The organism is Sporosarcina sp. ACRSM, from assembly GCF_022346545.1.
GTDB lineage: Bacteria > Bacillota > Bacilli > Bacillales_A > Planococcaceae > Sporosarcina.
In genome coordinates, this window is record NZ_JAKRNU010000013.1 from 57,672 (window position 1) to 115,342 (window position 57,671).

Annotated in this window: 41 protein-coding genes, 1 tRNA gene and 1 pseudogene (2 of these 43 cut by a window edge); 7 read left to right on the forward strand and 36 right to left on the reverse strand. The window is 40.7% G+C overall.

Annotation, left to right across the window (positions count from 1 at the left end):
* The 13 genes and pseudogenes from MHZ95_RS17840 to MHZ95_RS17900 all read right to left on the reverse strand — a co-directional run.
* Positions 1–601: the 5' portion of a conserved phage C-terminal domain-containing protein gene (locus tag MHZ95_RS17840; protein ID WP_239392149.1), read on the reverse strand. It extends 188 nt beyond the left edge of the window; the window shows 601 of its 789 coding nt (coding positions 1–601); the start codon lies at positions 599–601; its stop codon lies off the left edge, out of view.
* Between the two features lie 641 nt (positions 602–1,242).
* On the reverse strand, positions 1,243–2,088 hold the full coding sequence (locus tag MHZ95_RS17845; protein WP_239392150.1) for a ParB/RepB/Spo0J family partition protein: 846 nt from the start codon (positions 2,086–2,088) through the stop codon (positions 1,243–1,245).
* A 544-nt stretch (positions 2,089–2,632) separates the two neighbouring features.
* Positions 2,633–3,847, reverse strand: coding sequence for a metal-dependent hydrolase family protein (locus MHZ95_RS17850; protein WP_239392151.1), 1,215 nt, complete (start codon positions 3,845–3,847; stop codon positions 2,633–2,635).
* Between the two features lie 21 nt (positions 3,848–3,868).
* Complete coding sequence (locus MHZ95_RS17855; protein WP_239392152.1) at positions 3,869–5,404, reverse strand: AbgT family transporter; 1,536 nt, start codon at positions 5,402–5,404, stop codon at positions 3,869–3,871.
* Between the two features lie 1,025 nt (positions 5,405–6,429).
* Positions 6,430–6,863, reverse strand: a pseudogene (locus MHZ95_RS17860) (DegT/DnrJ/EryC1/StrS family aminotransferase); the annotation flags it as partial.
* 323 nt (positions 6,864–7,186) lie between these two features.
* Positions 7,187–7,513 carry a DUF3817 domain-containing protein gene (locus tag MHZ95_RS17865; protein ID WP_239392153.1) on the reverse strand — a complete coding sequence of 109 codons (327 nt, stop codon included), beginning with the start codon at positions 7,511–7,513 and terminating at the stop codon, positions 7,187–7,189.
* A 175-nt stretch (positions 7,514–7,688) separates the two neighbouring features.
* Entirely contained in the window at positions 7,689–7,865 is a 177-nt protein-coding gene (locus MHZ95_RS17870; RefSeq protein ID WP_239392154.1) for a hypothetical protein, read from the reverse strand.
* 256 nt (positions 7,866–8,121) lie between these two features.
* On the reverse strand, positions 8,122–8,619 hold the full coding sequence (locus MHZ95_RS17875) for a hypothetical protein (protein WP_239392155.1): 498 nt from the start codon (positions 8,617–8,619) through the stop codon (positions 8,122–8,124).
* A gap of 82 nt (positions 8,620–8,701) precedes the next feature.
* Positions 8,702–10,273: a YifB family Mg chelatase-like AAA ATPase gene (locus MHZ95_RS17880; RefSeq protein WP_239392156.1), complete on the reverse strand. Its 1,572-nt coding sequence runs from the start codon at positions 10,271–10,273 to the stop codon at positions 8,702–8,704.
* 348 nt (positions 10,274–10,621) lie between these two features.
* Positions 10,622–13,750, reverse strand: coding sequence for an efflux RND transporter permease subunit (locus tag MHZ95_RS17885; RefSeq protein WP_239392157.1), 3,129 nt, complete (start codon positions 13,748–13,750; stop codon positions 10,622–10,624).
* Positions 13,751–13,753: 3 nt separating this feature from the next.
* Positions 13,754–15,202 (reverse strand): efflux RND transporter periplasmic adaptor subunit, encoded by a 1,449-nt coding sequence (locus MHZ95_RS17890; RefSeq protein ID WP_239392158.1) that lies wholly within the window; start codon positions 15,200–15,202, stop codon positions 13,754–13,756.
* 121 nt (positions 15,203–15,323) lie between these two features.
* Entirely contained in the window at positions 15,324–16,613 is a 1,290-nt protein-coding gene (locus tag MHZ95_RS17895) for a TolC family protein (protein WP_239392159.1), read from the reverse strand.
* Positions 16,614–17,031: 418 nt separating this feature from the next.
* The gene (locus MHZ95_RS17900) at positions 17,032–17,679 is read right to left on the reverse strand and encodes a GTP pyrophosphokinase (RefSeq protein ID WP_370643103.1); all 648 of its coding nucleotides are present in this window, start codon (positions 17,677–17,679) and stop codon (positions 17,032–17,034) included.
* A gap of 331 nt (positions 17,680–18,010) precedes the next feature.
* Here MHZ95_RS17900 and MHZ95_RS17905 point away from each other — a divergent pair, with 331 nt between their 5' ends.
* Positions 18,011–18,622: a TetR/AcrR family transcriptional regulator gene (locus MHZ95_RS17905; RefSeq protein ID WP_239392160.1), complete on the forward strand. Its 612-nt coding sequence runs from the start codon at positions 18,011–18,013 to the stop codon at positions 18,620–18,622.
* A 58-nt stretch (positions 18,623–18,680) separates the two neighbouring features.
* On the opposite strand, the gene MHZ95_RS17910 is transcribed toward MHZ95_RS17905, so the two are convergent.
* The 8 genes from MHZ95_RS17910 to MHZ95_RS17945 all read right to left on the reverse strand — a co-directional run bounded on the left by MHZ95_RS17910 (position 18,681) and on the right by MHZ95_RS17945 (position 31,291).
* The gene (locus tag MHZ95_RS17910) at positions 18,681–19,145 is read right to left on the reverse strand and encodes a hypothetical protein (protein WP_239392161.1); all 465 of its coding nucleotides are present in this window, start codon (positions 19,143–19,145) and stop codon (positions 18,681–18,683) included.
* 38 nt (positions 19,146–19,183) lie between these two features.
* A complete protein-coding gene (locus MHZ95_RS17915) occupies positions 19,184–20,383 on the reverse strand; it encodes an ABC transporter permease (RefSeq protein WP_239392162.1) in 1,200 nt (399 codons plus the stop codon).
* The gene (locus tag MHZ95_RS17920) at positions 20,376–21,743 is read right to left on the reverse strand and encodes an HlyD family secretion protein (protein WP_239392163.1); all 1,368 of its coding nucleotides are present in this window, start codon (positions 21,741–21,743) and stop codon (positions 20,376–20,378) included. The genes MHZ95_RS17915 and MHZ95_RS17920 overlap by 8 nt, the downstream gene beginning before the upstream one ends.
* Before the next feature lie 196 nt (positions 21,744–21,939).
* Positions 21,940–24,396 (reverse strand): S-layer homology domain-containing protein, encoded by a 2,457-nt coding sequence (locus tag MHZ95_RS17925; RefSeq protein WP_239392164.1) that lies wholly within the window; start codon positions 24,394–24,396, stop codon positions 21,940–21,942.
* Between the two features lie 330 nt (positions 24,397–24,726).
* Positions 24,727–25,332, reverse strand: coding sequence for an Ig-like domain-containing protein (locus MHZ95_RS17930; protein WP_239392165.1), 606 nt, complete (start codon positions 25,330–25,332; stop codon positions 24,727–24,729).
* A gap of 16 nt (positions 25,333–25,348) precedes the next feature.
* A complete protein-coding gene (locus MHZ95_RS17935) occupies positions 25,349–28,564 on the reverse strand; it encodes a hypothetical protein (protein ID WP_239392166.1) in 3,216 nt (1,071 codons plus the stop codon).
* Positions 28,565–28,794: 230 nt separating this feature from the next.
* Positions 28,795–30,201 carry a S8 family peptidase gene (locus tag MHZ95_RS17940; protein WP_239392167.1) on the reverse strand — a complete coding sequence of 469 codons (1,407 nt, stop codon included), beginning with the start codon at positions 30,199–30,201 and terminating at the stop codon, positions 28,795–28,797.
* Between the two features lie 214 nt (positions 30,202–30,415).
* Positions 30,416–31,291, reverse strand: a complete 876-nt coding sequence (locus MHZ95_RS17945) for a tyrosine-type recombinase/integrase (RefSeq protein WP_239392168.1) — start codon at positions 31,289–31,291, stop codon at positions 30,416–30,418.
* 247 nt (positions 31,292–31,538) lie between these two features.
* Between MHZ95_RS17945 and MHZ95_RS17950 the strand changes: the two genes are divergently transcribed.
* The 4 genes from MHZ95_RS17950 (at position 31,539) to MHZ95_RS17965 (ending at position 35,254) form a co-directional block, all read left to right on the forward strand.
* Positions 31,539–31,611: transfer RNA gene (locus MHZ95_RS17950), tRNA-Asp, on the forward strand.
* 620 nt (positions 31,612–32,231) lie between these two features.
* Positions 32,232–32,390 carry a MerR family transcriptional regulator gene (locus MHZ95_RS17955; RefSeq protein ID WP_239392169.1) on the forward strand — a complete coding sequence of 53 codons (159 nt, stop codon included), beginning with the start codon at positions 32,232–32,234 and terminating at the stop codon, positions 32,388–32,390.
* Positions 32,387–33,511, forward strand: coding sequence for an RNA-guided endonuclease InsQ/TnpB family protein (locus MHZ95_RS17960; protein WP_239392170.1), 1,125 nt, complete (start codon positions 32,387–32,389; stop codon positions 33,509–33,511). Before MHZ95_RS17955 ends, MHZ95_RS17960 begins: the two co-directional genes overlap by 4 nt.
* Positions 33,512–33,676: 165 nt before the next feature.
* Positions 33,677–35,254, forward strand: a complete 1,578-nt coding sequence (locus MHZ95_RS17965) for an S-layer homology domain-containing protein (protein ID WP_239392171.1) — start codon at positions 33,677–33,679, stop codon at positions 35,252–35,254.
* Between the two features lie 94 nt (positions 35,255–35,348).
* On the opposite strand, the gene MHZ95_RS17970 is transcribed toward MHZ95_RS17965, so the two are convergent.
* Positions 35,349–37,040, reverse strand: a complete 1,692-nt coding sequence (locus MHZ95_RS17970; protein ID WP_239392172.1) for a methyl-accepting chemotaxis protein — start codon at positions 37,038–37,040, stop codon at positions 35,349–35,351.
* A gap of 204 nt (positions 37,041–37,244) precedes the next feature.
* Entirely contained in the window at positions 37,245–37,727 is a 483-nt protein-coding gene (locus MHZ95_RS17975; protein WP_239392173.1) for a competence protein ComK, read from the reverse strand.
* A gap of 249 nt (positions 37,728–37,976) precedes the next feature.
* On the opposite strand from MHZ95_RS17975, the gene MHZ95_RS17980 reads away from it, so the two are divergent.
* Positions 37,977–38,453: a sigma-70 family RNA polymerase sigma factor gene (locus tag MHZ95_RS17980; protein ID WP_239392174.1), complete on the forward strand. Its 477-nt coding sequence runs from the start codon at positions 37,977–37,979 to the stop codon at positions 38,451–38,453.
* Positions 38,454–39,023: 570 nt separating this feature from the next.
* On the opposite strand, the gene MHZ95_RS17985 is transcribed toward MHZ95_RS17980, so the two are convergent.
* The 13 genes from MHZ95_RS17985 to MHZ95_RS18045 all read right to left on the reverse strand — a co-directional run bounded on the left by MHZ95_RS17985 (position 39,024) and on the right by MHZ95_RS18045 (position 55,389).
* Positions 39,024–39,350 carry a hypothetical protein gene (locus MHZ95_RS17985; RefSeq protein WP_239392175.1) on the reverse strand — a complete coding sequence of 109 codons (327 nt, stop codon included), beginning with the start codon at positions 39,348–39,350 and terminating at the stop codon, positions 39,024–39,026.
* Positions 39,347–41,218: a DEAD/DEAH box helicase gene (locus MHZ95_RS17990; RefSeq protein WP_239392176.1), complete on the reverse strand. Its 1,872-nt coding sequence runs from the start codon at positions 41,216–41,218 to the stop codon at positions 39,347–39,349. Before MHZ95_RS17990 ends, MHZ95_RS17985 begins: the two co-directional genes overlap by 4 nt.
* Positions 41,219–41,577: 359 nt before the next feature.
* Complete coding sequence (locus MHZ95_RS17995; RefSeq protein WP_239392177.1) at positions 41,578–41,958, reverse strand: hypothetical protein; 381 nt, start codon at positions 41,956–41,958, stop codon at positions 41,578–41,580.
* A gap of 3 nt (positions 41,959–41,961) precedes the next feature.
* Positions 41,962–43,743, reverse strand: a complete 1,782-nt coding sequence (locus MHZ95_RS18000) for a dynamin family protein (RefSeq protein WP_239392178.1) — start codon at positions 43,741–43,743, stop codon at positions 41,962–41,964.
* Positions 43,740–45,683: a dynamin family protein gene (locus MHZ95_RS18005; protein ID WP_239392179.1), complete on the reverse strand. Its 1,944-nt coding sequence runs from the start codon at positions 45,681–45,683 to the stop codon at positions 43,740–43,742. The genes MHZ95_RS18000 and MHZ95_RS18005 overlap by 4 nt, the downstream gene beginning before the upstream one ends.
* Entirely contained in the window at positions 45,664–48,579 is a 2,916-nt protein-coding gene (locus MHZ95_RS18010) for a dynamin family protein (protein ID WP_239392180.1), read from the reverse strand. The genes MHZ95_RS18005 and MHZ95_RS18010 overlap by 20 nt, the downstream gene beginning before the upstream one ends.
* A gap of 300 nt (positions 48,580–48,879) precedes the next feature.
* On the reverse strand, positions 48,880–49,407 hold the full coding sequence (locus MHZ95_RS18015) for a hypothetical protein (protein WP_239392181.1): 528 nt from the start codon (positions 49,405–49,407) through the stop codon (positions 48,880–48,882).
* Positions 49,408–49,802: 395 nt separating this feature from the next.
* Complete coding sequence (locus tag MHZ95_RS18020; RefSeq protein WP_239392182.1) at positions 49,803–52,349, reverse strand: DUF4268 domain-containing protein; 2,547 nt, start codon at positions 52,347–52,349, stop codon at positions 49,803–49,805.
* 40 nt (positions 52,350–52,389) lie between these two features.
* Entirely contained in the window at positions 52,390–52,611 is a 222-nt protein-coding gene (locus tag MHZ95_RS18025; protein WP_239392183.1) for a hypothetical protein, read from the reverse strand.
* Positions 52,612–52,792: 181 nt separating this feature from the next.
* Positions 52,793–52,942 (reverse strand): hypothetical protein, encoded by a 150-nt coding sequence (locus MHZ95_RS18030; protein WP_239392184.1) that lies wholly within the window; start codon positions 52,940–52,942, stop codon positions 52,793–52,795.
* A gap of 229 nt (positions 52,943–53,171) precedes the next feature.
* The gene (locus MHZ95_RS18035) at positions 53,172–53,702 is read right to left on the reverse strand and encodes a DUF1643 domain-containing protein (protein ID WP_239392185.1); all 531 of its coding nucleotides are present in this window, start codon (positions 53,700–53,702) and stop codon (positions 53,172–53,174) included.
* 150 nt (positions 53,703–53,852) lie between these two features.
* Entirely contained in the window at positions 53,853–54,647 is a 795-nt protein-coding gene (locus tag MHZ95_RS18040; RefSeq protein ID WP_239392186.1) for a DUF2971 domain-containing protein, read from the reverse strand.
* Between the two features lie 184 nt (positions 54,648–54,831).
* The gene (locus tag MHZ95_RS18045; RefSeq protein ID WP_239392187.1) at positions 54,832–55,389 is read right to left on the reverse strand and encodes a DUF4760 domain-containing protein; all 558 of its coding nucleotides are present in this window, start codon (positions 55,387–55,389) and stop codon (positions 54,832–54,834) included.
* A 396-nt stretch (positions 55,390–55,785) separates the two neighbouring features.
* Here MHZ95_RS18045 and MHZ95_RS18050 point away from each other — a divergent pair, with 396 nt between their 5' ends.
* Positions 55,786–57,671, forward strand: partial view of an immunoglobulin-like domain-containing protein gene (locus MHZ95_RS18050; protein WP_239392188.1) — the 5' portion only. Its footprint extends 796 nt past the window's final position; 1,886 of the gene's 2,682 nt are visible here — the first part of the coding sequence; the start codon lies at positions 55,786–55,788; its stop codon lies beyond the right edge, outside the window.

Here is a 57,671-nt window from a genome sequence, read left to right on the forward strand (position 1 = left end):
CAATCACCTTTTTGAAATCGGACACAGCGTATCCTTCACTAAATCGTCCTTTCACCAATCGTGCGGTCGCCTTCGAAGTTACGTTGAATTGCTTGTTTGCTTTGTCATTCAGGTATTCAATTACAGACACAACGTCGAGATCATTCTCGACAATATCTTTTTTAATTCTTTTAACCTTTTTGGTTATTGCTAGGGGCAAGTTGCCTTCTGTAGAGGGGGCAACCTGCACTTCCTCTTCGGCTGAAGATGCCGTCGTCATTGTAGCAGATTGCACCATCGAAAGTTGCAGCTTTTTATAATCAATGCGGTACCACTTGGTCTTGTCCATTTTCATCCGATTGTATGAAGCGGTCGAAATGATATACCCTTTATCTTCCAACCGACGAATCGCCCGTTTGATTGTGTCGATAGACCAAAACGGAAATTCTTCACTTTTCCACTCGTCATACGTTTTGTAAACCCACTTATGCCCATCCCGAACATTGGTCGAGATGAGCGATCTGAAGTGTAATTGCTGGAGTACAATCGCCTCATTCAACCCCACTTGCATCACAAGCGATGGAAGCACTTGAAGCGGTGACTCTTGAATTAATAAATGCATCACAAATCCCCCTCGTATATTAGTAATGAGCACGCGTCTTACGCAAAGACGAACGGTGCCTTCACTCTATATATAGAGAAATTATGGGATAAGTGGACAACTTGGTAGAATTTATTTTCGCAGCATGGTAGAACGTGGACTTTATGAGAGGAGCCTATGCAAAAAAACAACTGTCACCTCATTGTCCACTTTCGTGTATGAACGGTCTATCTAAAGGGTGAAGGCACCATTCATCTACAGCGTTCACCACAACCCAATCGACGCACACATCCCAATGGTCGAAAGACTGGAGGACTATCCATACAGCTCTTATTCCTATTATGCAAACGAAAATCCAACGCCGCAAAGCTTCCTTAGAACTGGTATTGCGGCGAACTTTCTTCCCAATCCGCTTGAGAAAACGAATACAGCATATTGTTTATATTGTCTTTCCTATAAGCAGCCTATTGAGGAGGATCGGTAAGGTGATATGTGGGACAAGGTATTTGTAACGGTGCTGATGCAAGGTGCAATCACAGTTCATTGTTCTGCATAAAAATAACGGATAAAATCCCAACACGTATTGATTTGGATGGATTCACTTTTTAATAATGCAATTCTGGTGGATTGACTGAGTAGTTTCGTGCACAGGTACCTGTTTTTTAAATGAGGAGCGCTGTTTTCGTTCTTTGCTTGGATAAATGATCAGTGAAAAGGCGATTCGCATATATTTCTTTCAACTCTTTTGTCATCTCATTGACGTATTGGTAGACAAACCTATGACTAACCGGATGATAGCGACTTGCGAGGATCATTCTATGGACTACTAGATGCAAGGCATCCTCTTCCCTTTTGATTGTTTGAATCAATTTCATTATCGTCGCTTTCTGTTCTTCGTTAGATAATAGATCGAATGGGCTCTTCTTAAGATTCCCAACCAACCTGGTGACCTGAACACCGGTAATTTGTTTTGTGCAGTAGAGCTCCATCAAAAATTCTTTCACATCGTCGTTTAACTTCATTTGGTCAATAGGGGTTAGCGGACGTTCAGATATGCCCGCCGCCTTTGCCCTATTACGCCACTTTATGTCGACAGTCAGGTCTTTAGCATACTGTTTAATTGTTCGAGGACTGACATTACAAAACGCAGCAATTTCATTCTCGTTATGGTTTTCCAACAGTACAGCTACCATTTCTCTTATTTCTGCAGATTTCCGTTTTTTCGTTTGCAATTCAGTGTTAAGCCTTTTCATGATACGGCCATCCTTCGAAGACTCTTCTTGAACAATGCAAGGTACATGTTTCACTCGCAAAGATTCAAGTGCCCAATAACGTCGATACCCTTCAACTAATAAATATGTTCCATTACCTGTTTTTTCGACAAGTAATGGCGATTGCAAACCATTGGCGCGAATATCATTTCGCAGATTTTTGCAGTCATCCATCCCGCGAAATGGTGCTTCCCTCTCAATACGTTCCAATGAGACTTCTTGGATAATCCTTAGCATGAATACCCCGCCTCTCTGCTATTACTTATGAGTATTCAGCTAAAGGATTGTCTAATGACTAACGATACAGACAACTGTTACATTCCTATCAGCTTGCCATTTAGATAATAAACCTGTATTACGAAAAACGAAGTGTGATGGTCACGACAAACCTGCAATTTTTATAGGGAATCATATCTTTGGTGATCCGATTCCAACCGAGGCATTCTTCGACCGACCATAGTTATCTATTTCATACCAGGTACCTGAAATGCCCGTAATGAAAAATATGATCTCCTTTCTGGATATGAATAGACCTTCCGTGTTCTTGAAGTCCCTTCCACTGAAAAGGAAGATTATCCAACCACGGTGAAAAACTACTACAATCCACTCTTGTCCACCCCCTATTTATCCTATCTTATCAAACAACAAATTCCGAAACAGAAACTTCAAAATTTAGTATTTTTTTCTAGGTTATGTAATTTTGTATAAGAACCTATACAATCAAAAAAACTAGCCCATGGAATAAATTTTGGACTAGTTCACATTTTTCTCTCTTATAGTTTTAGTATGAATTTGAGGGAACACGACTCGTTTCCGCATTATCGACCATACATTTTCCATTCACATAAACGGAATGAATATTGCGCAAGGTTGAAATATTCTCCTCAGGTTCCCCGTAGACCAATAGTAAATCCGCTTTTTTACCTTTTTCGACACTCCCTATTACTTCCTGAACACCTAATGCTGCCGCCCCCATGTACGTGGCTGATTGAATGACTTCTTGAGTACTCATTCCAAGCTGAGACATAATTTCCAACTCCGTAACATAGTCACCATGGAAGTTAAATGGCGTACCTGCATCTGTTCCAACAGCGATTTTCACCCCTGCTTTATACGCTTTTTTAAAACTTTCTCTATGAGGAATCAGTGCTTCTCTATTTTTATCAACAGCATATTTTGGAATGCCTGCTTCTTCACCATACTTAATCACGTTTTGTGGGGCCGATAAGGTCGCCACCAAATACGTATTGTGCTCTAACATTAATTGAATGGCTTCATCATCTAGTTCAACGCCATGTTCAATGGTGGTTACACCCGCACGAATTGCATTTTTTATTCCTTCATTCCCTTGTGCATGTGCAGCAGTCGTCTTGCCTGCATTGTTAGCTTCGCAACAAGCTGCTTGCATTTCATCTTCTGAAAGCTGAGGTGCACCGGGTTTGACTCCTTTCGTTAAGCCCCCACCTGTTGCCATCATTTTCAGGACATCTGCCCCTGCCTTTATTTGAGTCCTAGCTGCTTTTCTTATCTCATCGATTCCATCCGCTTCTAGGGAAAAGAAGTGGCAATGCCCTCCTGTCATCACAATTGGCTGACCTGCGGCATATACAGTCGGTCCTTCCAGTATTCCTTGACTAATTGCATTCCGTAGGCTAATATCCACATTGTATTTGGAACCACAATTTCTTACGGTTGTTACACCCGCGTTCAATTGCTTTTGCGCATTAACTAAAGAACGAAAGGCAGCAAAGGCTTCATTATCTTCTGATATTGTTTTCGAAATATCAGGGGCACCATCTAAATTTAAGTGGACATGCATATCAATCATCCCTGGTAAGCAACTTAAACCTTTACCATCAATTACTATATCCGCTTCTTTATCAATAGGTCCATTTCCACAAAATAATATCTCATTTTCATCAAATAATAAGGTTTGGTTTTTGAATACGCCACCTAAGCCATTATAAACCGTAACATTGGTGATTTTTGTTTTCATCATTTTCATCCCCTTTTGATTTTAATTTAGAAATACGTCATAACCTGGACCAACCGGAATGCCTATTAAATACCAGATAACTAAGAATACAATCCATGCAACACCAAAAGAAATTGAATAAGGTAATAATACGGACATAAACCTTCCGATTTCTATCTTAGGCTCATATCTTTTAGCAAATGTGAGGGTGATTACGAAATACGCCATCATGGGTGTAATCGGATTTGTAATGGAATCACCGATCCGGTAGGCAACTTGAGTTAAAGCCGGGTCGATGTTTAAAATCATAAACATGGGAATAAACACTGGCGCAAGAAGTGCCCATTTCCCCGCGTTGCTCGAAATCATAAAGTTTATCAAGGCGACAACCAATACTAGACTCACGATAAGTGGTAATCCTTCAAAACCAATAGCTGTTAAAAATGATGCAGATTTTATCGCAAGAACTTGACCAAGATTACTCCAATTAAAGTAAGCAATCATTTGGGAAGCAACAAAAGCAAACACGATAAATGTCCCCATACCTGACATGGCTTTGGAAAAATGGAGAACTAGATCCTTATCTGATTTGAATTGGCGACTCACAATCCCATAAACAATGGATGGTATTAAAAAGAGCAACATCGTTAGAGGGACCAAAGATGCCATAAAAGGAGAACCTTCAATGATGGCACCCGTTTCTTGATTTCGTAAAATAGCGTTTTCCGGCAATACAGCTAACAATAAGACGACAATAAATAAGAGTAAGGAGAACCCTGCTGCTATTAACCCACGCTTATCTTCTGCTGTAACGTCATCTAATTTGTCTGGTTCATCCGTTATACCCGTGTATTTACCCAAATGCGGCTCTACAATCTTATTATTAACAAAAATCGCCACTGGAATTAAAAGAAAGAATGAAGCAGTGATAAAATAGTAATTCATTGCAGGATTAGCAACATAGGTAGAATCAATTAAACTTGCTGCTTCCTGCGTAAATCCAACTAGCACAACATCCGTTGTATTAATGAGTAAATTTGCCGTAAATCCACCCGCTACGGAAGCATATCCAAGAGCCAAACCAGCCAGCGGATGCCTTCCTACCGAATAAAAAATCATCGCTGCAATCGGTGGTATGATCATAAATGCAGCGTCTCCCGCTACATTTCCCATCATCCCGATAAAGACAATCGTAGGTACGATTAATACCTTCGGAGAGCGCATGATTGTAACCTTCATCAAGGAAGTTAAAAGACCGGTAGATTCTGCTAAGCCAATACCAAACATAATCACCAGCACAAATCCTAAAGGCGGAAAGGTAGCAAATACGCCAACAAATTCAGTTAATATTTTCCTAATACCATCTCCACTTAAAAGATTAACAACAGCAATCTTATCGCCTGTGGCAGGATTTACTGCGGATAGTCCAATGACTGCCCCGAGAGCCGAGGCGATTAATATGATACCTGACAAAATTACAAATAAGGTTACCGGATCCGGAAGCTTATTTCCCCATTTCTCAATCCAAGAAAGAAACCTTGTAAACCAGTTTTTTTGCTTCTTCTCCCCATTCCCCACTCCAACACCTCTCCCTTATAATCTCCTATAGGCATTATTATAAAGGGAGAACATAGTTAAAAAAGTAAAGCACTTTACAATCATGACTATATGTTGAAATATTCCGTCATTTAAATATAAACGTATGGCCAAACTCCACCTGTTGACACCGGTGGAATTCGAGAAAAGTGCCTGTACAAAATACAATTACGACAATTCAACAGACAATATAAATGTAAAAAATCAACCGCGATATGATTCGAAATGACTTCCTATATTTTTATATTTCATTGTAACGAATTGGCAGAATAGTGTCGTGCACAGGCTCCTGAAATCAACTCTATCTTCCAATCGGTCCAGGCGGGACGAAGAAACAGGTCTGTATGGTGGTCCTTCTGTCTATCCATTTAACACAATAAGCAACTGTTTCACTTTTAAAGGAATTAATACAATCTCTCATAGATTGGCAGCACTGTACTTCCTGTTGCAAGACCGAGTACATCGAGCTTTCCTTTATCCATTTGATCTTTCATCATCTGAAACACTTATTGTGCCGCTTCTTCCCGATCTTTGACTGTCAGTAGTGTGATATTTTTCATTTTATCACCTTGCCAAATCTATAAATTAAAATTTCCGGATAAATATAACAATCCCTTAGCCACTTAGAAGTATTGACTAAGGGATTATCTGATTATCACAGCTGTTTTTTCATACTTGAAACAACCCTTTTACCGATCTTCCTCCATCACGCATAGGATCCATTTTTACCCGAACGCAAAATGTGCCATCCCTTCACAATTCGGATAAGTATTTTAGTTCAATGACGAGCGGCGCCATTTAATTGCCTCAGGTCTTGTACCGAAAATCGTCATTACTTTATATCTTTTCTTCAAGTCATCTTCGCCATCCAACTATACTGGGGAGAAACATTTAGTCAAATGCACCCTTAGAATAATGAAGTTGGATGCAATATATATAAACGACGAACCGTATAATCATTGTAATCATAAACAGATCCGTTAACACTTAACTCGTATACCTAATATTTATTGTATTAAGCCGATAACTCGTTCTTGCTCCTCGACCGTCATGTTCGACCCCGATGGCAAACAAAGCCCTCCCACAAACAACCGCTCACTCACAACATCGTCTTCCGTATGCCGATCAAACTTGCATCCTTCAAACAAAGGTTGCAAATGCAATGGCTTCCACACCGGACGGGCTTCAATGTTCTCTGCTTCCAACGCATCAATCAGCTCATAAGGGGTAACACTCACCTTATCTGGATCCGACGTCAACGCCGTCAGCCAACGATTCGAATATGTCCCTTCAAGCTGTGCTCTTCCAACTCCCGCAAGAATGTTACTCATCCGTTAGTTATAACCGACCTGACTATGCTGGTAATGCTTCGCTGCATCACATACCTACGTCGCTAGGAACGTGACTGTGCCAATGCATCCAAATCATTAGAAACGAGCATCACTCTCTTAGCAATATTTCTGTTAAGCGTTTGTAAAATTATAACTAATTATGGGTTATGTGTAAATATTGTAAAATGTATGTTAAATTGATTAAGGTTTTGTGAGGTAATCTGCTATTTGATGCGTGAAATGATGATTTAATCGATTCAGCAGCAGTTGTCATTAGCCAAAACATAAAAAAAGAAATCAACCGAGACATAGTCCGATTGATTTCTTATCCCTCCTATTTATAATTTAGCTGCTGCTCCTGTCGTATAAAGGGATCATCCTACCGTTTCTTCTTGAAAGCCTGTCTTGTAACAATCGATTAGAAAATCACATACTAATTGTATTGCAACCTAGAGCCCATCGTTAATTTGCCTTCCAGTTTTTTCAGGCGACTGTCCAAAATGAAATTACCAAACGGGATAAATGCTACGATAAATGCACCGAAGAAAAATCGAATCGGCCATTTCACGGCAAATGTCGTATATATAATGGCTAGACAATAGATAGTAAACAGTACGCCGTGTATCATTCCAACGATCGTGACCGCCATCGGCATATCCATGAAATATTTTAAAGGCATCGCGATGAATAAGAGGAACAATAACGAGCCACCTTCCAATATACCCATCAATCGAAATCGCCCCAATGCCGTTTTCAACATCATTTTCCACTCCTATTCTACTAATCTTCTTCCATTATAGAAGTCCAACTTGAATAAATACAAGAAAAGGAAGGACTTTCACTGAACGTTCACAGAGCAAGTTCTTCCTTACCGTTTTCTACCTTAAATAGCCCCCGGGATTGGGCAACCCAGTGTTTGGGTTGCCTAACTTATTTTATAGAATGTCTAAGCTTTCCCGGGGATTCTCCAACGGAGCAAGCAACCCTATTGTTACTCTTTTGCACACTTCCGCTTGGATTCCTTGTAGTTGTAGCTTTTTCACAATTCGGGCAGTCGTAGAGTAGCCCTTCTGTAGAAGGGATTGTTCCGTTTTTCGATCGTTGGTTTTCAAAAAAGTCCTCCCTCTAGCTAAAGTGATCCCATCAAATGACAACGTGTCATTCCTCAGGTTATTTCCATAATAAGTGACGCTGTGTCACATGTCAATATGTTGCGACAGTGTGTCACATTTTAGTCAAATAATCGTTCACAACCCTTTGGTTTCGATACAATTTGTTAGGAAATCAGTGGTCTCGTTGAACAAGAAAAAGCCCTTCGACCTTTTTATCGGTCAATTGGCTTTTCAGTTCGTTTTTATCCTATTTTCTTTAATGTAATGAATCGGTTCGCATAAATACTTCCCGATCCAAGGCATGAATTTTGTATGTGACGTACTTCAGCTCTTTCTTCATATCTTCCCGTAACTGAACCGTATTTTTTGATAGTTCCTCGAATTGATGACCGACACCGTTCAACTTTATATCGACGGTATCGAACCTTTCATTCATCTCGGTTTTCAGGTCATGGATATCGGTTTTAACATCCTTCATCTCTGTTTTCAGACCTTGGATATCGGTTTTCATATCCTTCATCCCTGTTTTCAGACCTTGGATATCTGTTTTCATATCCTTCATCTCTGTTTTCAGACCTTGGATGTCGGTTTTCATATCCTTCATCTCTGTTTTCAGACCTTGGATGTCGGTTTTCATATCCTTCATCTCTGTTTTCAGACCTTGGATGTCGGTTTTCATACTTTGGACATCTGACTGTACACCGTTCATTTGTTCGATCATTTTGCCCATCATTTCGATTAGCTGCTTGTCCATATGACCCACTCCTATAGGTTATAGTATAAGGTTTTTCTCCGTGAATTAATAGTGATTAGGGAAGAATTCGTTGCGATTTTATCTAGCGATGGTTTACTGCTTTAATTGTAGCATTTTGAAGGTTCGCGGCAATCCGTTTCCATTTGATAGCTTCTTGGATGGCTGTTTCGCTCACTTCTCTTTCGGTAGCTAGGTCTGCTATCGTCCGTGCGATTCGAATGAGTTTCGCTTGTGTCCGGTTGCTCCATTTTTCGTCAAAACAGATCATTTGCAGGTGTTGCAACTGTTCATCGGTTAACCTTGTTGTTTCCATAAGAAGGCTAAAAGGAATATTACCATTCAGCCCTGTCCCTTGGTAACGCTCCTTTTGAATGGCTCTTGCTTCTGAAACATGGGCACGTACGGTCGCTGAAGTCTCCGCTACCCCTTCCTCTGTTAATCCGACGCTTTGCAACGTCATGAGGAAATCGAAACGATCGATGAGTGGGCCCGATGCTTTCAGTTGGTACGTTTTGATTTGAAATGGCGTACAAGTACAATACCGCTCATTGGAGCCGAAATAACCGCATGGACAAGGATTGGTTGCCGCGATCAGTATCAAAGATGCAGGATAGGTGACCGTTTGCCTCACCCGGTTGATGGTCACTTCACCTATTTCCATAGGCTGCCGGAGCATGTCCAATGCTTTTCTTGAAAATTCACCGAGTTCATCCAAAAACAAGACGCCTTTATGTGCAAGCGAAATCTCTCCGGGTTTCGGATACGTGCCCCCTCCTATGAGTGATACAGCCGAAGCTAAATGATGAGGGTGCCGATAAGGTGGTCGTTTTGACAATCCTCGATTCTCTTTCGCAAGATGGTAGATTCCAAAAGTCTCTAGCATATCGTCATTGGACAGATCAGGTAAAATGGTATGGAATGCATCTGCTAACATGGTCTTCCCACATCCCGGAGGACCACTGAGCAGGACATGATGTCCCCCAGCCGCCGCAATCTCTAGCATCCGCTTTGCTTCCATATGTCCGCGTATATTGGCAAAATCCGTGGGCTGTTCCATCGTCTCGGGATGGATCGGTTCATGGATCGAAATGAGCGCTTCAGTTGGCAATTCCTCCTCTCGCTGTCCTCGTAAATAGCTCAGCAATTCTGAGACAGAATGAACGGGCACTAACTCAACTGAAGGCTTCTTTCCAAGAAAACCGATATCTATCGGAGGAAGTATGATTCGCTTGAATCCAAGTAATATAGCCTGTTGAATGGTCGGAATCAATCCATGGAATGGTTCCAAATTTCCTGTCAGTGATAAGGCCGCGAGAAAACATGTTTTCCGATCGATCGGAAGTGGTTCCGGCAACATTTTTTGTAGCACGGCAATTAACATAGCGCAATCATGACCAGTACCTGTTTTTCGTTTATCTGCCGGGGATAGATGAATCGTCATCTTTTTCATGGAGACATCGATATCCAGCGCATGCAAACAGCTTAAAATCCGTTCTCTCGACTCTTTCATCGAAACATCCGGCAGCCCTACGATTAAACAACCTTCTTTATCGACGCGTACATTCGCCTCTACAATAACTAGATGGCCCCGCATCCCCTCCAAACCGACACTCATCACCTGATCTTCGATGTCACTCACACCCTTCATTTTCATCCACCATACACCAACAATTTCAGCGTGTAAATTGTCGTAAATGTACTGAAAAGCCGATAATGCCGGTTTGCATTGAATAAATGAAGGCATATTGCAAATTTGCTAGCTTTATTCCCCCTAAATTTCAATTATCACAAAGGATAGAACACGTAAAATTTTTTTCTTAACTACAGTAGGAGGTAAATTAGCAGTAAACACAATGTTGTTTGAACCTAGTAACTGAAACAAAATCAAATACGCCAAAAAAGACCCAAGGTAGCTGCCTTGGATCCTTTTCTGTGTATGAAAACACCAGCATTTCAATTTCGGTTGATTGACACTTCTAGTCTTGCTTATACATTCAAGCGATTATGATTCGCTTTTCCCATTGAGGCTTAGCTTATTAGCTTTCCTCTTTGACCTTTTTTCTCCATTGAATCTGTTCTTTGTTTTTTCCGCCAGATTATCAATGACGACATACATAACCGGTACGAAAACGAGGGTCAGTACGGTGGAAGCAGCTAAACCGAATACAACCACGACGCCCATCGGCTGGTTGGATTCTGCTCCTTCACCAAATGCAAAGGCAATTGGAATCATCGTAAAGATGGTGGAGACGGAAGTCATTAGAATTGGACGAAGTCGGCTGCGTCCGGATTCAATAAGCGCTTCGGTTCTTTCCATTCCTCGTGATCGTAAGATATTGGTATAGTCAACGAGGATAATCCCGTTATTCAATACAATGGCGGCCAACATGATGATCCCCATAAATGCCGTGACACTGAGCGGGATATTGGTGACAAAGAGTCCGACCATCGCTCCGATAATCATTGTTGGCAGGGAGAACATGATGACAAACGGATGCGTAAAGGATTCGAATTGGAACGCCATGACCATGTACACGAGTACTACACCTAGTACGAGCGCAATTCCAAGTGCCGTAAACTCCTCGGCGATATCTTCCGCTTCCCCGCCTGTACTGACTTCATAACCTTCTGGTAGCGCAAGTTCGTTCAACTTGGCGTTCAAGTCTTGGGATACTTCCACCGCAGAACGTCCGATGACATCACTTGTGACATTCACTTGTCGTTTTTGGTTCTTCCGGTTGATTTCGGTCGGACCTTGGACTTGCTTCAACTCTGCCACAGCCGTAATCGGAACGTGGACGCCTTCGCTGTTTTGAATGACAAATGTTTCTAGATCACGAATCGTTTGTGTGCTTTCTTTCGGGAATGCAACCCGAACGTCAAACTCATCGCCATCTTCTTTATACTTTGTGGCGACTTGTCCACTGAACGCCATGCTGACGCCGTTCATGACTTGCTGATAAGAAAGTCCATATTGACTCGCCACTTCGCGATTCACGATGACCTGAACTTCCGGTCGTCCTTCCGCGGAAGTACTTTCGATGTTGAGGGTGCCGTCTATATCTTGCAGTATCCAAACAACTTGTTGGGATAGATCGCTTAGAACAGCTAAGTCATCACCTGCAATTTCAACTTGGATCGGGGAACCTGAACTCATTCCTTGATCATTCTCTTGCACGGTGATTTTCGCGCCAGGAATATCGCTCAGCAAGGTATCGACTTCACCAATCAACTCCGTTGTCGATACATCCCGTTCACTTGCTTTGACAAATTTAATCGCAAAACTCGCATATTCCGAGCTGCCTCCGCCAATTCCCATCGAGCTGCCGCCAATGGTGACAGTCGTCATATCGATGATGTCATCATATTGGGTCAGACGTTCACTAATGTCTTGAACCGTTTTCTCTGTTTCAGCCAATTGGGTTCCTGGCTGCAGCTCCACATTGATTTGCATCTCTCCACTGTCAGCAGAGGGCATCAAGACAAATCCGATAAAGGGGACAAGAAACAAGCTTCCGACGACAGTTGCCGCAACGATAGCAATCGTTCTTTTCCGGGCTCTTAAAGCCTTTTCCAAGAGCTTGACATAACTATTCGTCACTTTGTTCAATAACTTATTGAACCAACCTTTGCCTTCCTCACCATCAAAAGATGCAGCTACATTTCCTAAAAACTTTGAAGAGATCATCGGTAGGAATGTGATGGCACCAATAAGTGCTGCCGACACCGCAAAGACGACCGTCAACGCAAGCGGGCGTATCATCTGTGCTGCAAGTCCGCTGATGAAGAGCATCGGTACGAAAATCGCCGCAGTCGTTAAGGTGGCCGCAATGACAGACGGTGCTAATTCAGTCGCCCCTGCCAATGCCGCTTCTTTAATTGGCATGCCTTCCGTACGCTTTTTAAAGATATTCTCGAGAATAACGATGGCACTGTCAATCATCAAGCCGATTCCGATAGCCAAACCACCCATCGAAATGGTGTTGATACTTTCGCCCGTCAAGTACATTAATGTAAATGTCGTGAGCAGGGATAATGGCATCGTCAGACCGATGACCAATGTTGTTCGGATGCTCCGCAAGAATAATTGTAAAACAAGCATTGCTAAGGCAAATCCGACAACCATATTGACCATGACAGAATTAATCGAATCTGAAATGAATATGGATGTATCCATCGTCGTTGTCAGTTTCAAGCCGCGTTCTTCCAACTTCGGATTCAACTTGTCAATGACTCGATTAATCTCATTTGCTGCGCTGATCGTATTGGCATCCGATTGCTTCATAACGGAGAATGTCAGTGTATCTTCTCCATTAACACGAGAGATTGTCGTTTGATCTTCAAACGTGTCCACTACCTCGGCGACATCCCTCACTTTAATCGTCTCACCGCTGACAAGTGCAATTTGGGTGTTCATAATATCTTCGACCGACGTAAATTCCCCGTCGATCCGCACTTGAACGTCTTCACCGCCACGTTCGACAGTCCCTGCAGAAATGGAGCGGTTTTCCGCCCCTAACGCTTGGATAACTTGCGATCCCGAAAGCCCGAAGTTTTGTAGCTTTCCAAGATCCAAATTGACCTGAATTTCCCTTTTCAATCCACCTGTAATGCTAGCGGAAGCAATTCCAGGTGCACGCTCGAATTCAGGCTGGATCTCGTTTTCAGCAATGACTTGTAACTCACTTAAATCTGCACCAGTTAAACTGATCGTCTGAATCGGAATCGCTTGAGGATCAAGACGCATAACCAATGGGGCATTCGCACCATCCGGCAATTGGGCACGCACAGGATCCAGCTTTTCCCTCATATCATTTAAAGTCGCTTTGATATCTGTTCCATAGTCAAACTGTAAGATGACCATCGATGAAGATGGCTGTGAAATGGATTGGATCGTGTCGATACCTTCCAGCGTTCCAACCGCTGATTCTATTGGCTTACTAACCAATTCTTCAATTTCCTGCGAGGCAGCACCCGGGTAGCTTGTGACCACGACCGCGATCGGCAAATCCATTTTAGGAAATAAATCCACGGCTAAATTTCGAACCGAGATGAAGCCCAAAACGAGTGCGAGCACAACAACCATGATGACCCCGACAGGACGATTTATCGAACCTTTAATCAGTTTCAAAGCTTAGTCCTCCTTCATGATTTTCACGGAATCTCCATCATTCAGGAGGTTTTGCCCTTTAATAACGACTTCTTCATGTTCATTTAACTCACCTGTGACAGCAGTTAAATCTGTTCCATAGCGGATAACTTCCACTTCTTTTAACACAGCCGTTCCATCAGCAATCGTAAAGACGACCGATTGTCCTTCCTTCTGGATCACTGCAGTCGTTGGAACGAGAATCGTATCGGACGCCAATACTTCATCCACGATAATCGTAGCCACCATACCAGGTCGGATCAGATGGTTCGGATTGTCGATTTGTGCCTCGACCGTAAACAAACCAGAGCCGGAACTCACTGCAGAAACATAGGAAACGGTTCCCTTAAATTTTTCTTTCATGCCATTCACTTCGACGTCAATCGTTGCACCCGGTTTGAAGATGGACAATTGATCCGGAAGGACATTGACACTCACTTCTACCGTATCAATGGATACGATCGTTACAAAGGGTTGCTGACCGGACGCCATGGCACCCACTTCACCAGAAACTTGTGTCACTTCTCCGGATGCGGTCGCCACAATCACCTTATCATCCAATCGCTCATTCGCTGAATCGACACCCAGCTGTGCCTGCTCGACCCCTGCTTGGGCTTGTTCAACAGCTGCTTGCGCTTGCATAATTCCAATCTCCGCATCTTGAATCGATGATTGGGCAATGCTTGCTCCGATTCTGGATTGGTCTAAAGATGCTTCCAGCGACTGTAAACTTAAATCGCTGCTCGCTTGATTTTTGTTCAAAACGACTTGATCATAAGCGTTTTTAGCATTCTTTTCACCGTTCTCAGCGTCTTCATAATTTTGTTGGGAAATGAGTCCCTCATCATGCAAAGCTTTCATACGCTCCAAGTTTTGTTTCGCTTGATCCCAAGCCAGTTTTGCATTTTTGATTTGGAATTCGATATTGTCCAAATTGTCATTTTTACCTTTACGCGCTTCTGCTAAAGAAGCCTCGACTTGTCTCACAGATGCTTGGGCCTGTGAATAACTTTTTTCAGCTTTCGACTTTCCACTCTGTGCATTGCGTAAACCACTTTGCGCACTTTTCAAACCGCTTTGGGCTTGTTTTAAAGCGGCCTGCTGTTGTTTGACTGCATTTCGCTCGGCTGTATCATCAAGTCGGGCAAGGACTTGTCCGACTTTGACAATATCCCCTTTTTGCACTTTGATTTCTTTAAACTCGCCGGCCGTTTTCGGAACGACGTCCACTTCCGTTTCAGGAATGATCGTACCGGTTAATCGATTACTATCACTTAAGGCTCCGTAAGTCACTTCCGCAACTTCAACCGGAATTTCTTTCGCAACCGGTGCTTCTTCCCCAGACGTCTCATCCTTATTACAGCCAGCCACTACAGCCATAACCGCTATAATGGATAAAAAGCCTAGTATTCTCCTATTGTTCTTTCGCTTCATCTCAGAATCGAATCCTCCCTTTACAATCTATACGCAAATGAAGAGAGCGGACTGGCGATCGCCGCACAGTTCCGCTTCTTATACGCATTTCATTTCCAGCTTACTAGTTTGTTCTTCCTAATTAAATGACGCCTGCCTCAAGCAGTTCGACTTTTTTCGTCAACAAGATGTAGGCATCTTTTGCTAAACCAAGTGATAGCTCCGCCTGATCCAAACGGATGGAAGCCAGTTCGTAATCCGCACGGGAAACAAGTCCTAACTGATAGCGACGTTTTAGCGTCTGATCGTCTTCTTTCGCAAACTTCAATTCCCGCTCCGCATCCTTGATGGCTTGGAAACCATCTTCTACGTCATAGAATAGTTGTCGGATCGAAATGGCCATATCCACTTTTAACTGTTCAAGCTTCTCTGTTTCAATCTTCACATTGATATCCGCCTGATTTTTGTCGTATGATTTCGAGTCTTCATCTTCATGGACTCTTATACGTTGTTTCTCAGCCAGTTCAATCGTATTGAGTTGGCTTTTGTATTTGAACGAGTTTTCAATGAGCTCTTGTGTTTCGGTTTCTTGTTCAATCAGCTCCAACTCCTCAACATTGAGTGGTTGCAGCGTCAACTCCGGATGATAGACAATCCCTAGGTCAAGTGCGAATTCCGCCAGGTTTTTATCCCATTCTTTCTTATCTAATGCGAGTTGGATTTCTTGGCGCTCAATTTCGCGTAGTTCTTTGGAGTGCTCATCACGGGAAAGAAGCCCTAATTCATAGCGACGCTTTTTAATATCGGCTTCTTTTTCTTTTACCTTAAGAGCTTTCTCTTGCAACTCTTGCTGCTCCGCACCCATTAACAATTGGATATACGTCGCAGTCGTTGCCATTTTAATATTTTCTCGCGCTTCTTCTTCCGAGTAGATCAAGGAAAGTTGGCCGGACTCCATCTGATCAAGCGCATCTTCAACTGCATCGATCTTATCTTGCAATGCTTCTAGCTGGTTTTGAATTTGAAGGCGTTCCGCGAAAGAAGCGCTTCCCCCAGCCTTTTGCAAACGTTTTTTCGTTCTTTCCAAATCTCGGATATCGAAAGCTGTTTCACCATAGTCCTTGCTTGTCCCACTTGTTTGGCTTTCTAGAAGTTCCAATTGATAGTTTAGAAGCAAAAGAGAGTAATTATCCTCAAGTGCAAGGTCAAGCACCGTTTCGAGTGAGAGGCTGTCGATTAACTCCATTTCGATATCCTCTAGCTCTTCTTCCTCAAGCTCTCCTTCTATAACAATTTCACCATCTTCTATAATTTCACCGTCTTCGGTTACGTTGACATCTTCAACTTCTTCCACTCCATCTGCCAATGCGACAGTCGACATACTCGGGAGTGCCAACATCAATGCTAGTCCTAACGCAGTACCTTTTTTCATGCAACCATTCCTCTCTACTTTTCTAGTGCTTAGTAAACCTATTTTATTATAACAAACTGGTATCATATATTTCTATTATCTTACAATGATTATGTAATCTTATCAGCATGTAAAGTTACTAATAGTTTACAATTGTTATTCTCTATCTAACCACCCTTTTTAAACATGCCTTCCAGCTCCTCAACCATTTTATACTCACAGTCCAAACAATACAACCAATAATCGTTTATTTTCTAAGATTCTGCTTCAATGTTAAGGTTTTGTAAATTAAAATCATATAGACCGAGAGTACAAAGTTTTACATAAACCATCGACCACGACCGATTTCAACACCTAAACTATACTTCTGTTAAACTGCCATTCCATATTTTCATAGATTAAGGAACGCGGGACTTCCTTTTCGTACAAAATCGCCGGATTAAGAAAGGCTTCTGACCTCTTCCCGTATTCCCATCATTTTTTCATCCATCAATTTGGCCGTTTGCGCTGCTTTGAGAAGTTCTTTTTCCAAGTTTCCAGGAATTTTTTTGTCGTATTTATAATAGATTTTATGCTCCAGACTGGCCCAAAAATCCATTGCTAACGTTCGAAGCTGGATCTCTGCATAAACCTGTTCGACGCCATGCGATAATGTCACGGGTACTTGGACAATGATATGTAAACTTTGATAACCGTTCGATTTCGGGGACTTGATATAATCTTTTACCTCTAGTATTTTGATATCTCTCCGCTTTGATAATCTAGCATAAATATCATAGATATCCGTGATAAAAGAACAAACAATCCTCATTCCTGCAATATCGAATATAGAGTCTTTCGCATTTCTCATGGTAGGCGCGATATTTTTTCTTTCTAATTTCGCTTGGATACTATTCACTTTTTTTATTCTCGTTTTAATATGTTCAATCGGATTGGCGTCATTCATATACATGGTTTCTTCAGCCATGATATTCACTTTTGTTTTCAATTCATCTAAAGCAAATTTATAAGGCAATAGGAGGAGACTCCACTGCTTTACATCTTCTAGTTCAATTTTCCCCGTATGCTTTTTCTCCATTACATTCATCTATGATCCCCCTTTCCACCTAAACAAGTGACAGTGTGTCATTTCATGTACTGCACTTATCGTAAGTGACGGTGTGTCATATGTCAATAATAAAATGACAATGCGTCATTACTTTTTCTGAGTTGGTCACGGTTTTGACGTTTTTCAAAAAGGCTATCCCATAAGCCGTTTTTCTGACTTATGGGATAGCCCTTCTTCATCATTGACATGTGACACCGTGTCATTTACTATTAGATTGTACTTGTTCGTGCCATTATTTCATTCATTTATATACAGGGAGAACGCTCCTTAGAAGCAACCGAGATTATACATTGCCAGGAGGTTAACAAGTGTGCCTAAACAAACCTTTTTTAATTTGCCTCAAGATAAACAAGATACGTTGATCGATTCGGCGGTGAAAGAATTTTCACGCGTTCCTTTAAACGAAGCATCCATTTCCAACATCGTCAAACATGCAGGAATCGCTCGGGGCAGTTTCTATCAATACTTCGAGGACAAGGATGACTTATTCTTCTTTATCTTAGAAAAATACGCCAAACAGAACGAGGAGAGATTCATTTCCCTTCTCAAAGAAAATGACGGAGACTTATTTGACTCCTTCAAGGGTATGTTCCGAGGGATGTTAACGGATTTTCAAAACCAAGATTACGGGATGTTCATTAAAAATGCTTTTTTAAATATGAATCACAAAGTGGAAAACACAATTGCGAAAAATGTCAATATGGAAGATGCTTGCCGACAAATCGAACATCATGACTTGATCAATCGAGATAAATTGAATATTACAGATGAACAGGAATTATTTCATGTCATCCGCATTATTTTGGCCGTCACATTTCAAAATCTTATCCAAAACTTTGCGTTGGAATTATCCTTTGAAGAATCCTTCCAAAACTACACAATTGAAATTGATATGATTAAAAAAGGGCTAGCCAAAGAATAATGGGCTAAACGAAAAGATCCTCTTAAGCATGACTTAAGAGGATCTTTTCTCATTCAATTTACCACTTAATTTTTTCGGCATCAGTTGTTTTCGAGCCTTCAAATAACGGATTGTCCTTATCTGTCCCAATCGTAATCTTCAGATCATACATCTCCCATAGCTTGGATGCAGATGGATTTTCTGTAGCATAATTGGAAGCTAGCAAGTTGGCAAACTCTTCTCCTGTCTCTTCCGCATACTTCACATCAATGGAAGCATCCGATACAGTGACGAAAAGGTTCACTGTATTGTCCTTCACTTCAGCAGTCGCATCTTCGATCATCATGTTGTCCTTTGTCGCAGTTGCCGCTTTTTCGATCACGCTTTTTGAAATTTCAGGTGCTTCTTCCGGCGTCTGTGTTTCTTGTGGTTGTTCTTGTGGCGTTTCACCCGGTTTTTCTGGTGTTTCCTCTTTTGTCTCTCCATTACACGCTGCGAGTACCAAACCGAACATCGCAACGAATACAATCAGTAGTTTTTTCATTGTAATCCTCCTCTGCTGCATGCAGTTTTTCTAACGTCTTACACGGCGTTAGAGCTTGACACTTTTCCACTTTCTTTCTTCTCCCAATAGCGCTTGAGCGTTGTCACAATCATCGCGAGGAAGAACGTCACCAATCCCATTAACAGCAAGGCGACGAGATCTTTCCAAATGGTAACAAAACCATTCCCTTTCAGAAAGATTTCCCGGACCCCATCGAGAAAATACGTTAAAGGCAATGCATGCCCAATCGTCGACAACAATGTCGGCATCGCATCAAACGGCCATGTAAAGCCCGATAACAGAAACGACGGTACCGCAATCAGCATCGCCAATTGAGTGGATGCAAGCTGGTTTTCTGAGAACAAGCTTACTAAATAACCCAGTCCAATTAAAGCAAAAGCAAAACTGAATGTCAATAAAAGAAAGGGCAGTACTTGTCCTCTAAAAGGAAGTTGCACGGCATAAATCCCCACGAGATAGGCAACAAACGTATTCAGCACACCGATCAAAAAATAGGGTGCACATTTGGCATAGGCGATTTTCCATGGTTGCTCCCTCCATTTTGAAAAACGCCCCCAAATCCCCAATTCCTTATCACGCGTAACCGTTAACGCAATTCCTAAAAGCAAGACTTGCTGAAGTGCCGTCCCGATTAAACCGTACACAAGAAAGACACTATAGTCAAATGTCGGGTTGTAAAGCACCCGATAACTGAACGGGATCGGTGAAAACACTTTTGTGATTTCTTCGCTGCGTAAACCTTGCTGCTGCAGCTGTTCAACTGACGCCCCCATGCCGATGGTACTGATGATTTCGTTGGCGGAACGGGTCGCTAAATTGGAGATCATCATATTGCTGCCATCAATCATCGTCAGGACGGATGGACTTTCCCCGCGCTTCAGGCGGGCTGAAAAATCACTCGGAATGATGATCCCGACTTTTGCCTCGCCAAGCGCAATCGCCTGTTCAATCTCGGACTCCGAGTACACAAGATTGGTTACCTTGAATGATTCGGATTGATCAAAAGACTGAACGATTTGCCGACTGAGCTGGCTATTATCCTGATCGAATAATACCGTATTCATCTCTTTCACGTTGTGATTGGAATAAAGATAGGCAAACATGGCTGAATAGAGAAGCGGCACTAATACCAACATCGCCAGCAAACGCTTATCTTTGAAAATATTCATCCACTCTTCTTTAATCACATCACCGATTTTCAATCCTGCCTCATTCATTATCCTTTACCCCTTGTTCACTCCATTGAACCGTCATTCCTGTCACAATTCCTTCCGGCAATTGTGGAAAGGCGACTTTCACGCCGAATGAACGGATATCCGTCTCTCCTAAACTTTGAGAAGCCTTTTTCACTGCAAAGCTAGCAGCCGGCTCCATTTGAATAATTTCCCCTTCTACTTCTTCCCCAGTTGACAGCAAGCGGACTTGCACCTCTTGTCCAACATTCAGGGCCGTCACATCTGTTTCAGGGAAATAGAAGGTTGTCCATTTATCCTCCTGTGCTTCAATAGTAAACACCGGGTATCCCGATCCGACGAGTTCACCTGTTTCAGCCGACTTCGACACAATGATTCCATCTGCCGGGGCGAGTAATTCCATATAGCTGACATACGTTTGAGCTTCAGCAAGGCTCGCCTCCGCTTGCTGGAGTCCAGCCTGCGCGGAAAGTACTAACGCTTCTGCCTGTGAAATGCCGGATTTCGCCGATGAAATGGTCGCTTCCGATTGTTTGATTCCCGCTTCTGCGACAAGAATATCGCCTTCTTGGACAGCGACCTGACCACGGCTCACTTCAGCCAATTCCAGTACAGCTTTCGCTTGTTCAAGCTGCGCCTTTGCCGCATCGATTTCCTCTTGGCGCGGTCCACTTGTCACCATTTGATAAGCTTGCTCTGCCACTTCATATTCCGAGCTCGCCTTTTTGAAATTCATCTCCGCCTCTTCCAATGCAGCCTGGGAAGTCAAGCCCTCCTCGAATAGTGCTTGCAATCGTTCAAGATTGGTTTGAGCCGTTTCTTGCGCTTTTTTTGTTGCCTCCAATTTACTTTTAGCTTGTTGTTTTTCTTCCGCTCTAGCCCCATTTTGAAGTGCTGCCAATTTGGCTTCCGCCGCCTTGACAACCGCTTGCGCTTCCTTCACCTGTTTTTCCACAGACTGGGCCGTTAAGCGGGCAGCATCCGTCCCTTGTGACTTCTTTGCTGCTGCGGCCGCTGTTGAGGCTTCCGCTTCTCCGACTTTTCCTTGCGCCATTTGTACGGCAGATTGCGCTTCCGCCAACTTCCCTTTCTGCACTTCCACCGCCGCTTCAGCCTGTGCAACTTTCGTGAGCAATTCTTCACTTTCAAGGCGTGCCAGCACTTGTCCTTTCTTGACGACATCGCCCTCTTTCACAAGGATCTCGCTCACACGTCCACCCATTTTGAAACTGGCATGTAACTGTGTCGCCTCAAGATAAGCCGTTGGATTCGATTCCATTTTCCCAGCAAACTTGCTCTCTACCTTATTGGTCGATAAAACAAAAATACCCGACCCGATCAGCAGTCCCATTGCTGACAAAACGACTATTCTTAGATGTTTCATAATCCTTACCTCCTAAATCCTTCTCTTTCTGACCAAAATCCGAAATCAGTTCTGTAGTCACTAAAATGATAGTAACATAGTAATTCTTGGCAGACAAGGACAACAGCCATGAAAAAATCCTCCAAGCCCTAAAGGACTTTGGAGGATTGCTTTTCTTGCTTATTGGAATTTTTCAGTGACTAAAGACTTGCCATTGTCACTTCGGTGGTTTCTCCGTGATGAACGCGATAATCGCATTGTTTTCATCATAAATCATGGAGGCAACATTCGCAGAGCCCTTATAAGCGCCCCATGTAGTAACTTGAATATCTTTCGCATTGAAATATTCCGTATCAAAGACAATCGTTTGCGGATTCAACCGTTTGCCTGAAATCTCGGTGTCGCTCGATTTGACAACTGCTTTCTTGCTGGCCGAACGTTTTTTAAAGAACTCCATCGATTCCAATTTCCGATGATCCCGATCCATATGCAAGCGGACGAGTTGCCCTTTCGTCTTATTCATCGGTACTTTCACCGTCTTTTTATCGCTTTTATGAGATAGAAGAATGGTCGTTGGGTCTTTTTGGTTTTTGGCATCCTTGTAGACAAATTCTGCCTTCCATTTGCCACTTTTACTAATATCATACGTTGTATCATCCACGATGATACTCGTCAAACTGTCCAAGTCTGATGTGAACCATCTTCTCTCACCCGTTGCGAGAAGGGCATCCACTTCAAAAAACTCCCTGCCGGACTGTCTGTCACCGACAATGTCCACAAGTAATAGGGCAATGGCTTGATTGCGTTCCACTTTCACGGAACTGCCTTCGATATAGACCACATTGCCTGCCCTGTCTGCATAAACCTTGATAGTGCCTACATTTTGGAGGGCCCTTGCAATAGTGGAGTCGATCATTTCCGTTTTCCCGTCAGGATGGAGATAAACGGCAGCGTCATAGTTCACTTTATAATCTTCCAACTTGGAAGGCTCATGCAAACGATAAATCTTGCCATCGACTCGAACTTCATTCGAAGAAACAGCATCGAGAGTTCCTTTGGCGACAGGTTCCGCAACTTCCGCAAAGCCTTTCTTCTTGTTTGCTTCCTTATTAAAGAACAACACATCTCCACGACGGAGATTACTTGGTTTTACAATCTTGCCGTCTTGAATGATTGTCGCGTCTTTCGCATTGAAAATGCCGCCCGTTCCTTCCCCAGGATAACCGATCACGTCTTTGTCCTGCACTCGATCCACAATTAAAAACTCATTCAAGTTATAGGCACTTACAAATACGATCTTTCCGCTATCGTCAAAGCTCACTTTGGCAAAGTTGAAATGATCTTTGACCTTCACTTTTTTCTTTGTATCGTCTTTTTCCCCAATCTCGGCTTTCTGTCCATTTAAATAGAAAGCAAATTGATTTTTCTTTGGAGCATTCGGGAAGGTGTCCGTCGATATTTTGTAGGCCTTCCCTTCTGAAATCAGCCGAATTTCATCGATTTTCGTAATTTCAATTGCATCGTATTTCGTTCTCTGCTTCAGCAACTCTACATCGGTCGGCTTGTTTTTAGCGTCAAGCCACACACGGACTTTTGCACCGAGCAGTTCTTGAAGATCCAAGTTCTTCGTCGTAGCCGGCATATCAATCGTTTTCGTAGAGCCTTTGTCCGTGAAGTACGTGATTTTGTTTTTACTCACATCAATATCCACAACAAAACTTTCTATAGAAGTGGATCGATTGAACGAATACGTCAATCCCTCTCCAAATACATTCACGGTAACATGGTAATCGCCAACAGTCGCCTGGTCCGCCATTAAATTCGTAAACAGTTCAATTTGAGCGCTTTTGCCATTCTCCGCAAGCTCCACTGCTTTCACAGCATAATTCGCACCTGTTATCGCGTGCCGAACATCAATATCCGCAGGCGTCAATTTCGTGATCGCTTTGCTAAAATCAATACGCAACGTTTGGTTGGCATCATCAAGTGCAACAACATTGGAGATTTTCAAACCGTTCATCGACTTCGGAAGGCCGCCATGACCATCGATCGTTCGGACAAAGAAACTGGAAAACTGTGCACGTGTCACCGCTTGTTTTGGTGAAAAACGACCGTCCGCTGTCGACGAAATGCCCAAGTTGGCAATCGTCTGCACATTTTTCCTGTGATTTTCGCTTACTTGATCGATATCTGTAATCCTAGCATTCCCCGCTTTCGGCTCCAATTCAAAAGTTCGGACAAGGACACTTGCCATCTGTTCACGCGTCATGATTTCTCCCGGTCGCAACCGATTGTTATCCCCCATAAACGCTTCATGATACTTCACAACCCGCGAAGCTTTATACAACTCTTTGTCTTTCGCTTTTGCTGTCACATCGGCAAAAGGCTCGACCTTCGAGGTACTTTTCTTCCCATGCTTATTTTCCAAATAGCGGGCCAAAATTTTCACAACTTGTCCACGCGTAATCGTATCATTCGGATTGAACTTACCATTTTGTCCTTTGATCAGTCCCATTTCAACCGCCCGCTCAATATTTTCAGCATGCGAACTTGAAGATGAAACATCAGAAAATCCCGTTGCAGCATTCGCTACAGGGATCACCGTTGTAGCGACAAGCACCGCTACGATGAAACTCATTAAAAATTGCTTGTATAACTTGACCTGGCCAAACATTTTTTCACATCCTCCTCATTCGTGTTCTTTACAAATTTTTATGTAGTATGGGGCTAAAATGCCTATTCTATTAAGTTGTGAGTCTACTAAATTATATAGTTCAAATTTCGTTATTGCAAATGGACTTATTGTAAAGCGGAAGAACCATTTCGCTGGAATTTTGGATATGTTGGGAGGGGTGTTGTTTTGTTTAGAAGAAGCGTTGTTAATTTTCGAGAGTTCATTGGTTACTTGCAGGAAAATGTTGAATACTGGAGACATGTTTCCCAAAAATAAAAAGTGCCGCGTCCGAAAACAATTCGGTATTGTTTTCGAACACGGCATTCCTTCTTATTGAACCTTGTATTTTTTTGTTTCAATACGTTTACCGTTTTCGTCATAGCCATAAATCGTAAGGGTAGAACCGTTTTTAACATCGACGAGTGTTTGTGTGAACGTATTATTTCCTTCGAACTTCATTTCATCCCCACTTATTTTGACACTGTGTACGTCTGGACTTGTTGTGACAGTAACAGTGGTAAGGACGTTAACTGTTTTACTGTATACCGATTGGATTTTGTCATTTAAATCCACCAACTGGAATGGAACCTCAACGGGTGTCTTCAATGCTTTTCCATCGGATTTCACACCACTCGTGATCATCACTCGGTATTGTTTTTCCTTCTCATAAGGTTCGGCTGGGTATACCCATAATAATTTACCATCCTTCGCCAAATCTAGCGTTGTTGCATGTTTATTCGATCCCTCCAGAACATAAACACTGTCCGACGACACAGATTGAGGGTCTAATGGAAAATTGAATCGGATTTCCCAAACCTTATTGGCATCATCAATTGGCTGAAAAGCCCACTCCTGGGCAGTTGCCACTTGACTAGTTGCCAAGATCATGACGAACATGACCAGAAAAGCTGCGACCATTTTAGTTATTTTTTTCAAGTATGCCACTCCTCTCTCACTCAATCACTTTCAGCTCGTCAATTGAGTAATGTTTAAGTATCTCCTTCAGCGTGGACTTATCCGTCAAAAGATTATAGATTGAGTAAGAACCTGTAAGATCTTTTTTAGGGATCTCATTATACGTTTTGCTTCCTTTACCGATTTTCTTGTAAATATCGGATTGCAACGGTTTGGATTTATCACTTCCAAATACCGAAACTTTTAATTCGCTATTTTTCTCAAGATTGCTGTAAACAAAAATGGGTTTTTTCACTTTTGGGTTTACTGTTTGTGTAGTGCCTGCGACTGTCACCTGGATTTCTTCGACAGCACTCGTTGTTGTTACTTCAATCGTTGTAATGCTTTGCATTCCTGAAAGTTCCACGGTATTGACGAAAATGGTCTCGACTACTTTTGCTGGAACATTTACCCGTTTGTTCTCTTCGATAGCTTTGGCAAGTTCATCTGCTGTTAATGCACCGAGTGACTTTGACGAGTCAGTGATTGTACCGTCGGGTATGGTAATTATCAACTTTTGTGAAACAGGTATATCATATTTATAATTTGCCAATACGGATTTAGGAATTACGATTGACACTTCTTGTTTCCGGATGATTGAATAGTCCGGGACAGCAGGTAATTTAATCGACAATGTTTGGTTGTCAATCAATGTGAATGTTGCTGAAGAGCCGGCTGCCTTGGTAACCAATGACCATTCTTTCGTTTGATCTTTAACAGTGAAACCTTTTAATAGGGCAGATTGTTTACTTTTGTTGTTTGTTATGCCGGAATCCCATTCCGCATCATCCAATGTAATCGTGATTGTTTTATCTCCACTAACAATATCAGCGTCTTCAAATCCCCCCCCACTTAGTCTTGCTTTTGCGGCTGCCCCAATAGTAATTACTTTGTCAACGGTGATATCTACTGGTACATCTTTGATATAAGACTGTGGAATTTTCAAAGTAATATCTTCTTCATCGTCCAAATTGTAATCAGGCATTTTCGGCAATTTAATTGTCAATTTATTTTTTGTGATTTTAATACTTTTCAGATCTTTTTTCAATGCTTCCTTAATGCTAAGTTCACTTCCACTATTCTTCGTAAACAGGTTATTTATGAATGTTTCATTAATAACTAAGTCGTCGGCGAACTCCGCATTTTTCAATGTAATAATAATCGTTTTACCGCCCTTTTGAATTTCGGATTTATCGAGCGATTGGGATGCCGTACCGGACAACTCAGCTTTTACTGCAAGAACTTTAATTGCGTTAGTCGATGTAATTGGGGTTCTATGAGTAAGCGCCGCACCAGGGATCGTCAATATACTTGAAACGTCTTCCTTTAATTCAAAATTATTATTTGCAAGTGTGATTACCGCCTCAGTATCACTTTTACGTTCAATTGTAGCCCCTGTTAGTAAGTTGTCGTTACCTGTGAGCGTAAAACCATATTGGGTTAAGTCCCCAATCGGGGTAAAGTTCTCAATCCAAGTAGCGTTTTTTAATGTAACAACTATGGTTTTACCGACATTTGAATTGTCTAGATTTTTCACACTTGGAAAGGCTGTCCCCGATAATACAGCAGTTCTCTCCGTTGGCGGAATGAGGGTAATTGCACCATGTGATTCTATTGTTTGATCTATTAAGCCTGCTGATACATTCCAGCCAATTCTTTTATTAGAATCTGTTACCACAAAGCCCGGAAGCGAAGGCAATTGAATTTTCAATGTTTGATCATCTAAACGGATAATTTTAGGTTTCGCTTGAATTATTTTTTTTATATCATTTTCAAATTCAAGCCCCATTATTAAGGCATTTCTTTTTACTGTATTAGTCACAATCTCTCTATCCCAATTGGCATTCGTCAATTTAATTTCAATTTCTTTGCCACCCTCTACGATTTCGGCTTCTGTGTAATCTGCCTCTGTGACGACCGCTTTTGGCGTCGCTTTAATTTCAAATGACAAAGGCTCAATATCCGCGCTATCCGCTAGCATCTGTGGTGGAATATCTACTGTGATGAATTGGTTCTGTGTAATAAAGTAATCGGTACTCTTTGGCAACGTCACGGTCAGTTTCTTATCCACGACATCAAAACTCCAATTTCCCTGCTGCACCTTACTCCATTGCTCTGGTTCAGTACTTGCTTCGAACGCTTGTATGAATACTTTTTGTTTCGACGTATTAGATTTTAAATCATTTGCCCAACTTCCTTCGCTCAGTGTAAGGGTAAACTGGGTTTTTTCTTTAGTATTAATTCCCGCTTCATCTACATCAATATTCTTCAAATTTGCTAGAGAATTAGAAGGGGCTATATTAAATTCCAACTCTGTATTTTCAAAAGACGAAAGCACAGTTCCTTCAACATCATCAATTTCAATATAGTCATAATCATTAGGTACTGTAAATTTAACTTGATCACTTACATCAATATTATAATCAGGAGCAGATGGCAAAGTAATAGATAGTTTCTTATCATTTATAACAACAAACTTGTCTGGATCTGGTTGACTTTTCAATACATCTGTTACCGTAGCCCAATTAGCTCTATCTTCCGATTCTTTAGCCGTTCCAACAAATTTTTCAAACAACTTATGTAAAGCTTCCGTTTGTCCAAGGATATCTTTATCCCAAGTGGCATTGACCAAATTAAGTTCAATCACTTTTCCGCCTCTTCGAATGTCTTCTGAATTAGCGCCCAGAATACTACCACCTAATACAGCATTTGGGGTTGCATAGATTTCAAAGCTAGAAGGTTGAGGAACTAAATTACCTGTCCAATTTTCGAACAAGATTGGCGGTATGCTTAACTGAATTTTTTCATTATCCTTAATCGCATATTTGTTTTTATCAGGGATAACAATCTTCAGTTCAGTCCTATCAATATTAATTTCAACTTTGATATCGTTATTCTGCTTTAACTCTTGCCATGCATCGGGGTCATTCATTGCAATTATACTATCCAATAAAAGCGTCTTTTCGGTTTCTGTAATTTCACCCGACCGAACCCAATTTTCATTACTAAGTTTTAATGTAATAGTAATACCTTCTGATTCAAACTTTTCTTCTGTAATCGGTTCATCCACGTTAACCGTCATTTCCACAGATGGAGTGCCTCCTGTTTCCGCAAACGCCAACGAAGGCATTACCGCAGAAAGCACAAGCATTAGCGCAAATAACGGGAAGGTGATTGCGCGGGTGATGTGGTTGTTTCTTTTTGTTAAATTCATTGATAAACTCCTCTCACTTGTATAATGGTATCCTTTTTCCTAATTTTCTCATCCTCCTTCTTATCGGTCTGATTTCCTACTTATTTAGCACATTTCTTATTACTTTAGAGCAGTTATCAATATCCTTGATTTCCATAAAACAAGGTGCGTTTTTACTTCCTACATATAGAAAAGGACAACCGGCTCATTCTGCCAATTGTCCTCTATTTCCTTTAATTTATGAAAATCAATTACTTGTATCCTGTTGTAAACACCATTTCATAATTCTCCCCATTCTCGATCTTGATTAATAGTCGATAAGAACTGTTCGGTTTAAACGGTGTGAGGGGTGTCGTTGTAATGATTTCTTTGTTTTGCGGATTGACGGCTGTTTGAATTGGAATTTCATTAGTTCCTTGTAGCAGCTTTACATTGACGATGTCTTGCTCCAGAAGTTCTCGGTTGAATTTAATGCTCCAGACTTTGTCTAGTGGCACGTCATGTACTTCGGGGAGCTGGATGAATTCCGTTGCTCCGTTTGCGGGATTATTCGCATACTCGGTGAAGTTTATAATCCCCTCGCCGTAAAGCGGGTCCCATCCAATGGTTCCACGGTCATCTACGTAAACTTTTAATAGCCTTTCCAGTTCTGGAATCTCTCTGCTGGGGTCATCCATTTTCAACATGGCAGCCACTCCGCTTACATAGGGAGCGGCCATGGAAGTGCCGCTTGCGCTTCCAAATTTTCGTTGTGGAATCGTTGAAACAATGTCGACGCCAGGAGCGGAAACATCGATCGAAGAACCGGTATTACTGAACTGGGCGATGCGGTCGTTATTATCAGTTGCTGAAACGACAATGATTTTTTGCTCGGAAGCTGGATAGTAATCGGACGTGTCTGCTTTCTCGTTCCCTGCGGCGGCGATGACCAAGACGTTGTTTGAGAGGGCATACTGAATCGTGTCCGCCAAATATTGAGAGTAGCCTTGACCGACAAAACTCATATTGATAATATCAGCACCATTATCGACTGCGTAACGGATGCCCTTCGCAATATCGGAGTCGTATCCCCGCCCCTCTTCATCCATGACGCGGATCGGCATGATTTTGACATTCGCTGGCGTCGTATCCGCGATGATGCCTGCAACGTGCGTACCATGGAAATGGACATCCATTGGATCCGTATCATCTGCGACAACATCATAGCCCTGCACCATCCTGCCTTTCAAAAAGGGGTGGGTATAATCTACTCCAGTGTCAATGACTGCAACAATTACACGTTCGTTACTTGGAGCCGTTTTGCTTTTCAGCTCCGTGATACCGATGCGCTCAGTCCCCCAGGACATCGTTTCCGTGCTGACAGGCTGAATCGCAATATAACGGCGAAAATCCGGTTCAAGGGTTTCGACTTCTTGCGCTTCATAAAGCACAGAAGATTCATCAGAAAGAAAGTCTTCTTCGGCTTGTCCAAGTTCTTCTGTTAAAACACTTTCGACAAATTCATTTCCTTCGTTATCGGTGACTTTTACAAGCACTCGATCAGTTTCTTCATTCACATCGGGATCCCCTGAAGTTGCAAGTGCCAAATCTGCAGTGGGGACTGTCAAGAATAGTCCAGTGAGAAAAATGATCCATATACTTATCATTGCCTTTTTCATCTTTTCTACCTCCCTTGAGCTTCTACTTTCCTATCAGTATAACGGAAATAGATTTGGTTGCGTAACAATACTACGTAACTAGTACATATACTTGGAACGAAATAGATATAGCTTTTTTCTTTTTTGCAGCAACAAAATAGCCCCTCATTCAATGACTCAATAGAGGAGCTATTTTTTCCTGATAGCTAAGAACTCGTATTCTGGGCATTCAATTTCAAAGCTTATTCAACGGATCCCTCAAATGCCCCACCGCCAAGTGTTGGTATCGCATGGTCGATCGCAAGTCCGCATGGCCTAGAATGCTGGCGATGGTGTGTTGAGGGACGTTGCGAATTGTCAGGTGTGTTGCTGTGCAATGACGCAGGGTATGCGGTGTAATCGATGTATCTAGACCTGCAGAATGGGCAGCCAAACGAAGTTTATTCCGAATATCTGATGGACTGAGGGGCTGGTCTGGGCAGCGGTTGGATGGAAAGACATAGCGGCTCTCCTCCGTCAAATGTTCGACGAGGTATTGTTCGATCGGCGCTTGCAATGCTGCATGCAACGGCAAGTATAGATCTTTTCCGCCTTTCACTTTTGGGAAATAGATTAAGCCTTCCGCTAAATTGATATGGTTTCTCTCCAATACCCGAACTGGCGTCAAGCGTGAACCCGTATAATACAGCATGCTGAAAAGTAGGTGATAGCAGGGACCCAACATTTGCGCGGCCTTCAGTAATCGCTTTACTTGCTCTTCCGTTAAGACATTTTTGAGTGGCACGTACACTTTGGGAATCCGGATCCGGGCGGCCACATCTACCGGAAAATCCAGTTCATAGACTAGAAACTTATAAAACGATTTCATCGTCGAAAGCCGCCGCCCGATGGTACTTGTCCGATTGCCTCGATTGCGCCCATCATCCATAAATTTCAACAATTCCTCTTTACCAATCGCTTCTAGGGGAAAATCCTTCTCCCCCATGAACCTCCGAAAGCATTCCAAATCCTTTCCATAACCACTGGACGTTTCAGTTGAATAACATTGCCGTTTCAAGTGTTCCAAAAATAATCGGACACTTTCATCAAATCCGTAAAATTGCTCAGCCATCTAATTCCTCCTATCCATTTACCCTGATTATCAGGCGTTAAGGAAAATAAAGGATATAATGTACAATTTAAAGGAGAATCATTCGTGTAAATGGTATTGAATGAATATTATGCTTCAATGTAAAAAGAAGTCAGTGCTTTCTCCTGTATTCAGTAGGATTGGACATGGCAACTACTGAATTAAATGATAGCCTTTTCTATAATTTTAGGTTGATTTATTAATAAAGTTATAATATACTATAAAAGTTGGTTCTGTAGTGTAGCGGTTAACATGCCTGCCTGTCACGCAGGAGATCGCGGGTTCGATCCCCGTCAGAACCGTTTGATAAAAGTCGTGAATGGTTACCATAACCTTCGCGACTTTTTTTATATCAATAAATAGCTCCAATCGAAATGACAAGAACAAAAGCGCCTCTATCCTCGTTCCTAGTGTAAACCATTCACTTGGGACTTTATTTCTTGATGTTATTCGGTTCCTTCATACACATGAATGTATAAAAGCTTAAATTACTATTCTCATGATAATACCTCGATTCCCTTTCACTGCATCCCACTATACAAACAATCAGCCATAGGTCATCCATTTATAAATTCCTGTTAGATGAAAATAGCTAGTAAGTTAAGCGATCAGGTACTTTTCATTTCCCTCTAAAATTTGCAGAGCTTTTTCAACTCTAAAAAAACAATAATAATTTTATCATTGACAAAGCATATTCTTGCAATTATGATAATCATGTAAACGAAAATGAGAATCATTATCAGTGTGCGAGGCATATTTTTTTTGCCCGTCATTGAGAATGGTTATCATTTCTGCTTACTTAAATTTTTTTAAGGAGGCTTTTGAACAGCATATAAAAAACTATGAAGTTAGTTGAAAGTCCGTTGATATTCGGTATATTTTTCCGTGCAAAGGGTAAAGGATTTGTACGGAGGTGCTATTGATGAAACGATACAATATCGAACAATTCGCAAAGGAAGTCAATGTAACCGTTCAAACGTTAAGAAATTGGGATCATGCGGGCAAGCCCACACCCGACTATGTTTCTCTGTCTTGCAAACGTTACTCCCCCGATTCCATCAAGGAGTTGAGGAAAGGATGATTCTAGGGAAAAAAGTCAGGTTGAAAGCGACAAAAGAGCAGGAGAAAAAAATGTGGAAGTCAGTAGGTACCGCGAGATGGGTGTATAATTGGACACTTGCACGGCAACAAGAGAACTATAAACAAGGCAACAAATTCATTTCCGACAACGATTTGAGAAAAGAAATTACTGTCATGAAACAACTGGATGAATTCAAATGGTTGTATGATGTGTCGAATAATGTAGCGAAGCAAGCCGTCAAAGATGCGTGTGAGGCTTACGTAAACTTCTTTCAAGGGAAGGCTGAATATCCCCGTTTCAAAAGCAGAAAGCATTCTAAACGATCCTTTTATAACGATACAGAGAAGTTAAAAGTCAAACCAAACAAACGCGTATTGATTGAAAAAGTGGGCTGGATGGAAACGTCTGAACAGATTCCAGTCGGTGTGAAGTATTGTGATCCTCGGGTCTCGTTTGACGGGAAGTATTGGTATTTGTCTGTTTGTATCGATCAAGCATTTGAAAAAGAAGAACTAACGGATGAAGTTATTGGGATTGACTTAGGTATTACAACGTTAGCGGTTTGTTCGAACGGCAACAAAGTCAAAAGTATTAATAAAACAAAAGTAGTACGCAGGATTGAGAAGCGCCTTCGTAGGTTGCAAAGGAGCGCTTCCCGTAAATATGAGATGAATAAGGAGGGAGACCGTTACGCCAAAACAAGCAACCTTATAAAAATCGAAAAGCAAATTCAACACCTACACAGACGATTGACTAGTATCCGAACCAATCATATTCACCAAGCAACAAATGCAATCGCGAAAACCAAGCCTTGCAAAGTTGTGATGGAGGATTTGAATGTCAAAGGAATGATGAGAAATCGTCACCTGTCCAAAGCGATTCAACAGCAAAAGTTCAAGGAATTCTCTCGCCAAATGGCATATAAATGTGAAATGTATGGGATTGAATTCATGGAAGTCGATCGTTTCTTTCCATCTTCCAAAAAATGTTCTTCATGTGATGAAATGAAGAAGGATTTAAAGCTGAAGGATCGTATTTATTCATGCGAATGTGGATTGAGGATCGATCGGGATTTGAATGCGGCATTGAATTTGCGGAAGGCGGGACAATTAGCAGCTTAATCACCAACAAGATACTGCTAATGTGTAGGATTCGTTGCATCCGAATTTACGCCTGTGGAGTGCCACACCAAATGCGAGTAGCTTCGGCAAAAGCAGGCACAATGAAGCAGGAAGCAAACAAAGGCTTATAGATTTTTACAGGTTTTTGGCAACGGAATAGGGTTCATGAGTTATCCATTGTTTTTATCCAAATTCTATATAGTAGCAGTTGGCGTCATACTTATTGCGCTTGTGTGCTCCATACAGCCATTACCTGCTTCTGCTGCCACTGTTGGCGTTCAGAAGCAAAATTACTGGTATAGTGATGCATTACAAGGTTTAGTCGCCAATGGCGTTCTGTCGAATAAAGAAGAGTTTAAACCAAATAAAGTCATTTCTCGTGGTGAGTTTGTTCAACTGATCTATGAATCCCAAGGTGAAAAACCTCTTGAAAAAGAGAGGACATCCTTTACAGATATTCAAAAAGAGGATTCCTATTATGCCGCTGTTGTCACGTTAGCGGAGCAAGGCGTGTTTAGTGGCTATAGTGATGGCACATTCCGGCCTGCCAATCCTTTAACACGTGCTCAAATGGCCGTGATGGTTTCAAAAGCTTATGACCTCAAAGAGAGAGATCATAATTCCCTACCTTTTTCTGATATCAATCAAAATCACTGGGCTTTCTCCCAAATCAGCAAGCTCTACCATGCGGATATTGTCAAAGGAAATGAGAAAAATCAATATGCGCCCAATCAACATTTAACATGGGCCCATGCCGTTGGGATTGTCTATAAAGCGCTTCAATATGAGGATGAGCCTTCTGTTGCGGAAGCTCCTTCTGTAATGGATACGCCTACTGAAGGCATCTCGATTACAGATGTTATTGCACTCAGTAGCGATGGACGCTATGTAGAAGTAACATTCAGCCACGCTCTCAATCACATTGATGCCTTCCAATTCCGTATTTCTGATGCGGCTTCAGGGGAGCTGCGCGGTGTTCAGAAAGTCGAATTAATGAAGGGTGGAAAGCGAGCCATTCTGACGATGTTCGATGGCGCGGGGTTAAACACGTTAAGAGATTATACAATCGAGTTCCAAGCAAATGGTTCTACAAATTCATTCTCATATCATCGAAATGAGTTTATTCTATTAAACGATCTTCAAATTACAGCAGTTGATGTTGCCAAACGAAAAATTACGGTTACAGATGACAATAAGACCAAGAGGACATTTTCTGTACCTGAAAAGCTTGAAATGGATTTTGTCGCAGCCTATAACCGTGAAGTAAAAATCTGGCACAACAGCAAAGGTGAACTGACTTCGTATGAGTTCAAAAATGAAGAAAAAGATGTGAAAAAGAAAAATAAATTCATTGCGCAATATAAATTAGATGACTTCCTATTAGTAGATTCTGTTGACGGCTCTATCATGAAAGGTGTCAATGGAGAAATCGACTTGCAGGACTTTGACGTCTTTGTTAAATCGCATAAGATGATTGGGCAAGCAGGTATTCAACAAGGGGATCTTTTACTTTACAATTATGATGATGCTGTCATCGAAGTGGTCTCGAATATCGTTACCGGAAAAATAGAAGCCATCTATGATAGCGGCATTAAGGTAGCTGGAAAAGTTTATGACTATGATGGCTATTACATAGATTCAGGTAAAATTAAACATTTCAATTTAAATGCTGCTGAAGATATGAAAAAAACTGTTACACTTTTCCTTTCGAAAGATGATGATATCATTTTAGTGACGAACTGAAACTAGATACAAGGCTGAATTAGGAATCATTTATCGTTTTATATGCAAAAGGCTCTGCAGGGAAATCACTGCAGAGCCTCTTATCTTCCACGCATCAAATTTTAAATTGTTGAACGAGCCCATTCAACTCTTCGGCTAACCGGGCGAGTTGGACAGCGCTGCCTGCCACTTCTTCCATCGAGCTGCTTGTTTGTTCCATAGAAGCCGCTGTTTCTTGCACGCCGGCAGCGGATTGTTCTGAAATGGCCGCGATTTCTTCAACGGATCCACTCATTTCTTCACTGTTTGCAGCAATGTCCGATAAGTTCTCGGAAATGACGGAGATATTATTCGCCATGTCATTGACGGCATCCCTGATTTCTGTGAAGGTCTTGCTTGTCGTTTGTAATTGTTCTGTCCCTCTTTGCACTTCCGTGTATCCCTCTTGCAAAGATGCCGTAACTATATTGGATTCGCTTTGAATCGTATCCACGATGCCCGTTATATCGGTTACAGAGACCGCCACTCCTTCGGCCAGTTTCCTCACCTCTTCCGCAACGACTGCAAAGCCTTTCCCGTGTTCCCCGGCTCTTGCCGCTTCAATTGCAGCATTCAAGGCTAATAGATTCGTTTGGTCCGCAACTTCCTTAATCACGTCAACCAATTTGGATATTTCTTGAGCTTGCATGTCTAAGCCATTTAATTTTAGAACGGCATCGTGCATGATGGTGTCAATCTGATTCATCTGTTCCGTGGATTTTTCCATTAAACGGGTTCCTTCTGCCGTTTTGCCAAGTACTTGCTGGGAAGCTTGTTGGATCGCCTCCCCTTTCCCATTGGCTTCCTCGACTTTCGTTGTAAAAACTTCCATAATCGTCGAAAGTTCACTAGCACTATTCGCTTCGTTCTCAATGCCATATGTCAATTCCTGCATGGTGGCGGCGACTTGTTGGGAGGCTGCGTTTACTTCATTGGAGGACTGTGTCAACTCTTCGCTTTGTGCTGTAACCGTGGCGGAAACGTTGTTAATCTTATCTAATAACTCACGTGTGCTAATACTCATTTCATTCGTCGCGACCACTAACTGCCCCACCTCATCACGTGTATGTATCGCCAATGGTTCTTGACTTAAATCGCCAGCAGCGATAGACTTCATGCGCTCCATCACCTGGATGATCGGTTTTGAAATGATGGTAGACACCGCCCAAGCGGCAATCATACTGACAATCACAACGATCACGGTGACAATGGAAACCATTTTGAACGTCCCATCGCCATTGGCAATAATCTGCCTTCCTTTTTCATTCGTAATTTGTTCCCGATTATCCGCAATCCCTTCATAACGACTCGTCAGTTCTGAACCGACTTGCGCCAAATTCATGAGATTCAGAAGGGCGACATCTTCGTTCCCTTGATCGTATTCGTCGAAAACTTCGCGGATAATGGATTCTCTCCACGCGACCGTTTCGACGATGAGTTGGTCAAATTCTTCCGAAGCTGCCAGCGCTTCTGCTGCGGCTTGGTATTCTTTACCCAGCTCGGTATATGTATGAAATTGTTCTTTGTATTCCGGATCACCAAACAAGACATATGCCCGAACAGCGGCAATCCGATTCGCCATCGTTGTCGCCAACTTTTGATCCACCATCAATAAGGGAATTTCCCTGTTCACAATATCCTCGGACACATCGTTAACCTCTTTAACGGACATAAGATTATAAACCCCTAACCCGATCACCAACAAAATAACAATTGAAAATGAAAAAATCAGTTTTCCTCGAATACTGTTAAACCCTATTTTCTTCATCTAATCAACTCCTGTTCAGTATGTTATATTACTGCCCTGTCGACGAAATACTAATGTGATATTTTACCTACAATAATAATATCGGATCAAAAATGTGATTTTCCATAACATTTGCGTAAATAGTTCTTCAATTCTTGCAAATGGATTTTAATTAAAAAAGAAGAAGCCCCAAAACAATGTTGAATTGCTTTGGAACCTCTTCCTTTATTCGTTCTTTCCATACAAGTCTTTTTCCCGAAGCATGGAACGACTGATGCTCATCAGCGTATGCAAGCGTTCGTATTGTTTCAGTATCGTGAATTTCGAAACGGGCACATGAATGGAAGTGCCGTTCATGAATGTAATAACCGATTTCCCTTTCGCAACTTCGTCAACAGTGAAACGATGATTGAAAACCCAGATACATTCCGGATTTTTAGACGATTCCGTTGGGAACACCCCTACTTTGCCAGGTGCGATGAGAAACGGCGGTTTATGCGAAAATTTTAATAATAAGGCTGCAGCTTGTGTGCGCCCCTGCTTCGTTGAAAAGTAACGGAGACACGCCCTATTTAGTAACTCATTAGGTGGTAGCTTGGAATAATAAATTCCGTTCGTTGTAATGATCTTAGATTGATACTCCCCGGTAAAGACTGGTTTCAACGCTAATGCACACTCATCAAGTAATAAAGAATCATAGTCCATCATGTCAAAATCCTCCTCATATCCCTTTCTATTCATATATTACCATTACCCTAAATAAATTACTAGTCACAATTGATTAAATTTGGTGAATTATCCAATTTAATTGGTTCATATGTCACTTTAGGTCTCCAAATTCTTCACACACGGTACGCCAAACGTCATAAACGGGCATTGGTCTCCTTATTCTAATTGAACTATGATGAAGGCACCCGGGAATACAAAGCGCCGTGCACGGTCCGAAAGGCTGTACAAATGACCAATTTTGAAGACATTTTACAACAATACGAACCAATGATTTCCGCCTCAATCCGCAAACTGAATATTTACCGTGACCATGACAGTTTCATACAAGCAGGAAGGATCGCTTTGTGGCAAGCTTGGAACCGCTTTGACGAAGCAAAAGGGAGTTTCACCCCATTTGCCTATCGAAGTATTCGAGGCGCTATGTTGGATGAAATGAAGAAGGAAAACAAATTTGAAGAACATGTGATGCGGATGGAAGACGAGTCTTTAGGAATAATCATTGAAGCCAGATCCGATTGGGGAGCATTGTATGATCTTGGGGAAACGTTGAGCATCCTATCCCCTGCTGAAAGCGAACTTGTCCATTGGTTGTTTATCGAGGGATTCACGTTGGCGGAATGTGCGGAAAGGATCGGTATCACAGTTGCAGGTATTAAGAAGAGGAGGCAACGGATTCTTGGGAAGTTGAGGAAGGGATTTGCGTAAGTGAGAGATGTTAGGGTTAGGGTAGCGGGAATTGGTTGGCCATTCCCACGAGTTGGTACAATAATTCAAAAGTAGAAATTTATCTCCGCTAGTAAATCCAGAGCTATAGAGACAACACCAGTAATACGCTATGGATATTACCTAGCAATTAATACAGTGAATCGAAAAGTGCTCCGTTCGCAAACCCTATAACTCCAAACACAAATACAGTAACGCATATGTAAGCTAGAAAACGGAAAAAGGTGTCGGACCTATATAAAAAAGATGTGCAAGGGTATCGATGACGCGCAGACAAAGATCATACAACCTCACCTGCATCACAAGCGATGGAAGCACTTGACGCGGTGATTCTTTTATCAATAAATGCAGCACGGAGCCTCCTTTTTAAAAGGGCAGCATATGCAAAAAAAAAAAAGGGGAATATGGTTGTCAGGCTCCCCCATTCCCTTTTCCGGATTATTTTCTGTAAGTCATTCTCTTTAAAGACAGTTCATCCAATTCATGTAAGGCTATTGGGCACCCAGCAGTTCAACTCTTATCCATCTACAGCTAGATGGATACAATTAGATATCAAACAGCCTGTACATTAATTTGCATTTGCTTTTTTATCTCTTTATACTTAAGAGCAATTTCCTTGTTCCGATCATAAATGACATCAATTTCACCGCTAATGTTACTAACTAATGTAAGTAATCGTTTCTCCTTATCAAATTGATACTTATACTCAGCTTCTTCATCAATACTTAAAATGCACTTTGTTGTAACAATAAGACCCATTTCATTTGACTCAAAATTGACTGACGTATAATTTGGCAATGTCGCGTTATTAATCAGTTCTTCAGGATTCACTTTAGGAGAATAAAGTTCATCATACAACCGTTCAATTAATTCATTCATTCATTTTCACCCTTCTTTGTATCCATAATCTCGCGTATATATTTATCGAGAGACCTTGCCAGTTCAATCGCTTCTTCATATTGATCTAAAGACCATTCATCCCGTGAACCTTTTAATTCATTTTTTAAAAACGAATTAAAATAAGTTCCTAATAAAGCCCCATTTGTTCTGACAGTCCCGTATATCCACCCATACCCTTTTCTTGGTAGAATATATCTTCCTTTTACCAACTCGTCGCCATCAAGATCAAAGTTAAAGTCTGCCACCAACTCCGGAATTAACTCTTCACGAATTAGTGTATCTAAATCTTTTCTTCTTTGGAAGTAAAATTTATCTGGACGAAGCAACCTTTCCGAGTTATCACTCTTTTTAGATTGCCTAATAAAATCTCTAGCTTTGCTTTCATCAATACCTAATAATTCTTGAAGTTCACGTATCTTTTTGTTTTCTTCTTCTAATTTTTCTTTTCTTTTCCTTATCAATTCAGTTTCTACAAAGGTGTCCTTTTCAATCTTAAAATCCTCTGATTCGTTAGCTTCTCCCTTTGATAAATCTTTTGGTCCAGCTTCACCTAAATCTAGGTTTTTATCTTCCTTAATCTTTTTTATTGCATCCCGCTTAATTTTTTCCTTTTTATAATACTCCCACAATGGTTCCAAGCCTAACTCTTTATGATGTATAAGTACAGCTGTATTATCTTCTTCCGTAAATGTTCCATCTTCCGATTCAATGGCTCTTAATGTACGACCGATAAATTGAGCATATGGTAGTAACGTTTTAAATGGACGGAAAATAGCTGCTATAGATAAAAATTTGTGGTCATATCCTTCACCTAACATCGCAACGTTGATAACCACATCAACTTTATCATCATTAATTTTATTAAGTTCTTTTTCCTGTTCGAACTTTTCGAGTTTACTATGGACGATTGATGATTCATATCCCCTTTCACTATAAATTTTTCGAATATCCTCTGCATGATCAATACTACATGCAACAGCAATAATTTTATGTGGATTATTCGTTAGTTGCTGTTTTTCTTTCAAATACTTTAAAGAAAGATCAACAATCTTTTCATTACTCTCTCTTGATAATGCAACAGAGCGTTGAATCCAGTTTTCTTCTCTTATATTTCCATCTCTTAGTTCATCTAGCGTGTATGTCCTGGTATCGTCGTTATCAAGAGTAAAAAACATTTGATCAGGGACATGGTCAATTTTTTCTAAACTCTTTACGTATCCTTTTGCCATTGCCTGTGCAAGACTATATTTATATATTTCTTTTCCTTCAATGCTTCTACCATCACTTCTAAAAGGTGTTCCCGTAACCTTAAGCACTTTACTTCCCTCGAAATACTCTATAGCCCTTTTCCATGTTTTAGCTTCGGCGTGATGTGCCTCATCGATAATGATCATATCAAAGAAGTCACGATCAACTCTTCTTAACAACGATGAATCCAAACGCTCTTGTAATTTATGAATATTCAACACCACTATATCTGCTTGCTGAATTATTTCATCTGTCAATGTTTTTTCGTATTCTATTAAAGTTGGTAAATGATGAACCTCGTCAAATACTCTAGAAAACATCCAGAAATTTTTGGGGTGCGTGGGGTCTAGTGATCCTAAAACAGAATCTCTAATTACAGTCTGCGGGGTAATAATGAGTACTCTTCCTTCAGATACTTTGTAAGGGGCGATCCCCATCAAACCAGTCTTTCCGGTTCCCGTCGGAAGTGTAACTAATGCATGTTCTTCACTTTTCTTAATTACAAAATGATCATAAATTGCTCTGTATGCATCCTCTTGAGGTTCCCTTAAAAAACTATTACCGACAATATTTGCTGGTGCATCTAGAAAGTAACTCATTCCCATTCCGCCTCTCAAGTATAATTTAATTCTATTATCTATTTATATCAACATCACATATACAACTGGATATAGCGTCACTTACAATTTTCATCGACTAAATAAAAGGTCCCGTAGACTCTGTCGTTGTAACCAACATTTAACAACGACTTTTATTCGATTTTTCGACCTCACATAAGAATATACGTTCCCGTAAATATTATAACCTACCGGCTAGCTTCTGTGCAAATTCTAGTGCCAATTCAAGTTATTTAAGCAAGCCATTCCCCTGTAAAATCAGGAAATGGCTTACGGCAATTATATCTGTCATGGAACTAATAGTGGAGAGTCCCACCAATACTTCTTCAGTATTCCCTTTCTTAAAATGACGGGTTACTTCGCGTATATCCGCCGCCTTGCTCCTTATCCCGGTCGATGTCCGTATTGCCGTCCCCATCTCTGTAATAACCCTTTACGTACGTTCCGTCTTGACGATAATAACCTTTTACGTCATGGGGCTCGACGAAGTGAGAAGTGTCCATTTGGATGGTGCACGGTTGAAATTGTAGCCGGTTTACGTGTTTTAAAGGATCTTGGTATTCCAGGTAAATGGTCCGTCCATCGATTGGGTGATGAGCGGTGTATGCCTCCGTCACTTGTACAGGTTGTTTGAAGAGATTCCCTTGATAGTGGTCGGGCTGGCTATAGTCGTTGTCAAATGTAGCTGAAATGGAATGATCGTTAACACTGTATTGGTCCATTTTTCACTTCACCTCTTCTAGTATTTGTTTCAGGCTCGTTTCGAATTTATTGATTTCGCGAATTTTTTCGTCGAGCTCACTGCTTTCTCTTACTTTTCCAGTTAATTGGCCGTCAATGAGCCTCTTCTTGATTGATAACTGGGCTTCGAACTGCTCCATTGTCTGTGTTTGAATGGTGCTTATATTCGTTGTTATATATTCAAATACATTTTCCATGAATTCCTTACCGAGAGCCGATATATGGTCTGCCATCGTTTGCTGCAAAGCCGGTTTCGATTGTTCCAGTTTTTGCTTCATCATTTTCTTTTGTACAAAAGGCAGTGCAACCATACCCATGACGGGGATAATAAGTGACGCACCCATGACAAGCGCCAATGTGCTGGCTCCCCCCACAAGTAAGCCCGCTTTGAGCATTGTGTTTTCTGATTTCACTTCGACCTGGTCTTCCGTATTCTCCATTGTAAGTTCCGTGCGTACAATATTCTTAATCACTATGTTTTGTTCAAATGATTTGCTTAGACCTGTTGAAATTTCATGCTCCAATTTGCTGAAAAGCTCATGAATGTGTATGGAATATTGATCAATCCACTGCTCAAAGCCGCTTTGGATTGCAATCGGGATTTCCGTATTCATGAGATGGTCTATGTCCGTGCCGTTATAAACAGCAATGCGCTTGTTTATGTCTTTTTTTAACTTTTCAATGAAATGAACGATTGATTTTTCTACGATAAGCTCGATCTCTTTTTGCCTTTCCATGATATAATCATCCAATTGGTCAATCCATGAGGATTTGTTGTCCATCCAGCTTGAAATCGCAGCCATCACATTCTCCAGTTCCTCTACATCCGCTTCATAAATTGCCTTGGCAGCATTCGCTTCCTTTAATGCTGCTTCAAGTAATACGTTCACCCGAAATTGGTTTCTAGCCATCTTTTCCGATTGCCGATTTCCGTCCTCCAATAGTACGCGCACCGTCTTTTCCAATTCACTTAATCCTGAATAGGCAATCAAGTTCGGTTCTTTTTGAGTTTTTCCTTCCATCCCTTTCTTCGCAGAAATCGGGATGACTAGGGGACGTTCTCCCTCGGTCAGATTACCAATCCGACGTTCGATATAATCTTTCACATCCTCCAGCTCATCCTCATCGTCAAAATGATCCATGAAGTTAGCCGGAAAGATGATTCGCTTTAGTCCTTCCTCATTTATCATTTTCTTCAGAAATTCATATTCTGAAGAATTTACAGGCTGGCGCGCATCTAATGTGAATAACACAGCGTCTGCCTGTGGTATAATTTTTTTCGTCACCGCTGTACGATGTTCGTTCAAATCATTCAAACCAGGCGTATCGACCAACACAACACGATTTTTCAATAAATCGGCTGGGAGAAATACTTTTACATAGTTTATATGCAACAGATCCTGTTCGGAAATTGCGCTATATTCAACTAGTGCATCCTGAGTGAGTTCTCTTTTTTCAATTTCCCCATCCTTTTTCACGATATGAAGCTCAGGTTTTTCACCATAAAAAACAGCGTGGATCAGGGCGGTTGTTGGAATAGCACCCATTGGCATTAGTTCCTCTCCCAGTAGCGCATTCACCAATGTCGATTTTCCATGCTTAAACTCACCGACTACTACAATCGTATAATAATCGTTGTTTATATCGACTTTCAGTTCTTCCAACAAAGGAATTAATGCACTTTCAGGAAAGAGTCCTTGTAATTGTTGCAAGGACTCTACAATTAGATCCGAATAACGTTCCTTCTCTACAGACACTGTCTTCATACCCTCACTCTCCTATTCACATGTAACGCTTCAGAAACCATGTCCAGCTCGCGGTGGATGTCATTTAACTTCGTCTCAAAACGATTCAAAAGGAACTGCTTTTCTTGGATTGCATCCCCTTCGAGCCTGATTGTATACATCAATCTCTCCATCTGTGTTTCTTTAATTGCTACTTGCCGCTCAATCATTTCCCCGTATTGCGTAGCGTATGCTTCCGACAAGCCCGTCCACTCTCGGACAAATGCATTGACTTTCTCTTCATTCGTCCTACTTAGTTGTGAGCTTATTTGGATACGCAATTTCTCCTTCCTGTTCGACTCCCCTGTAATCATCTCCCACAACCCCTTACCTATTTCCAGAATGCTATAAAAAGTGACTGTCAACGCAACTCCCGTACCACTAAGGAGTTTCCCAACCATTGACTTTTCCCGCCATCCAAAAGTCAATTCATCCAGAAGTTCATCAAACAATACGATTCCCCCCTGCTTCTCAATACCAGTTAGCGAATTCCCTCCTATTGTTTCGTTCTCCTCCACAGCACCTAGAAATGCGAGTGTATAACGTTTCTCAAGCTTCTCCCACTCCTCGTTCAATTCCAGACTTGCATGATCCAAAGCCAACTGTAAAGTTTCCTCTATTCTTTTCTGTTTTCTGCTATGTAACTCCCGTTCAAGCGGGGCAATGGCTTCGTCAACTTCTTGGGAAAGTTGACTCAAACCGCTTGGCGACTGATCGAAGGTCCGGAGCCCTTCTTCCTTAATGGTAGACAGTTGATCACTATACCATTGTTGAATTCGGAATCTTTCCCGCACCAACGTCAAATTCAGCACTTTTTTTGCTTCCATGCCCATCTTTCGGATACTGGTAAGTTGTTGTTGGAATGAAGCGACTTTTTCCTGCAACTGTTCATGCGTTTGCTTTAAGCTTTCACGTTCAAAACGGATTTTTTCTTGAATCACCTTTTCAATCATCCGCCGCGCTCGATCGATAGGCTTGCCTAACTTTACAGCTCCCCGCTCATATTGAAGGAAATTGGCAATATCTTGTTCCAAAGGGACAAAACCGGTCTGTTCTCTTTCCCATAGTTCCACCGGCTCTCCCATTTTTGTTGCAGGAGTCCCGTTTTCAGCAAGCTTCCGGTACAACTGCTGTTTCGCCGAAACGAGATAGACCTTTTCAGTCGGCAGCACTTTATGTAGATCTGTCAACACTTTTTGATAGACATCCCTTGCATCACTTTCGTTGTCTAAATCGTCTTTGAAATTAATGACAACAAAAACTTTCTGTATATCATTCGCAATCAGCCGGTCTTTCAAGAAACTCATCTCTGATGCTGACATCGCCTTTGTCGCTGCCAATAAAAAAATAGCGACATCCGCTTTCGGTATCAGTTCGTTAGTGATCTGACCCCGGGATGGATCCAAATCGTTTAAACCAGGGGTATCGATAATCGTCACCCCTTCCTTGCATAGCTGGAGCGGGTACCCAACTTCTGCAAAATTGATGGCGTTCAAATTCTCCACTTCCCGTGCATATATCGCTTCGCTTTCCTTATCTCCTTTAATCGCCTCTTTAGGAGCTACTATCTTTTTAAATTCCTCTTCACTAACTGTTTCGGCTGCCCTCTTGTCATCTTTAAAATACAGTTGGATAGACGGCCGTTCCTTATAAACAATTACATTCCGAATAGCTGTGGTCGGTCTTGCAAGGGAAGGTAAAATCCTCCTTCCAAGCAGCGCATTAATGAACATCGATTTGCCCCTTGAGAACTCCCCAACGACAATCAACTCAAATCGATCATCTTCCAAATCCTCTTTTAACCTCATCACTTTGCTTATATCCTCTTTATATCCAAGATCTTGAAGGACAAATGAAAGTTGGTTCAATTGCATTAATACATTTATTTTTTTATCTTTAAACTCATTCAACGATAAGGTCATCGTCCTCATCCTCCCCTTCGATGATAGCCGTCCACATTATTTCTGTAATCTGCAACTGTCCATAAGGCCCCACATGAATAAGAAGTTGCTGATTGTATTTTTCAGCTGAAATTAACTCCCCATATAGATTGTGGTCCAAGTGAACATAGACGTTCACCCTGTAATGTTGATCATCATGAACATCTATCGTTTCGATAGCCAACTGGCTGAGGACAGTTTCATGTTCTGGATTTGCTTCATCTATGTATTTTTCAATCTCTTGCTTCACTCCTCCTTTATAAGCCAAATAAGGGCTTAAGTCGTCACTGTTTCGGATATTCATGGCATTTACATATTCATTAAAAAAATCAATGACGAAGCCCATAAGGTCATCTCGGGTAACTTCCGAAACAGTTTTTTCAATAATCTTCTCTTTTTGTGTATCAAGCGTTTTGATGAATTTAATTTTAAACTCGGTTTCAGATTGTAACTCAACCGTGTATTCCTTTTTCTTCACAAATCTCTCTTTATAGCCGGTTCGATCTTCAAATACAAATACTTCTGTCGTCCTAACCAGGTAGCTCGATATTCCCTTCTGTTCCAGTTCATCTACAACTGTCGACGTGAAATCGAAATACGCTCCCGAAGGCGACACATCATATATATAATCATCGATTTCACGATAGGCTGTACTGCCTTCCAACAAATAAGGGGCTACCAATTCAAACATATTATCATTCAGGGCTTCCATGTAACTTTCGCGGTAATTCAGCATGAACATCACCAAGTTGCTTTCGTTAATTTGGATAGGTTGCTGAATGGCTTGGCTGTTACTCATATCTTGCTCATTCCAGTCAGTAAAATCACTGTCCAACGCTTCCGACTCCCCAGTCGCTAGACTGTCACTGTAAGTTTCGTATTCATATTCCGCATCACTTCTCAATGGTTCAGCCATTATACTTTCCCGATCAAACAGTTTTGGTATATCAACGTTCAACAGAACAATTAGAAGACAGACAACTCCTAGAGCAACTGCCGACTTTTTGCGAATACCGATGATCTTCTGGATCTCCGCTTCAATAGGCAACGTAAGCTTTTCTGGAACATATATAGTTGGCTGTTGCAATAGATGTTGATAGTCAAAGGATGCCCCTTTTATATCTTCAGTCTCATGGGAAGACAAATGCTCCATCCACCGGATTGCTTCTTTGCATTCTTTATAGGACGAGACAGGTAGTTCTGGCAACATACCGATGATCATCTCATTCTTATATTTTGCCTGTTGGTAATTCCCAAGCGGTTCTATTTCACGATAATCTTTCTGGAAAAAAGGGCCAATCGTGTTCGAATATGACGCAAACATACCTTGCAGCTCAGCTAACAATTCAAGCTTCTCATCTGGCAACTTGGAAAAATTCCGCATTTGCTGTTCCCATTTTTCATTCCATTGACTTGCAAGTGCCATCATTTCATGCAAAAGATGTTCATAAACTTTTAATAGTTCTTGGTTGAGATCTTCAAAATAACGATGGAGAAGCTGTTCCATCGTTCTCTCTTCTCTTTTTAGATTATCCATTTCTTTAGTATTTCGAGTTAGCTTCCGATTATATGCTTCCTGACTATCTAGTAGTTTTTCCAATTTTGATTTACGGAATAGAAAAACATTGCTATATTGCGACCACTTATTAGAAATAGCTTCCCTTTGTTCCTTCAGCTCATGGAAAGACCTATTCATCGATCCGAATTGCCGCTCGAGGTCTTGAAAGAGAAGCCAATTGAATGCCGGTATTTGTACAAAAGGATAACGATTCTTAAGTTGCTTGAGCAAATGGTTATGATTTTGAATTGCTTCATGGGATTCCAGCGGTGTCGTTAAAAGTTGGTGCAAGACGAGAACTTCGGATTCGAGTGTTTTCATATGATTATCAAATGCAATATACTCAGATTGCAATGAAGGCATCTGCTCATGAAGTACCTGATTCATGAAATGAGCATAAAAATGGACCGGTGCCCTTTTCATTTCGGTAGCATATAAGTCACTGATATTACTCAGAATATCAGCGAATGCAGCGAAAAGACGCTCATTTTTTTCCTCATCCGTCATCCTGAATGTAGAGAAAATCTCTTCTACGTTTTCCCACATACTGAGTCCCAACTTCTTGTTGTCATCCGATTTAAATGCCTCAAGCGCTAATTTTGATGATACGGGCGTCAAGGATTCAACAAGTTCGTTAAGTGTGCGATGGTTCGCCTCCAGAAAACTTTCCAACGGCTCCTCATCGTAATCATGAATATCAATCTTATTAATCACTCCATAAATCGGCAGATCCTGTTTTTTACTTTTTATCTCTTTTATTTTGAGTTTCTCTGTCTCTTGGCCCGTATGCCTAGCATCGAATACCCAGATTGCATAATCACCACGGGTGGAATGTGCATCCGCAGCTTCTGTATGATGATCAATACCGGAGTTATAACCTGGTGTATCAATTACTGTAATACCTTTTAGTATGTCGTTAGGTGTTTCAATTTCAATATAATCCAAATTGAGCCGATCAGCTTTTAAACTCCCCTCCACCTCTGTGGAAAGTTCGATGAAATCCGTCCGATTCACTTCCGTCGAAGTACCGTCTTTCTTTTTGGCGATAATCCGAAATCTAGGACCATACGTAATCTTTGTCGCAACGGCCGTCGTAGGAATGGTACCGGATTGGACAAGCTCTTCACCAAGCAGTGCGTTGATGAATGTAGATTTTCCCGCCTTAATTTCACCAAGAATGACTACGTTCGTCGTCTGATCCTGAATTTTATCCAGGAGCTCGTCAACCCTACTTATGCTTTTATCATACTTTCGGAGGGGCGCTAGACTTCTCTTCCATCCATCCAACCCCTTATGTAGATGCTCTCTCCACACTTGCACGGCAAATACTCCTTATTCATTAAATTTTCAATCTCACTATCTACCATTATAGTTCCATTTAACTATTAAAGATAGGACTCGTTAGTACTAAGAGCTATTTCCGATAAAAAGTTAATGGAGAAGGATTGGATGAGTGCGTGTGTAAGGTCAATAGCCTTGCTTGAATTGAATTAACGGGTGGGAACCAAGCGTCCTTCTGAAACTTTGTCTCCGGAAGGCGCATGAATCTTTTCTTATATCATTGACGCATACGAAAAAGGCGACCGTCCCCGGCATAAAAGGGATGGTCGCCTGCCTGTGTTATTTTAAATTTGTTACTACTTTATGTTCTTCGACTGTCTCGAAGTCTTCGTTAGAAAATACGTACAGAATCAATTCAAGGTTTTCATTGATTTCAGGTAGATCACCGTCATAGTTCTGAATTTCTAGCACAGCATCCGCTTTCTTCCCGCCAGATATATCTTGACTCATCATCAACATGGATTCATCAATCATTTTTCCGTCCGCGGAAACTTCTCTCGCTTGTACAGTGATTGTATCTTCTCGTTTGTTTTCAACTTCGAATGTCACTTTATATTTTTCTTCGTCCCATTCTTTATCTACAATCTTCTCTATACTTACTAATGTCGCTTTAATATTTTCGGTATCGGCAACTTCTTGATTTAGTTCATTCTTCTCGTTTTCGTCCTGTACTTCTTCCTTGTTCGTTTCCTTTTGTTCGCCAGTTACTGAACCGACCTCTTTGTCTGTTGTTTCTACCGAGTCATCTCCACAAGCTGCTAAAACAAGCACCATTGCTAACATGAGAAATCCAATAAGTTTTTTCATAGTTGTTCCTCCTCTTATGTACTATTACATAGTACGATAGTGTTATTAAAATTTCTATACCTTCAAGTTAATTACCATAAAATACATTTATATCCTTGTAATTTTCAGATTACTACCTTGGACAATTTTTCAAATCGTATGTACGGCTTTATACTGGTTTGCTACATCGTGTGTTTATCGCTTTGGATGAGAGCCATTTTGATCGTGTAAAGATTGAAGGTAGTTGCAGAAGTAATGTAACAAGGACGATTGTTAGTGATTGTTGCAACAAAAAGAAGCACCTCCTTGATACGTTAATCGTACCAGGGAGGTGCCACTTTTGAATATGCGTTGTGTGATTACAGGCTTACACTGCGACTGCCATAGCCGTTTTCTTCAATCCGCTCATCTCTACATTATTCTACGGTAGTTAGCGCATTTTGAAGTTTATCAAAATGTTCTATTAGCCATTTAAAGTGCTGATGATACAATTCTGGATTGTATATATCCGCTTCAACAGAATATAAAATCCTTTTGGCTACACTATTTTCTTTGCTTGTGTACCACTCAAGGGAAAAACCACATGCATTTTCTATTTCCGCTTTTTTCGCTTCAAGCTTTGAAAAATTTTCAGGCTGGTAAACATAAATTCCTATACGTAGAGTCCCCTTTTTGAGAACCTGAAAAAACAAATGATAGTTCGGACTCCCCACCGTAACATCATACCAATTATCATACGATGGCTTTCGGGTAGCAATATCATTCCCACGTCCGTTTTCCCGACAGTACTTAACAAAATTACTCCAAAAATCCATCCTTAGTAAATGACGTTCGGATAATTCCCTTGTTGTCGTTGTAGCAGCATCAAATGTATTATCAAATGCTGTTTTATCGATTTCCGGAATTTCTTCACGTCCATCATTCACAAACGGAATATGAAGCAGCTCTATCATTTGTTCTTCGTCTGTAAAATGGATATTCCAACGTTTCTCCAGGAACTTCAGCATTTTTATACCCCGTTCGAGGATACGTTGTGCGTCCCAATCAGCTTCATGGGACACTTCAAGTTCAGAATGCGAACCATCTTCATACCCACGACGCCCATTTGTCTTTGAGACTTTCTTATCTTCAAAGCTATCATTCTGTAAAGCAGAATTGACACTCTGTGATAATGGCAGCAGATTTCCAAGTGAATCGGATAGGATTTTGATTTCGTCATCTGTATATTGGCGGAACTGATTTCTCCAGTACCATTTCGTCGGTGTCTGTGGAAGGATATGCTCAATCGTCACTTTGTCTTTCTCGACTTTTGTAAAAGGTGTCCACCCAAGCTTTTCAATGCCTGTTTGTTTAGCTTTTTCGTATTCATATTCAAATAGAAGATAACGTAGATCACGCCAGCCATAAAACCCATTCCCATTAGAAAAGTTTTTACCAATCCGAGCGATAAATGTATCAATGGTATACGCCATATCCCAGTCAGCTGTCTCATTCAAAGATGCTGTCACTTGATGAATGGCCAGGTTTTCCATATAGACTTCACGCGTTTTTCGGTAATAATGACTGCTTTGGTAGCTCGACTGATAAGCGGCCATTCTGAAGGATAAAAATATAAACCGTTCAATCGCGCGAAATAAAGCAACTCGCTCGCTGGATGAAACTTCCCCATCCAACGCAAGTGATACAGTAACGAGTGGTCTAAAATAGCCCATTCCAATTCGATTCAGCCGCTCTAACCAAAGTTTTTCTTCATGAGTCAAACTACTGAGTTGTGGAAAATGAGAATAAAACCAGTATTTTGCTACCTCTTTCAGACTGTTCACATAATCTGCTATATCCTTCGGTTCAAGTCTACTTATTGTTTTGACAGTATCAGTCGGTTTCGGAACATCATCATCTTCATCGGCGAATTCTAGATCTATGTTTTCTGGAATTTCTTCCTCAACCACATCCACCTGCTTCTGAAATACATTCTTTGCGGAGAATTTATTCAGCAAGAATTTTATGTAGTCATCGCCTTTTTTACGCGAGTAATGAAAATACATAATCCAATGCGCCCTTAAAAATTCATCATCCGAAAGTGGTGAATGCTGATTGCGGCCAAGCTGATAATAAACCTCTTTCCATGCATCGTTTATCTGTTTTCTCAATTCTACTTTATCCATCACATCCAATTGTGAATCATCATATAGCGTAGTCAAATAGATCAGCCGATTCTTAAGTAATTCAAGATTCGTCAGTTTCTTTCCACGATTATTCATGGTCTCGAAAGCAACAAAAACATCGTAATCATCTTCAATTTCATGAATATTAAACATCAACTGCTGTGTCAATTTACGGAATAAGGTTTCAATCCCCTCCATTCCTTCTGACGCATTCAATTTTTTTAGACAATCGGAAAAAAATCTCTTCGCATAGCCTAGATTTTGTGTATAGTAAGTCTCATTAACCGTCCCTCTATGAGGTTCTTCATACACCCGATATACAAGATATTCAGCACTCGGGTTGTCTGTCTCGTATCCAAACAAGTATGTCGTAATAAAATTCTGAGGCGGACGTTTCTGTGATATGTATTTGGACCGTATCGATTTTAATGTTTGATAGCAAAGAACAATCTCCTCTTCACTCTTTTCAGCATTGCATTCCAAGTTTTTCACGAAGGATACAATCTCGTTAACAAGGATTGAAAAGGTCGTAAGGCGCTGCTGACCATCTACAACATGATAGGCTCTATGACCTGAATCCAGCAGCCACTTATCATTTCCCCAGCCTTTTGTTTCCGCCTTTGGAACAGCCTTTAAAGAAAGCAATCCCGTATAGTGATATCGATCCCCTTGCAAATTCATGACATCATCCCAAAAGTCCACAAGCTGCGCCTGCTTCCAAGCGTATCCCCTTTGATAATCTGGAATCCGAAACAACTTATTTTGATACAGCTCAGAAAGTGATTGTAAATTACTCATAACTAATCTCCTACTTTCCCCCAATTTTACTTTTAAATAGTTACTTGCTCATTTTGATCATGCCGAAATATTGAAAGGCTTTTTTGATATCTTCTTGATTTTTTGCTGGGCACGGGAATATTCTCTCATTAATATTCTTTCTATTCCTGGCAACCTTCGGAGACAGGCCACATATTTCTTTTGTATGGGCTATCCAACAGGTCTTAGGTATGTAACCAAAGTTTTCTTTTACATAATTTTGGATTTCTTTGTAGGTGGCCATATAATCTGCACCCTCTTTCAATTTGAGATAATACTTGGTAATGATCTCTATATTCCCCATACAAAGTTCATTTTTTTAAAATACAAAATAAGCCAACTTGAAGTTTGCTTCAAATCGGCCCCAGTTGGTAATTGTTCTATTCCAGATTCATGTTTTTTATTCATTAGCGCTGTATGTGAAATTATTTCTGGCCTCGTTCTTTTCGAATGGTACCAATCTTTTTATCACTTCTTGTATCTCTGCCATCATCGTTTCGAATCGTACCTGGCGGTAATCCGTGTTTCTTTTCAAATGTGCCAACTGTACAATCACTTCTAGTTTTTCTTGTCATTTTGTTTCCTCCATTCTTTAATGAGCCTTCAATGAGTATGAATAAGTATTTTTTACTACATTCCAACCATACGCTTATGCCGAAATAGAAAAGAAACGACTTATCTAAAGCAATTGTACTACATGCATCTGTCTACCGTCTATATCCAAAGAAGGAATAGTACGTCAATTTGGTTTTTAGGAGTTTTATGAGTGACTGTCACTCCTATTGAATCCACTAAGCGCTCAGTCTATTCTATTTTTGTACCAATAGGGTAATTCACCAATCGCCATTCTTCACTGTATCCCATACTTAAATGGCAGTTAATATGCCCTTTTTTGTCTTGGAAACATTTTACTCGTTCTTTAAAAGGGAGTAATTCGCGTTTCACATTATTGATAGCCTCTTTATATTTTGCTTTCCCATCGGCATCTCGTCCCCAGCCTACGATAATCAATTGTGAGTCTTCTAAAGCTTTCCTTATAAACTCCACATTATGCAGCTCATCATTTTCTTTTCTATTCTTTAGTCCATCTTGCTTTTTAGATCTGTAAGCAAATAGATTAACAATCTCTACCTGACCGTAACCATTTTGGATTAAATAATTCGTTAGGTTCATAACTGTTTTATCCATTAAAAGTTCTGTTGCATCGCTCGGATTTATTCCTATAAATGCAGCTTTAGGTTTGTCCTCATCCCAAATCTTCGTCAATGAGTACCTGTAATTCTGATATTCTGAATAGATAGCCTTCGTTTTCATTATGTGCTCTTTTGTAATCATATCATGACCCCTCCCTCATCATTCTATCAAGCCTAATAGGATATAAATCTGAATATGTGCTAAGTATAGTTTTCGATTTCTCGTGACTTAATTGATCTTTGAAAATTAAAGGCTTAGCATTCTATTCTTATATTTAAAATGAGACATGATTTATTTGACTTTATATAAATCTGAATGTATTATATTTGCGTTTATATTAAATTTCTTTATAACCGCCTCTACAATTTCAACGAACCACTGTGAAGCATCTGGAGAAACATATATCGACTCAACTAGCTCTGAAAGATCGACTTTAATGTTAACTCCATAAATATCTTCATCTTTCAGGGGTTTTGCATCATGATGACCAGCATAAAGTAACCGTACTTCCTGTTCATGAGCGAATGAAATTCGCTTTGAAAAGAATGGTTCAAATACATTTCCAAAAAAATTGCTTTCTCTCGTAAAATCAATATAATTCACTTTTCCAATATAAATTTCCTGTTCACAGCCATTAATACTATTTTTTAAACGATCAAAGGTTGTTTGAATGGCAACACCTTCATCACTTTTTAAATATAAATCCCACATTGCTGCAGACTCATATTCATTTAAATGCCAACAGTTTATAAAAGTATTTTTTCTTTGGTATTCAGAGTCACTATAAATTTGTTCTGTAAACTCTTCTGCCTTCTCTAATAAATCCTGTTTGTCTTTTCCTTCAAATTTTATAGTCTCATCTTCAAAAATATACTCGTTGGAGGCAATTCTCTCTAAACTTTCGCGCATATCGTCTACTTTAAAACCAATGATTTTGCCTTCAAAAATATCTTTGAACATGTCTGATCTGCAAAGATATAAAGAATGATTATTTATCAAGCTAACTAATTTTGCAAAATCCATGTATCTCCATAACTTTGCATTTCCTTTAATATTTGAGTTAATTACCGGATGTTCAACAAACATAGTGGCTTACCTCTCTTAAATTTTTAAATGATATTTTCCCTGCACACTCTTTTAATTTACTTTGTCTGGTAATGGAATACTCCGCCAAAACACCCGGCGAATCATATTTCTTGATAGCCATCTCTTCGTCATACAGGAGTATCAAAAAGATAATTGTAGTTTTTGAGAAATAAACACCTTAAGATTACTCGATTTCCTTTTCACCCCTTCTTTCTTCGAGTAGATACTCATATTTATATTTCTTTTTAATCTTTTTCGCAAGTTGTTCAAAACCTTCAGCGTAGTATTTGTTGGTAGTCATTCGTCTTTCCTGAATATATGGTTGTAGCAAATAAAATAATTTGACGACAGAATAGCCAGATGAGCTTTTAAAGATCCATATGGGTAAATAGCCTTTAGAAACCATCATCCCCCAAAAGTGAAAGAAACCACAAATCTCAGCGGCGGCAGTTTGATCTATGTTTCCCTTTTCGTTTTCTAGATCATAGATTTTGCCTCTATTCTGAATCATCTCCTGTGTATCACCTTGTTGGAAATACTCTCGAATTGCTTCGAAATTAGCGACTCTTTTAGATGCTAGGCTCATAACTACTCCTGTTACCCCCGATGCAATAGCCGACATCCCAACTATAGTCGCTAATTGTATTTTACTGAAAATACCTTTCAATGCGTCTCCGTAGAAAAGAACACTAAGCAATAAACTTAGCGAAATAAAGGCATAAGCTATAATTCTCCTGTTCACAATAGTACTCCCTACGTAAATTTATTATAGTTCTATTATACCACTTCCACTTCTTTAAGAGTAGCTATAGTCTTATCTATCCAACCATAAGCTTTCTATAATGGAAAAAAGAGCGACAATCAACCACTTTGATCTTTTTCAGCCGTATTTTCAACATAATAGTAGTCTGTCTATTTTCTTTGCATATATGTGATTGCTTAACGAACAAACGAGCTCGAATCATTGAGCTGAATAGTACTAGACTTGCATTACAGCGTAATCGTCGTAATAAGCTCCGCTGTAGCCATAAACCAAACGAAGCTAATTCCGAATATCCAATGCAATTAACGATTGCCCTGAACAGCGATTGGATGGAAAAAATATAATTACCTTCCTCATATAGTTTGGGGTGAAAAATTGTGGGATTTGGGGGTAAGTGCGATTAACGCTGAAGAGATTCTGGTTACTTTTAATAAAGAAATGTCTGAGTCAGCAGCTAAGAACTCTAACTATGAAATCTCTATCAATGGCACAATTATTCCGGGTGCAACAATTATTGAGGATATCGTAGTGGATGGAAAAACAGCTTTAATTCGTTTGAACGAAGGCTCTTCTTTACCAAGTAGCCATCAATTTCGTTTAGGAGACAAAATTGTAGTTCAAACTACTGATGCGATCACTTCAGCTGATGGTACAGTATTACCTCGTTATTCATCAGAAGAGATTGTGTATAATGTAACTACAGCTCCAACAGTTAAAAACGTTGCTATTGATCGTACTGCTGGTTCAGAAAGTTTAACGATTGAATTTGATCGCCCAGTTGACACTACAGTAGATTTAGTGAAGATTGATGGTATTTCATTAACTAACGCAACACTAGTTGCTGTAGATGATACTATAGCTGGTAACTATTCTTATACCTTTGATATTAGCTTATCTGCTAATGGAGCAGTAGGTAGTGCACCAGCATTAACACAATCTCAGCTAGATTCAATTAAAGAAAAAGGAAACCATGAAGTAACAATTTTTGCTTTAACTGATACAGCATCTGCTAATCCAGCTGTGAATGCAGCAGTTAATGCAACTTATACGGTTTCTGAAGATACAACAGCTCCTAAAGTAATTAGTGTTACTGCAGTAAACGGTAATAAATTCTTCGTCGAAACAAATCGTGCAGTTACTTTGGATCGTACAGCTATTAAAGTCGAAAAAGGTACGCATGAATTTTCAAATGCTTCATCAGCGAATTTTGCTAATCCAGCGGCAGCATCAGCTTCCGAAGTTGTTGCAGCACCGGGAACTAGAAATGGTAAACCGGGTATTTATGTAGCAATTAAAGAAGCACCAACTACAGACGAAAACCCACTATATAAAGGTACTGAGACAACAGCTTCCTTAAAAGTAACGCTTGAAAACTACAAAGCAAATGACTTAATCGGTACTAAGTATGTAGGTAATGTTTCTTTAACAAAAGATACTGTTAAGCCTAAAGTTAAAACAAATGAGTTAGTATCTGCTAACCAAATGACGGTAACATTTGAAAAACCTGTTACTCAAGTAAATACTCTTGCTAATGATGAAGTTGTAGTTCGTGACAAAGACGGTGTTGTACTTTCTACTACGGTTTCTTCTGTAACTGGAGATACTTTAACAATTGCTTCAAGTGCAGCATTTGCTACTGATAAAGGACCATTCACAGTAGAGATTGCAGCTAATGAATTATATTATAATGAGACTACTTCATCTGTAGCAGCATATCAGGCAACTAGTTTACGAAATGACAAGTTAACAACTATTGTCCGTCCTTCTGAGAGCGGATTTAAATATGTAGAATTTGTTAATGGATCATCAACTTCAGATTTAGATGGTGTTGTTACTCAAACTACTGCAGCAGGTAAAAACGTTATCACTATTGACTACAAAACTGAAATGACCGATAGTGCAAAACTTGCAAGTAATTACAAACTTGATGGTAAAGCGTTGCCGGCAGGTACAGTAGTTGATTTCGTAGGCGACAAAGAAAATGTTCATATCACTTTGCCAAAAGAAGCTGTAAAAGCTGATGGAAGTTTCTTATTGGAAATTTCTACAAATGTAACTACAGAATCTGGTTCAAAAGTTGTTAAGGACCTACAAACTCGTACACCTTATACTACAACTGTTGTATTAGCTGACGATACTAAGCCAGTATTAAAAGAAGCAGTATTTATTAAAGCATCAAATGCTTCTACTACTTCTGATGTAATCAAACTAACATTCACTGAGGATATTGCTAACTCAGTTACAGCTACAAATGCAGTGAA

Coding starts and splice junctions, on each gene's coding strand:
- MHZ95_RS17845 (WP_239392150.1), bottom strand. CDS start 2,088: ATGCTAAGGATTATCCAAGAAGTCTCATTGGAACGTATTGAGAGGGAA.
- MHZ95_RS17850 (WP_239392151.1), bottom strand. CDS start 3,847: ATGAAAACAAAAATCACCAATGTTACGGTTTATAATGGCTTAGGTGGC.
- MHZ95_RS17865 (WP_239392153.1), bottom strand. CDS start 7,513: ATGTTGAAAACGGCATTGGGGCGATTTCGATTGATGGGTATATTGGAA.
- MHZ95_RS17875 (WP_239392155.1), bottom strand. CDS start 8,619: ATGGACAAGCAGCTAATCGAAATGATGGGCAAAATGATCGAACAAATG.
- MHZ95_RS17880 (WP_239392156.1), bottom strand. CDS start 10,273: ATGAAAATGAAGGGTGTGAGTGACATCGAAGATCAGGTGATGAGTGTC.
- MHZ95_RS17890 (WP_239392158.1), bottom strand. CDS start 15,202: ATGAAGCGAAAGAACAATAGGAGAATACTAGGCTTTTTATCCATTATA.
- MHZ95_RS17895 (WP_239392159.1), bottom strand. CDS start 16,613: ATGAAAAAAGGTACTGCGTTAGGACTAGCATTGATGTTGGCACTCCCG.
- MHZ95_RS17900 (WP_370643103.1), bottom strand. CDS start 17,679: ATGAATGTAATGGAGAAAAAGCATACGGGGAAAATTGAACTAGAAGAT.
- MHZ95_RS17910 (WP_239392161.1), bottom strand. CDS start 19,145: ATGAAAAAACTACTGATTGTATTCGTTGCGATGTTCGGTTTGGTACTC.
- MHZ95_RS17915 (WP_239392162.1), bottom strand. CDS start 20,383: ATGAATGAGGCAGGATTGAAAATCGGTGATGTGATTAAAGAAGAGTGG.
- MHZ95_RS17920 (WP_239392163.1), bottom strand. CDS start 21,743: ATGAAACATCTAAGAATAGTCGTTTTGTCAGCAATGGGACTGCTGATC.
- MHZ95_RS17925 (WP_239392164.1), bottom strand. CDS start 24,396: ATGTTTGGCCAGGTCAAGTTATACAAGCAATTTTTAATGAGTTTCATC.
- MHZ95_RS17935 (WP_239392166.1), bottom strand. CDS start 28,564: ATGAATTTAACAAAAAGAAACAACCACATCACCCGCGCAATCACCTTC.
- MHZ95_RS17940 (WP_239392167.1), bottom strand. CDS start 30,201: ATGAAAAAGGCAATGATAAGTATATGGATCATTTTTCTCACTGGACTA.
- MHZ95_RS17945 (WP_239392168.1), bottom strand. CDS start 31,291: ATGGCTGAGCAATTTTACGGATTTGATGAAAGTGTCCGATTATTTTTG.
- MHZ95_RS17955 (WP_239392169.1), top strand. CDS start 32,232: ATGAAACGATACAATATCGAACAATTCGCAAAGGAAGTCAATGTAACC.
- MHZ95_RS17960 (WP_239392170.1), top strand. CDS start 32,387: ATGATTCTAGGGAAAAAAGTCAGGTTGAAAGCGACAAAAGAGCAGGAG.
- MHZ95_RS17965 (WP_239392171.1), top strand. CDS start 33,677: ATGAGTTATCCATTGTTTTTATCCAAATTCTATATAGTAGCAGTTGGC.
- MHZ95_RS17970 (WP_239392172.1), bottom strand. CDS start 37,040: ATGAAGAAAATAGGGTTTAACAGTATTCGAGGAAAACTGATTTTTTCA.
- MHZ95_RS17975 (WP_239392173.1), bottom strand. CDS start 37,727: ATGATGGACTATGATTCTTTATTACTTGATGAGTGTGCATTAGCGTTG.
- MHZ95_RS17980 (WP_239392174.1), top strand. CDS start 37,977: ATGACCAATTTTGAAGACATTTTACAACAATACGAACCAATGATTTCC.
- MHZ95_RS17985 (WP_239392175.1), bottom strand. CDS start 39,350: ATGAATGAATTAATTGAACGGTTGTATGATGAACTTTATTCTCCTAAA.
- MHZ95_RS17990 (WP_239392176.1), bottom strand. CDS start 41,218: ATGAGTTACTTTCTAGATGCACCAGCAAATATTGTCGGTAATAGTTTT.
- MHZ95_RS17995 (WP_239392177.1), bottom strand. CDS start 41,958: ATGGACCAATACAGTGTTAACGATCATTCCATTTCAGCTACATTTGAC.
- MHZ95_RS18000 (WP_239392178.1), bottom strand. CDS start 43,743: ATGAAGACAGTGTCTGTAGAGAAGGAACGTTATTCGGATCTAATTGTA.
- MHZ95_RS18005 (WP_239392179.1), bottom strand. CDS start 45,683: ATGACCTTATCGTTGAATGAGTTTAAAGATAAAAAAATAAATGTATTA.
- MHZ95_RS18015 (WP_239392181.1), bottom strand. CDS start 49,407: ATGAAAAAACTTATTGGATTTCTCATGTTAGCAATGGTGCTTGTTTTA.
- MHZ95_RS18020 (WP_239392182.1), bottom strand. CDS start 52,349: ATGAGTAATTTACAATCACTTTCTGAGCTGTATCAAAATAAGTTGTTT.
- MHZ95_RS18025 (WP_239392183.1), bottom strand. CDS start 52,611: ATGGCCACCTACAAAGAAATCCAAAATTATGTAAAAGAAAACTTTGGT.
- MHZ95_RS18030 (WP_239392184.1), bottom strand. CDS start 52,942: ATGACAAGAAAAACTAGAAGTGATTGTACAGTTGGCACATTTGAAAAG.
- MHZ95_RS18035 (WP_239392185.1), bottom strand. CDS start 53,702: ATGATTACAAAAGAGCACATAATGAAAACGAAGGCTATCTATTCAGAA.
- MHZ95_RS18040 (WP_239392186.1), bottom strand. CDS start 54,647: ATGTTTGTTGAACATCCGGTAATTAACTCAAATATTAAAGGAAATGCA.